Raw genomic sequence first — 55,296 nt, 5'->3', positions numbered from 1 at the left:
CCACTCCGTGGCCATCGCGGGTGACGAGCGGGTGGTGGCCGCCCAACTCGTGCAGCTCTTCGCCAACTTCGAGGACCGGCTCACCCTCATCGTGCTGAACCGGCTCCCCGCCGACACCCCCGACGCCGACCTGCGCGCCGGGGTGATCGCGGGCGCCGCCCTGTCCGCCGTCCGCGCCGTCCTGCGCACCCAGCGCCGGCGCCGCGCGAACGGCACCCTCACCGTCACCCCGCCCTCCGCCCTCCTGCTGGAGGCCTTCGGAATGCTGAAGCAGATCGGATCCGCCGCACCATGAAGCTCCGACGCACCCCCGTCCTCGTCGCCGCCGGCGCGGCCACCGCCCTGATCGGGGTCTTCGTGGCCGACATCGCGGTCGAACACACCGCCCAGGACCGCATCGCGCGGGCGGCCGGCTGCCGCCTCCAGGCCCGCGGACCCGTCACCGCGGAACTCTCCGGCACCTTCGCCGGACTCCGCGCGCTGACCGGCCAGGTGGGCTCCGTGCACCTCGCGGCCGAGGACGTGCGCCGCGCCGGCATGGACATGGACATGAACGTCAAGGCCGACCTGTACGACGTCACGCGCGACGGCTCCATGAGCGGCGGCCGCGCGACGGTCACCATCCCCTACGCGGCCCTGCAGAAGCACCTGGCCGACTCGGGGGAAGCCGCCGCGGGCGTCGACGGGCTGAAGGTGGGCGGCGACGCGAAGGGGCTCACCCTTTCCGGGACCGTGGGCGGTCTGGGCCTCCCCGTCACCGTGCACGCGAGCACCAGCACCACGGCGAGCGGCATCACGATCACCCCGGAGACGGTCTCCGTACTGGGCCGCGAACTGCCGATAGCCACGGTGAGCGGGCTGCCCGGCGCGGGCGGCCTTGCCGAGCAGCTCGCGCCCCGGACCGTGGAGGTCGGCGACCTGCCCGAAGGAGTCAGCTTCACCGGAGCCCGGACCACCGGAGCCGGCCTCACCCTGGACGCCTCCCTCGCGAAGTCCTTCACACCGGACGCCGCGGGAAGCAACTGCAAGTCGGTGTAGGCGGCCATCGATTGTTCTTGTTGGCAAACCCAGACAAGCCTCGTCCTGACCGGTCTGGCGCTCGCCGCCACCGGCTGCTCCGCCGCCACGACCGACAAGGCCGTGGAGCAGGTCGACAAGGCCGTGAACGAGACCTACGAGGTCACCTACGAGGTCACCGGCAAGACCGTCGACTCCGTCTCCTTCCACGACGGAGGAGGCACGGCCACCGCGCCGAACCTCGTGACCGCCGAGCAGCCGGGCACCACGTGGACCAAGACGGTCACCCTGCGCGGCATCATGCCCCCGGCGGTCTCCCCCAGCTCGGCCGACGACACCGCCGACCTCACCTGCAAGGTCATCCATCAGGGCAAGGTCATCAAGGAGGCCACGGGCGAAGCCGCCGCCGCCGGTGGCTGCGTAGCCGTGTCCCCGATCACCGCGCCGTAGGCGATCCGGCCGGCAGGTGGGCACCTCCCGCCGCAACAGGCTTGACCTCAAGCGTGGTTGAGGTGTGACCATGATCCTCATGACCACGGAATCACCGTCCCGCGCGGCGGACATCGAAGCGATCGGCCGGCTCGTCGCCACCGTCGAGCACTCCCAGCGGACCAAGGACCCCGAGGAGTTCCTCGCCCTCTTCCACCCGGACGCGATCTGGACGACGGCCCACGGCAAGGTCCTCGTCGGCCTGGACGCGATCTCGGAGTTCACCCGCAAGGTCCTGCCCGCGGCGAACTGGGACGGCCAGGTCACCTACGAGGTGGTCCACGTGCTCTTCATCCGCCCCGACGTCGCGGCCGTCAAGGTCCGCCAGCGCTACGTGTCGCCGGGCGAGGAGAGCGAGGGCGCTCCCCTGTACGTCATCGCGAAGCAGCCGGACGGCCGCTGGCTGCTGACCGCCTGCCAGAACACCGGGGTGGTCGTGGACCAGCCCTAGATCGTCGGGTCCGCCTAATCGGCTCGCGCGAGGCAGCTCCGGACGGAGAGGATGGCCCGGCCAGTCCGCCGTTCGAAGGAACTCCCATGAGTAGCCCGCCGTCCGCCCGGTCCGCCCGCGCTTCCCTGGACGGGCTGGTGATGGGCGATGCCTTCGGTGACAGCTGGTTCACGCTTTCCGGCGAGAACGTCGAGGAGCAGTGGGCGGCACGCCGGCTCCGGCCCGCCCCGTGGCGGTGGACGGACGACTCCGCCATGGCGTTCGTGCTCTTCGCCCACCTGGGGACCCACGGGGAGGTCCGGCCCGACGCTCTGGCGAGGGAGTTCGCCGCCGAGTACGCGCGGGATGCGGGACGCAAGTACGGGGCGTCCATGCACGAGGTGCTGGAGCGGATCGGCGCGGGCGAGGGCTGGCGGGGTGTCACCGCCGAGCAGTTCGGCGGGCAGGGCTCCTACGGCAACGGCGCCGCGATGCGGGTCGCGCCGCTTGGTGCCTGGTACCGGGGTGACCCGAAGGAGGCCGCCGCGCAGGCCCGGCTGTCCGCGCGGGCCACCCACGCCCACCCCGAGGCGGTCGCGGGCGCCGTCGCCGTCGCGGTGGCCGCCGCGCTGGCGGCGGCGGGCTCGGGCCACGACGCCCCGGTCCGCGCCGAGTTCCTCCGTGAAGTCGCCCGGTACGTACCGGGCAGCGAGGTCGGCTCCGGGCTGCGGACGGCCGCGGACCTCCCCGCGGGTACGCCGGTGGGCCGCGCCGCGTCCGTACTGGGCTCGGGATGGCGGATCTCGGCGCCCGACACCGTGCCGTTCGCCCTGTGGTCCGCCGCGGGGCACATGGACGACCTGCCCGAAGCCTTGTGGCAGACCGTCGGAGGCTGGGGCGACCGCGACACGACCTGCGCGATCGCGGCCGGGGTCGTCGCGGCGCGCACCGGCACCGGCCGCGTTCCCGCCGACTGGCTCGCGGCGCGCGAGCCCCTTCCGGCATGGAGCGGATGGACACCCGAGCAGGCCGCTCCGGCTGGCGGGGAGCGTCATTCCGAGCAAGGGCTATCCGGAGCCTTCGGCGTCGGCGAGCCGTAGGGTTGCCGCGCCAAGACGGCCCGCCAGCAAGGGAGAAGCGTGCGTTCGGAGGAACAAGTGGGGTGGGAGCGGGACTTCCCGGTCCGGTATCTCCTGGTGCGGGAGGACCCCGAAGGTGAGGAGGAGGGCGTGCTGTGGGGGCGGTGCGCGGAGGTCGAGGGCCTGTTCATGGACGCGCCCCCACTGCCGCGCGAGGTCCTGACGCTGCGCGGCTGCCCGCGTGAGAGCCTGCTGGTCCAGGCCGTCACGGCCGGCGCCGACCCGGTCCGGCTGCTGGGGGACGGCTTGCTCTCGATCGAGCCCGCGGATCCCTCGAGCAGCGGACCGTCCCGCTACTGGGACCTGGAGGACACGGCCGTTCTCGCCCAGTGGCCCACGCCGGGCGATCCCGGGCGCGTGGACATCGTCGTGGGCACCGGCGTCAGGGAGGACGACTACTGGGGCAGCAGGCGGCTGCCGTCGAGTCCGCGGTTCGACCTGTGGTTCCCGACGGTCCGAGAGGACAGCCCTTCGGACAGTTGCCTTTCCATTGAAGGCCTGTTCACCCCGCGCCCGCGGCGACCCACCCCGCCCGTACACCTCATCGGCTGCGAACCCGCCGCACCGCTTCTGGCCCTCCTGCGCCGTCCCCTTCCGCAGAAGGGCGACCCGATCACGCTCCGGCGCCTCGATCGCCACGGCCGGACGATGGCCGGGTACCACCTCGACCTGGACACCGTCGAGGCGCGCCCGTCCGTCCTCGGCGGAGCCCTGATCGACGTCACCATCACCGATCCCGGTGACGACCGCCCCACCCTGGCCGCCCGCGCGGTCTGGGAGATCTGGTCCGACGGTGTGCCCACGCGGCCCCACCAGTGGGCACGGTTCGACACCGAGGGCCGTTCCGAGTGGCTGGGCCTGACCCACCTCGGCCCGTACGGGCCGGAGGGCGTGTCCGGCGGGACGTACCACTTGGACGGACAGCACGTCACCGACAGGAGCGGCCTGCTCCTGGCGCTCGGCGAAGCCCTGCTCGGCCCCGGCGCCCACTACGGCAGAGGGCTGGACTCGGTGGCGGACTACCTGTGCGGCGGACCCTCCGTCGTCCCCCCGTTCACCCTCGTCTGGCACCACGCCGACATCGCCCGCCACGCCCTCGCCGGAGACGTCCTGCACCACCTCGGTGGCCGGTCCTACTTCGAGGAAACCCTGAACGTCCTGCGCGAGAGGAGCGTCACCGTCGTACTCCGGTGAGGGAGGCGACGAACAATCCCATCCCTGTCCCGGCGGATCATGTGACTACTAGGCTGCAACGATGGAACACGATCAGGATCGGGATCGGGATCGGGCGAATCATTACGACGGGTTCGCCGAGGCGTACGCGGCGGAGAACGAGACCAGTCTCGTGAACGCCTTCTACGAGCGGCCCGCGATGCTGGCCCTCGCCGGAGACGTGGCCGGCCGCCGGATCCTGGACGCGGGGTGCGGTTCGGGACCCCTCACCGCTGCCCTGCGCGAGCGCGGTGCGGTCGTCACCGGCCTCGACTCCAGCGCCGGCATGCTGGCGCTGGCCAGGCGCCGGCTCGGTGACGGCACGGCCCTGCACCTGGCCGACCTGCGTGAGCGCCTGCCGTTCGCGGACGGCGCCTTCGACGACGTGGTCGCGTCCCTGGTCCTGCACTACCTGGAGGACTGGGGACCGACGCTGGCCGAGGTGCGGCGCGTCCTCACGCCGGGCGGCCGTCTGATCGCGTCCGTGGACCACCCCTTCGTGGCCTACACGATCCAGGACCCCCGGCCCGACTACTTCGCGGCCGGCAGTTACACCTTCGACTGGACCTTCAACGGGACGTCCGTCCCGATGAGGTTCTGGCGCAAGCCCCTGCAGGCGATGACGGAGGCCTTCGCCACCGCCGGGTTCCGGCTGTCCGTCATCAGCGAACCGCAACCGGATCCGGCGGCGCGTGAGCTGTTCCCCGACGGCTTCCACGGCCTCGCGAGCGCGCCCTGTTTCCTGTTCTTCGTCGTCGAGGTACCGCTGTCGGCCGCGGTGCGCTGATGGCCGGACCGTGGACGTGGACGTGGACGTGGTCCCACCGAGAGACGTTTCGCGCGTATCGCGGACGTATCGAAAATCGGATACGCCCTCGCAACGCCCCACCGGCTCCCCTGGGAACATGAACCGCAACGCATCCCCGTCACCACCGCCCCACCGCGCGCGCAGGCGCGTACTCCTCGACCTGGCGGCCCTCGGTCTGGCGAGCCTCCTGTACCTCGTGCGGGGACCGCTCCTGATGTCCGCTCCGAGGTGCGCGGCCGGGCAGTGGCACGGGTGCTTCGACACGTTCAACGGCGTGGTGCTCATGACCCTCGTCGCCGTGCCGCCGGCCCTGCTGCTGGTGTGGGTCCTGGCACGCCGGCGACGCGCGGCCGGCGTCGCGTCGGCGTGGCGGATCTCGCTGGCCGAGGTCGGCATGGTGCACGGGACGCTGCCGTTCGTGTGGATGACCATGATGCCGGGGTCCGGCGCCGGGATCGTCCCCGGCCGGTTCAGTCTGGTACCGCTGCGGGACCTGGCCACGATGGGGCCGCTCGGGATCGGCGGCAACCTGCTGGTCTTCGCCTCGCTGGGGTTCTTCGCCCCGATGCGGTGGGCGGCACTGGCCTCCGTGCCGAGGGTGCTGGCGCTGGGGGCGGGATGCTCGGTCCTGGTGGAGACCGCGCAGTACGTCCTCCAACTGGACCGGGTCTCCTCCGTGGACGACGTCCTGGTCAACGCCACCGGGGCCGCCCTGGCCGCGCTGGCCTCGCGCCGCTGGTGGCGCACGACTGCTCCGGCGCCGTCGGAGCGGCCCCGGCCCGCCCTGACTCCGGCGGGCTGACACGCGTACCCGATGCGCGCCGACCCGCACCGACCCGCACCGCGCATACGACGCCGATATGTCCGGGTGTCTAGGCTTCGGGCATGCGCGTACTGATCGTCGAGGACGAGCCCTACCTGGCCGAGGCCGTCCGTGACGGCCTGCGGCTCGAGGCGATCGCCGCCGACATCGCCGGCGACGGCGACACCGCCCTGGAACTGCTCGGCGTCAACTCCTACGACCTCGCGGTCCTCGACCGCGACATCCCCGGCCCCTCCGGGGACGAGGTCGCGCGCCGCATCGTCGCCTCCGGCAGCGGCATCCCGATCCTCATGCTCACCGCTGCCGACCGGATCGACGACAAGGCGTCCGGGTTCGGGCTCGGCGCCGACGACTACCTCACCAAGCCGTTCGAGCTGCGGGAGCTCGTCCTGCGGCTGCGGGCGCTCGACCGCAGACGCGCGTACGCCCGCCCCCCGGTCCGCGAGATCGCGGGCCTGCGGCTCGACCCCTTCCGGCGGGAGGTCTTCCGCGACGGACGCTACGTCGCGCTCACCCGCAAGCAGTTCGCCGTGCTGGACGTCCTCGTCGGCGCCGAGGGCGGGGTCGTCAGCGCCGAGGAGCTGCTGGAACGGGCCTGGGACGAGAACGCGGACCCCCTCACCAACGCCGTGCGCATCACCGTCTCGGCGCTGCGCAAACGGCTCGGCGAGCCGTGGATCATCGCCACCGTGCCCGGCGTCGGCTACCGCATCGACACCGACACCCAGCAGCCGGAGACCGAGGGCAGGCCGTGAGTCAGGGCGTGAAGCAGGGCGTGAAGCAAGGCGTGAAGAGAGCCCCTGGGTGGAGCGTTCGCTCCAAACTCACCCTCAGCTACGCCGGATTCCTCATGGTCGCCGGCGTCCTGCTGCTCGCTGCGGTGTGGCTGTTCCTCCTGCGCTACGTCCCCGACCGCGCGCTCATCGTCTCCGCCGAGGCACCCACCACCGGTGTCTTCCCCATCCGGTCCAACCTCCTGCGCGTCTTCGCGCCGAGGGCGGCCGCGGTCCTGGCGTTCCTGCTGGTGCTCGGCCTCGTGGGCGGATGGATCCTCGCCGGCCGGATGCTCGCACCCCTCACCCGCATCACGGACGCGGCGCGGACGGCCGGAAACCGGTCGCTGTCCCACCGGATCCGCATGACGGACCGCCAGGACGAGTTCCGTGAACTCTCCGACGCCTTCGACTCGATGCTCGAACAGCTGGAGTCCCACGTCGCCGAGCAGCAGCGGTTCGCGGCGAACGCCTCCCACGAGCTGCGCACCCCCCTGGCCATCTCCCGGACGCTCCTCGACGTCGCCCGCAAGGATCCGACGCGGGACCGGGACGAGCTCATCGAACGCCTGCACGTGGTCAACGCGCGGGCGATCGACCTCACCGAGGCCCTCCTGCTGCTCAGCCACGGCGACCGGGCGGACTTCGCGCGCGAGGGCGTCGACCTCTCGCTCCTCGCTGAGGAGGCCGCCGAGACCCTGCTGCCCCTCGCCGAGCAGCGCCGGATCGCCCTCGACGTCACCGGCGGGGCGGCCCGGACCGACGGCTCGGCGGAGCTCCTGCTGCGGATGGTGACGAACCTCGTCCAGAACGCCGTCGTCCACAACCTCCCCACCGGCGGGACCGTGACGGTCCACACCGAGGAGGACGAGGAGGACGGCGGCGCGAGCGTCCTGCGGGTCGAGAACACCGGGCCGCGGCTCGCTCCGGAACTGGTCCCGGCGCTCACCGAGCCCTTCCGCCGCGCGACGGACCGCGTACGCACCGACGAGCACGCCGGCGCCGGCCTCGGCCTGGCCATCGTGCACAGCATCGTCCGCGCCCACGCCGGGACCCTCGCCCTCGTCCCCCGCCCCGCCGGCGGCCTCCTCGTGACGGTCCGGCTCCCGGGCGCCGGCCGGGACCAGGGGGTCTCAAGGGCCTGTCCGGTGGATCATGGTGATGGCAGAGTGTGTCCGTGAGTTACAGCATCTTCTTGCTCCGGTTCGTGGACGGCGAGGTCGTCGCCCTGGACGCCGAACGGTTCCGACAGGCGACGGAGCGCTACGTGGTGGCGGGCGGTCCGGAGGAGGGCTTCTCCCAGCTCCGCGCGGAGGACGGGGGTGAGGCGGACCTCTACCACGAGTCCCAGAACGAGGCCGGGATGTTGTCCATGATGGCCACGCACTTTGCCCGTGGCGCGATGCTGGGTGTGCTTGCCCGGCTGGCGGCAGCTCTAGGGGCCTCGATCGTCCCCCAGTCCGGTGGCGCGCTGATTTTCCACGAGGAGGAACGCAGGCATCTTTCTGCGGACCTTCAGGAGAGCGCGGTTGTCATCGCTCCCACGGCGGATGCGTTGCAGGCGGCCTTCGACGCGCGATGAGCGCCTCTACCCCCGACAAGTGTGTTGCTTCCCTCCTGTTCGGCGGGTCATGGACGGACCCGCAAGCGGATTGCGGCGCCGGTAGTTCTCGCGGGTGAAATTCGTGGGCCTGCCGCCCCGGCTGCCTCGGCGTTGGCGGTTGGCGGTTGGCGCGCCGGCTTTTCGGCTCCGGGATGGTGTGCTTGATGCTTCGTCTTCGCAGGTAGCGCCTGTTACGGCGGGAACTGTATGCCTTGTCGCCGCTGATGTGGTCGGGCCGGGTCCGAGGCCGTCCGCTGCGTGCTGATGCGCCCGGCACGACGTCGAGAGGATCCCGTTGATCACTCTGCGGTGGTCGCTCCACTGGCCTCCCCGACCGCCCGACGGCGGCAGATGCGGCTCCAGGAGCGACCACTCGCGATGCGTTAGATCCCCCCGGCCCGTGCCCGAATCGACGATCAGCTGACATGAACGTCACATGGTCCGCCGGACAGGCCCTAGCCGAGGCGGAGGAGTTTCGCGCCGAGGGAGGGAGCGGACAGGTCCGTCTGGAGGGCCACGGGAACCGTCGGTGCGCCGGGCCCCGTGCCGATGGTCAGGGTTCCGATCTCGGTGCCGGCCGGGGCGTGTTCGGGGAGCCCGTCGCCGCCGACGGCGAGGCTCAGGCCGAGCTGCTGGCCCGGCACGGCGACGGCGGCCGTGTCGCGGGTGGCCACCACCGGGGTCCGGGTGCCGAGCCCGTCGTCCACGTAGCCGACGACCTGGCCCTTCTTGACCGCGCCGGCGGAGGTCAGCGCGGCGCGGACGGCCTCGATGACCTTCTTGCTGTTCTGCTTGACCAGTTTCAGGCTGTTGGCGCCGTCGGGGTCGGCGCCGGTGACGTGCTGGTCGAGCATCGTGCCGAGGATCAGCGGGGTCTTGTCGCCCACCGTCTTGTACGCCGCCCACATCAGTGCGCCGCCGGCCGCCGAACTGGAGCCGGTCTTGATGCCCTTGATGCTGAGCCCGGCGATGAGCAGGTCGTCGTTGTTGTTGATGAGCGGCTCGCGCAGGCCCGGGACGGTGGCGTTGGGGAGCATGACGATCGCCCGGAAGGCGTCGAACTTCATGACCTCCTCGGCCAGTTTCAGCTGATCGGCGGCGGTGCTCACGGTCTTGGCGTCGAGCCCGCTGGGATCGGTGTACGTGGTGGAGGTCATGCCGAGTGCCTTGGCCTCGGCGTTCATCTTCTCCACGAACGCGGCCTCGGAATCGCTTCCGGTGTCCCAACGGGCGAGCAGGCGGGCGATGTTGTTGCCGGAGGGGATCATCAGCATCTTCAGCATGTCCTGCTGGGAGAAACGGCTGCCGGCCGTCAGGCCGGTGACGCGCGATTCGCTCGCCGAGGTGCCGTCCGCGACGGCCTTGGCGTCGACCGCGATCTGCGGGCCGCCCTCGTCCTTCTTCAGCGGATGCCCCTTGAGGATGACGTAGGCCGTCATGACCTTGGCGACGCTGGCCGTGGGCACGGGCTTCTGCTCCCCGAACGTCCCGACGTCGCCCGCGCCGCCGATCCGTAGGGCGGCCTGGCCCTTCTCCGGCCAGGGCACCTCGAAACGGCCGTCGAGGGTGACGGAGGACGCGGCGCCCCCGCTGGTGAGGACGGCGTTGGGCAGCGGCCGCAGCGCCTGTACGACGGCCAGTACGGCGACCAGCAGGAGCAGCGGCGGCGCCCAGATCCGGACCCGGCGGGCCACGGTCCGGGCGGGGGTCGCGGGCGGCGGCGGAGTATTGGTGAGTTCCGCGAGCAACCCGAGCGCGGGCAAAGGCTGCTCACTGGTCCCCTCGGCACCGAAGCCGGCCCCCTGCACGGTGCCGAAGCCGGCGCTGCTCCCGCTCCCGCTGCCGCCTGCCACCGGATCAGCGTCCGGGGCCGGGGCCGCGCCCGGGGCCGGGGGCTGGGTCGAGGCCGCGCCCGAGGCCGAGGCCAGAGCCGGGGCCGGGGCCGCGCCCGAGGCCGAGGCCGGGGTCAAGGCAGCGCCCGGGGCCGGGACCGCACCCGGGGCGGAGGCCGGGCCCGAGGCCGGAGCCGGAGCCGAGGCCACGCCCGAGGCCGGAGCCGGAGCGGCCCCCTGCGCCGGACCGGTTCCCGGAGCAGCATCGCCACCCGGTGCCCTTCCCCACGCCGGTGCCCTCACCGGAGCCGGGGCTGCCCCGGAAGGCGGCACGGCTCCCCGAGCCGGGGCAGCCCCCGAAGACGGCACACTCCCCCGAACCGGGGCAGCGCCCAAAGGCGGGACGGTCCCCCGAACCGAACCGGGCACCGAAGGCTGGCCGGGCACGGTTCCCGCAGCGGGGGCGTGCGAAGCCGCCGGCCCGGCAGGGGCCCGCCGCACAGGCGCAGGCCCTGAAGCCGACGCCCAGGTCGGCACCGGCACCTGCTTCGACGGGGCCTCGTCCAGTGGCTTGAGCGCGATGAACTTGCTCGTCTTCTCGGAGTCCGACTCGGGAGGCAGGTCCGGACAACCAGCCTCGGAACCGCCACCGTCCGGCACCGAGTTCGCCCGCGAAACGGCGCCCGGCCACGAAACGGGACCGCGTACGGCCGCGTCCCCAGGCGCATCCGCCGACCCGGACCCGGATTCGGGAGCGGACGCGGACGCAGTGTCGGGTACGGCAGTGGCCCCGCGCACGGCGTCGGCCAAAGGCACTGCCCCAGGACCAGTTTCGGGAGCGGACGCAGCTTCAGATCCGCCCGCAGGAGCGGAAGTCGACGCAGCTTCGGCAGCAGACACTGGCACGGGCCTGACCTCGGCCTCGGCCTCGGCCAAAAGCGACGCCGCGGAGGCAGAGGCAGACGCAGACCCCTGCTCGGGCGCAGACCGAGGCGCGGGTGCGGACACCGACGCATACCCGGGCCCAGACGCGGGTGCAGACCCGGGCGCGGGAACAGACTCGGCCTCGGCCGAAAGCGAGGGCGCGGACCCGGAGTCGGGCGCGGGAACGGACTCGGGTGTAGGCACGGAAGTGGACTTGGGCGCGGGAGCGGGCCTGACCTCGGCCTGGGCCTCGGGAGCGGGAACGGAGTCTGACTCGGCTTCGGCCGAAAGCGACGGCGTAGACGCGGGCTCAGCGTCCGGCCCGACCACGGACGCGGGCTCGGGTGCCGGGTCGGAAGGGGACGCGGGTGCCGCATCGACCGCGGGAACGGACTCGGGCGCCGTCCCAACCTCAACCCCGGCCTCGGCCTGGGGCTCGGGCTCGGGCTCGGGACTGGCTGCCGGGACCGAAAGGGACGCAGGCGCCACATCGGGTGCGGAGACGAACCCGGCCCCGGCCCCGGGCCCGGGCCTGGCTGCCCGTTCGGACGGGGACGCAGGCGCCGCATCGGGCGTGCGCACGGACTCGGGGGTCGGCCCGTCCTCGGCCCCGGCCCCGGCCTCGGGCTTCGGCTCGGCCTCGGGTGCGGAGCTGGGTGCCGGGTCGGAAAGGGACGCAGGCGTTGCGTCGGGCGTGGCCGTCGGACCGGAAGCGGTCGGCGCGGGGCGCGGGTCCGGAGTCGGTGCGGGCGCCCGGTCCGGCCGGGGGGTCGGGGCGGGGGTCGGTGTTTGCGCATCGCGCGGCCCCGGCGTCCTCGCCGGGTGCTCGTCCCTCGTCGCGCCGGGCGTCTCGCCCTCCACCGGTACCGCCGTCATGCCGTACACCGCCTTGCTCGTGCCGTTCTGGATCTTCGGCCAGTCTCCGTGGCCCATATGCGCAGGTGATGCGCACTGGATGACCAATTGGTCACAATCCCCCGGCCGTACCGGAGGCCGGGACCCGTCATCGAACGGTCATCAAACGATCACGCCTCCATCATGAGCGCCCCGTTGAATCGCCGTTCCCCCACGCGAAGCACCACCCGGAACCGGACACCGCTCATGCACCCCAGCAATCCCAGTGACCCCAGTGGCCCCAGCGACCCCAGCGCACCCCACCCCCCGGCTCCCCCGCGGCGGCGCCTCCTCCTCGGCGGTGGCGCCGTGTTGCTCACGGCGGCCGCCGGGTCCCTGCTGGCCGGCCGGTCCACCGGCGCCGGACCGGGCGGGGACGACCGTGGCCGGCGGGCGGGGAAGGCTGTCGCCTCGCCGGCCGCCTCGCCCGCCTCCGGGTGGATGCCCGGGGTGGCGAGGATGCCGCTGGAGCGCAACTTCGTCCACGGTGACCGCGACGCGCAGCGCGGGCTCGTGCTCCATGTCCAGGAGGGCGAGGGCTCCTTGTACGAGCGGTTCAACATCCCCGGGATCAAGACCTCCTCGCACTTCTGGGTCTCCCTGGACGGGGAGACGGAGCAGTACGTGTCCGTACTGGACCGGGCCTGGGCGCAGGTGGAGGGCAACGGGGGGTGGGCCTCGGTCGAGACCTCCGGTTTCGCCGCCCGCCCGCTCACCGAGGCGCAGGTCGAAGCCGTCGCCCGCATCTTCGCCTGGGGCGCCGGCGCGCACGGCTGGCCGCCGGCCGTCAGTGGAAGCCCGGAAGTGCCCGGTCTGGGCGTCCACTCCATGGGCGGCGCCGCGTGGGGAGGCCACGCGTGCCCCGGTGGCCTCCGGTCCGGTCAGCGCGCCGAGATCGTCCGCCGGGTCCGCGGGCGTGTCCCCGCGGCGAACTCCCGGCCGGGGTGACCCGGTTCGGGGAGCGCCTCGGCTCATCGGTAGCCTGCGTCTCATGACGCGCGCCTGGAAACTGCCCCTGCAGCTCGTGCTCGGCGGCTCGGCCCTCGCGGTGGGGCTGATGTTGATGGGGAGCACCGTCACCGCGGCGGTGCTGCTGGTGGTGTTCGTGGTGCTCGCGGGCGTGCATTCGCCCCTCGTCTTCCCTAGGCCGGTCACCGCCCTGGAGGCGCACCGCCGCAGCGCGGCCGACGGCCGGCCGGTGGTCCTGTGGCGGCCCGGATGCCAGTACTGCATCCGGCTCCGCCTCCGGCTCGGCCGCAGCGCCCGCCAACTGCACTGGGTCGACATCTGGCGCGACCCGGCAGGTGCTGCTGCGGCCAGGGAGGCCAACCAAGGCAACGAGACCGTCCCCACGGTCATCGTGGCGGGCCGGCCGCACACCAACCCCGATCCCGCGTGGGTGCGCGCGCAGCTCACTCCGCCCGCCTGAGCCGGGGTCAGGGTCAGGGGTCAGGGGTCAGGGCTCAGGGGGCGGGCCGGGCGGGTGGGTGCAGGGCGAGCAGGGCCGAGCGGTGGGAGACCCAGCCCAGGAGACGCAGGCGTTCCTCGTCGAGTACGGGGAGTCCGTCGCCCTCGCTCGCGGCGAGCAGCGGCAGCGCCTCCTGGAGGGACTGGCCGCCGAGCAGGGCCGGCGGGTGGTCCCGTACCGCCTCCACGGGTGTGTTCTCGGCGAGTCCTTCGTGCAGGGCCCGGGAAAGGGCGAGCGCGCCCACCGACCCCGTGTAGTGGCCGTGCCGGTCGACGACCGGGAGGCGGCTGGCGTCCGCCTCGATCATCGCCGTGACCGCCTCGCGCAGCCCGGTGTCGGGCGCGAGCGCCGGCGGTGGTGGTCCCATGGCGGCCCGGACCTCGATCGCGGCCGGGCCGGTGAGGTCCAGGTCGACGCCGCGGCGGCGGAGTTTGGCCGTGTAGACGGTGTCGCGGCTGAGGGCGTGGCTGACTCCGGTGGCGACGGCGATGGCGACCATCAGCGGCAGGATGATGCCGTACTCGCCGGTCAGTTCGTAGATGATGACGACGGCGGTGATGGGAGCGCGGGCCGAGCCCGCGAAGACCGCACCCATCCCGATGACGGCGTAGGTGGTGGCCGAACCGGTCACTCCGGGGGCGAGGCCGTCCATCGTCTGGCCGAAGGCGCTGCCGAGCATGGCGCCGATGAAGAGGCTGGGTGCGAAGACGCCGCCCGAGCCGCCGATCCCGATGGTGACGCTGCAGGCGAGGATCTTGCCGACCAGCAGGACGAGCAGGAAGCCGATCGCGTACCCGCCCACCGCGGCCTTGCCGAGGACCGGGTAGCCGACCCCGTACATCTCGGGCAGTGCCAGCAGGATCGCGCCCAGTACGATGCCCCCGGCCGCCGGGCGGAGCCATTCGGGGCGGCCGTGCCAGACGGCGTCGCAGAGGTCCTCCACCCCGTAGAGCACCTTGGTGAAGAGCACGCCCACGGCTCCGGCGACCGCGCCGAGCAGGACGTACAGGGCGTACGCGGCCAGTTGGCCGGCGTTCACCGGCACCAGGTCCAGGAACCGCTGGTCGCCGAGGGCCGCGCGTCCGATCACGCTGGCGGTGACCGAGGAGACGGCGACCAGGCCGAAGGCGCGGGCCGTGAAATCGCGCAGGATCAGTTCCATCGCGAAGAAGACGCCGGCCAGGGGTGCGTTGAAGGTGGCGGCGATGCCACCGGCGGCGCCGCAGGCGACCAGCAGCCGCATCCGTTCCTCGCGCATGCGCAGGAGGGATCCGGCGGTGGAGCCGAGGGCGGCCCCGATCTGGACGATGGGGCCCTCGCGGCCCACGGATCCGCCGCCGCCGATGCACAGCGCGGACGCGAGCGATTTCACCACCGCGACCCGGGGCGGGATCCGGCCACCCTGGCGGGCGACCGCGTACATCACCTCGGGGACCCCGTGGCCGCGCGCCTCCTTGGCGTAGCGGTAGACGAGCGGGCCGTAGAGCGCGCCCGCGACCACGGGCGCGAGCAAAACAAAGTACGGGCCGAGCCAGGGCACGTACGGGTTGTCGGCGTGGCCGGCGGAGGAGTAGTCCTCGTGGCCGGACAGCGCCCGGGTGAAGACCTCGATGAGCCAGCGGAAGCCCACCGCGCCGAGTCCCGCCCCGGCGCCCACGAGGACCACGGGCAGCAGCATGGCGGCCTGGGTGCGGTTCAGCGCCGCGCGGGCCGCGTCCGCCGAGAACGCGTACGAGAACGGACCCATCTCCACTCCTCAGGAACCGATCCACTGCCGATCGCGCGCCCCGGCCCCTGACCACGATCCCCCGGACCCCCCATCCAACGGGCCGTCTCCCGCCGGGTCCCGGAGGCGGGCCGGAGGGACACCCGCCCGGCGTAGGGCCCGCCCTGGAACCGGGAGGGGACCGGCAGAGGAGCAGGAGAGGAGCAGGAGAGGAGGAGCAGGGGCGGAGCAGAGGACCGGGCACGGGCGGTGCGCCGTGCCTGGCCGAAGGCCGACCCCCGTCCGTTCCCGGTCCCGTACAGTCCCAGTCCGTGCTGCCGCCGGCCCGGCGCGGGCGGCCGGCGAACGGGCAAGCGGACGAACCGACCCACGGACGACGACCGGACGAACAGGGGAACACCGATGGCCATCGAAGCCGGTCCTGTGGGCCGCCTCAGTCCCCCCGTCCCCGAGCTGGACCCCGCCGTCGTGGCGCGGTGGAGCGCGGGCGGCGGCCAGCTCGTCGAGCTGCTGGCCGAGGTCTGCGGACGGCTCGGCGGGGTCGGCGCGTTCCGGCTCGGGGACGAACGGCCCGGCGGGCGGCCGACCGTGCTGGTCACCGGTCCCGAGGCGATCCAGCACGTGCTGGCCCTGAATCCGCAGCGCTACGTCAAACGCTCGCACCGCGCCCGGCTGCTGGTCGGCGAGGGCGTGCTGTCCGCGACCGGTGAGGCGTGGAAGCGGCAACGGCGGCTGCTGCAGTCCCAGTTCACGGGGACCGGGATGCGCCGCTACGAGCAGCGGATCGCCGGGGCCGCGCGGACCGCCGCCGGACGCTGGGCCGCGTACGCCCGTACCGGGGAGGTCTTCGATGTCGGCGAGGAGATGCGGCGCTTCGCCCTCGACACCATCTGGCGCTCCCTGACCGGCCATCCGCTGGACGCCGACACCGACCGGGAACTGGGCTCCGTCGCGGCCGTGGTGGCGGCGCTGCCGACGCTGCCCGCCGATTCGGCCGGTGCCGGGGAGGCGGTCGCCGCCGATCTGGCGCGGATCGACGCCGTGGCCCACCAGGCCATCGCCGCCGCCCGCGGGGGCTCCGCGGGCCCCGACGGGCCGGGGCTGCTCCACCTGCTGGTGGAAGCCTCCGCCGAGCGGCCCGAGTACACCGACCGGCTGATCCGCGACGAGCTGGTCACGCTGCTGGTCGCCGGGCACGAGACCACGGCCACGACGCTGACCTGGCTGTACCTGCTCCTCGACCGCCACCCCGAGGCCCGCGCGTGGGCCCTCGCGGCGGGCCCCGAGGGCTCCCCCGAGCGCCGGGAGGCGATCGGGGCCCTGGTCGGCGAGACGCTGCGGCTGTACCCGTCGGCCTGGATCCTGCCCCGGCACGCCGCCGAGGACGACGTCCTGGCGGGCTTCGCCGTCGAGGCGGGCACCGATGTGGTCGTCTGCCCCTACCTCGCGCACCGGGACCCGGTGCTGTGGCCCGATCCGGAGCGCTTCGACCCGCGGCGCTTCACCGCGCCGGGCGGGCGGCCGTCCGTCCCGGGCGGGTACGTGCCCTTCGGCATCGGCCCCCGGGCCTGCCTCGGGCTGCAGTTCGCACTGCGCGAGTCGACGGTGCTGCTCGAGCACCTGCTGCCGGCCCACGAGCCGGCCTTCCGGTCCGTCCCGGACAGGGCCGCCTACAGCATCACGGTCCGTCCGGACGGACCGACACCGGCCACGCTCACGGGCCGGCCCTGACCGGGGTCAGCGCCGGCGGTGATCACCGGCGGTCGTCAACGGCGGTCGTCACCGGGGTCAGCGGCCCCGGTCCTGACCGCGCTCGTCACCGCGGTCAGCGCCGCCGGGCCCGCCGGCGCGCCCCGACCATGACGCCGGCGATGACCAGCAGGCCCGCCGCGGCGGCGCCCAGGCCCGGGCGCAGTCCCTCGGGGGTGTAGGAGCACGCCACCCGGTCGGCGCCGCCGGAGCCCAGCGGGATGCCGAGCAGGCCCTGGTACGAGAGCGGGGCGCGGGCCGGGCCGCCGTCGACCGAGCAGGTCCAGCCGGGGGACGCCGTGGTGCCCAGCACCGCGGTGCCGGTCGAGCCCTTGGGGAGCCGGGCCTCGACGGTGTGCCCGCCGGCCGTGACGCCGGTGGCGCCGCCGGCCTTCAGCCGGGTCACGGCCGTGTCGAAGGCGGTCTCGTCGAGGCAGCCGAGCGCGTCGGGCGGCAGGACCTGGCCGTCCTTGGGGGTGCGCACGGAGAAGGTGAAGCGGCCGTCGGCGCCCGCCTTGCCCAGTTCCTTGGTCGGAGCGCTGACCGCGGGGGGCCTGGCGGAGAAGCTGTCGCGGCGGCCGGTGGCGTCGGCGCGGGCGGTCGCGTTCAGGTCGGGTGCGTAGAGGAAGGCGCGTGCGCCCGGGGTGCACTTCCCGGTGAACGTGGCCCAGTTCTCCGGGCCCTCGCCCGTGCCCTTGGTCAGGGGGAAGCCCTTCCCGGGCGCCGGGGCGGATCCGGCCGGGGCTCCGACGCGGGTGAGCGGGGGCACGGTGTAGACCTTGGCGCCGAGGGCGGCCTGGCGCCGGGCCCAGACGGAGCCTTCGGGGGCCCCGTACGCCTGGTCGCTGCCGGCCGCGCGGACGGTGACCAGCGGTGGGGCGGGCAGGGTGCGCACGGTGACGCGGTCGGTGCCGGCCGGTTCGAGGACGGTGCCGACGCCGAGCAGGGCCCGCAGGACCGGGTCGTTCGCGGGCCACAGGTGGCGGCCGCCCATCCCCTGCCCGAGCCCGAGGCCGCGCAGCGCCGTCGCGGTTTCCACGCTGACGTAGCTGCTGTAGTAGGAGCCGCCCTGGCCGCCGACCAGGATCGCGTCGTTGTTGGTGACGAAGATCCCGGGTCCGGCGTCGGCGCGGGTGGCGGGCCAGTTGCGCTGTGCGTCCAGCGCCTCCTGCGCGTTGCGCCCGAGCTCGGTCATCGTCTGGGGGCGGCTGGGCCCGCGCCGGCGGGGGTCGTTGGCGACGGCGTTGCCGTAGACGGTGTAGGTGGTGCCGGCGAAGACCGAGAAGGCCAGCAGCAGCATGACCCCGATGCGCAGCGGGCGGCGCAGCCCGCGTGCGTAGAACAGCAGGAGGACGGCGGTGACGGCGCCGCCGATCAGGACGCCCTTGAGGGCGTGCCGGTTGACCGCCGGGTAGTCGTGGGTGGCCAGGACGATCAGGGCCAGTAGGCCGGCGCCGCCGAGCAGGGCCCGGGGGCGGGGCATGTGGGCGAAGCAGATCCAGGCGGCCATCGCCAGCATGCCGCTGAACACGAAGGACTCGCGGAAGGGGGCGCCGTGCGGGAGCGCCCCGCCCTGCCAGAGCTTGGCGGTCGGGACGAGGACGAAGGAGAGCCCGGTGAGCACGATGAGCGAGAGCCAGGCGAGGCGTTCGCGGACGTGGACCTTCGTCTGGAAGGGCAGGGTCAGGACGAGGAGGAGGACCAGCACCCCGGCGTAGACGTTCGGCGCGGGCGTGATCGGGTGCGTACCCGGTATGAGCATCGACAGGAAGGTCAGCGGGTCGGTCTTCACGCTGACCACGTACAGCTCGGTGGGCTGGGCCCGCTTGTTGGCGAGGGCGCACACCAGGATGGCGGGGGCGGCGAGGAGCAGTCCGGTGCCGGTCATGGTGGCGGCCCGCCACAGCGCCCGGCCGCGGGTGCGCCAGTCGGTGTCGGCGAGCAGGAGCCGTACGAGGAAGACGAGCGCGGTGGCCATGGTGGCCATGGCGGCGGTGTAGAAGTTGGCGTACCAGCACAGGGCGAAGAGGAGGCTGCCGAGGACCCAGCGGCGGCCCGTCAGACACCAGTCGGCGGCTATGCCCAGCATGGGTATCGCGACCAGGCCCCAGGTCCACATCGGGACGATGGTTCCCTCGGTGACTCCCCAGCCGCAGACGGCGTAGCCCACGGCGAGCAGGGAACGCAGCCAGGGCGAGCCGGGGCGCAGGCGCCCGAGGTACACGGTCATCAGCGCGGCGGCGAGGCCGATGCTGAAGAGGCTGACGAGGTAGGCGGAGAGTTCCGCCTGGTCCCGCGGCACCACGCCGGCCACGAGGGAGAACGGATTGCCGAGGTAGGTGAAGAAGTCGCCGAGGAATCCGACGCCGTACCCGCTCTGCCAGTTGAACAGGAGGTCGCCCTGGGCATTGCCGTGCAGGAGGTCCCAGAGGTGCGTGTGGAACGGGACGTATTGGTGGCGCAGGTCGTTGGTCGCGCGCGGGATGGTGCCGAAGGGGTACACGCCGCGGGCCGCGAGCCCGGCGCAGTAGGCCCCCATGGATATGAGTGCGGCAACGAGAGCGGAGAGGAATGCGATATTCCGCTTCACCCCGCCCACCTGGGCCCCGGCCTCTCTGCGACGTCCCGTCGAGAGGGGTTTTCCAGCGGGCGGCAGCGAAGTGGCGGTCATATATGTGGCAAACCCTCGTGCGTGACGTATCGGCCACAGTCAGGCCGCCGATCCACGCACCCTATGTACACCACCGAAAAATTCATGCATCCGAAGCAGCAAATATGATCGCTATCACGGGAAGGTACGGTTCAGGTGGCATTAAAAGGGACAATTAGCCGCGTTTCGCCCATCCCGCGCTCGGGTGAGCCCACGGCCCGGGCAGGGTGCCGGAACCACCGGATCCCGTAGGCTCGACGGATGGCAAAGTACTTCGACGTACACCCCGAAAACCCCCAGCCCCGCGCCATCGGCAGCATCGCCGACGGCATCCGCGCGGGCGGGCTCGTCGCCTACCCGACGGACTCCTGCTACGCGCTGGGCGCCCAACTGGGCAACCGTGACGGGGTGGACCGGATCCGGTCCATCCGGCAGCTCGACGACCGCCACCACTTCACCCTGGTGTGCGAGAACTTCGCGCAGCTCGGCCAGTTCGTCATCATCGACAACGACGTCTTCCGCGCGATCAAGGCGTCGACCCCCGGCAGCTACACCTTCATCCTTCCGGCGACGAGGGAAGTACCGCGCCAGCTCCAGCACCCGAAGAAGAAGACGGTCGGCGTGCGCATCCCCGACCACGTCGTGGTCCAGGCGCTGCTGGCCGAGCTCGGCGAGCCGCTGCTGTCGAGCACGCTGCTCCTGCCCGACGAGGCGGAGCCGATGACGCAGGGCTGGGAGATCAAGGACCGGCTCGACCACGTCGTCGACATGGTGGTCGACTCGGGCGAGTGCGGGACACAGCCGACGACGGTCATCGACTTCTCCAGCGGCGAGGCCGAGATCGTCCGGCGGGGCGCGGGGGACACCACCCGCTTCGAGTGACGCCGGACGGGTGGCGGGCAGGCCGGGCCTGCCCGCCGCTGATTGGTGGGCCGGGACCGCCTGTCAGGTGGCCGGGTGCAGGACGGGCTTGAGGCCGTAGTCGAGCTCGGAGCCGTCCACGAGGAGTGCTTCCACCGTCCGGGTGACCGGATCGATGTCCGCCTCCATCCCGTCACCCGAGTAACGGGGATAGCCGGAGGCGCCGTTCTGGCCGGTCGGTGCGACGACGCCCGAGCGGACGGCGTCGTCGGCCGACCCCTCCACCACGTGTTCGGGCACCAGCAGGATCTCGAAGCTCTGCGGTTCGGTACTCATCCCCCGACGCTAACCGGGTCCCGCGGATCACGCCGTGCGGCGCCGCCGTCGATGAGCCCCTGGAGTCCGGGCGCGTACAGGTCCGCCAATCGTCCGGGCGGGGTACGGGTGCCCGCGCCATCGGGCCGGTGCAGACTCAGCGTCGCGCCCAGGCCCAGCAGCTGGCCGGCGATCAGCTCGGCGCGCAGTTCCCGGTCGGCGCCGGCGAGGCGGGCCGCGAGGCGGGCGGTGACCTGTTCGCGGAACCGCTCGCGCAGCAGGGTGCGCTCGTCGTCGATGCCCAGGGAGAAGACCACCCGCAGCAGCGGGTCCCCGCGCAGCTCGTCGCGCAGCCGCACCATGGTCAGGACGAGGTGGCGGCCGAGTACGGCCGGCTCCACGGCGAACAGGGCGTCGGCGGCCGGCTGGAAGTCGGCGACCGTGTTGAACAGCCCCTCCTTGCTGCCGAACCGTTTCACGATCAGCGACGGGCTGACGCCGGCGTCGGCGGCGATGCCCCGCAGGGTGACCTCGGCGTACGGGCGCAGGGTGAAGGCCCTGCGGGCGGCGCGGACGATGGCGTCGCGGCCCGACTCCTCGGCGGTGCTCATGTGCCCTCCCGGAGCGCGGGCGCGGACTTCGTCAGCCCGACCGTACCGGTCCGCGCGGACGCGGCCGGTCTGCCCCGCGGCAGGCAGAGGGCCGCCGCCAGCGCGGCGAGCGCGGCGCCGCCCGCGATCAGGAAGATCAGCAGGTAGGCGTGCAGGGTGGGGGCGGTTCGTCCGCCCGCCAGGAAGGTGACCTGGGCGAGCACGGCCGCGACGACGGCGCTGCAGCAGGCCTGGCCGACGGAGCGCATCAGGGTGTTGAGGCCGTTCGCGGCGCCCGTCTCGGTGACGGGCACGGCCCGCATGACGAGCGCGGGCAGCGCCGAGTAGGCCAGCGCGGTACCGCAGGCGACCACCGTGGCTCCGGCCACGATCAGCCAGAGGGCGTGGCTGGTGAAGAAGCGGACGAGGTAGCCGAGGGTCATCACCGCCGCGCCGAGGGCCAGCGCGGTCCGGGGTCCGTACGCGGCGGAGAGCCGCGCCGACACCGGGGAGAGAGCGACCATGGCCAGGCCGCCGGGCAGCAGGCACAGCCCGCTCACCACGAGCGAGGCGCCGAGCCCGTACCCCGTGCTCACCGGCTCCTGCACGAGCTGGGCGGTGACCAGGGAGTTGGCGTAGAAGGCGAAGCCGACGAGCAGGGCCGCGACGTTGGTGAGCAGCACGGCGGGGCGCGCCGAGACGCGCAGGTCGACCATCGGGGAGGGGGTGCGCAGCTCGTGGCGCGCCCAGAGGAATCCGACGGCCGGGGCGGTGGCGAGCAGGGCGAGCGTGGGCGGTGCGGTCCAGCCCCAGTCGGCGCCCTGGGTGATCGCGAGGAGCAGGGCCACGAGCACGGCGGCGAGGCCGAGGGTGCCCGGTACGTCGAACCGGCCCGCGGTGCGCACCGGGGATTCGGGGACGGTCCACAGGACGAGGAGGACGTCGAGCAGTCCGAGGGCCGCCGAGGCCCAGAACATGGTGTGCCAGTCGAAGCGGTCGACGACGAGGGCCGCCACCGGGAGGCCGATCGCGGCGCCGATCCCGAGCGTGGAGCTCATGAGGGCGACGGACGGCAGGACGCGTTCGGGCGGGAGTTCGTCGCGGATGATGCTGATGCCGAGCGGGATGACGGCGAGCGCGGTGCCCTGCAGGGCGCGGCCGGCGATCAGGACGGCGATGTCGGAGGTGACGGCGCACAGCACCGACCCGGCGGTGAGGACGCCGAGCGAGGCGAGGAGCACGCGGCGTTTGCCGTACATGTCGCCGACGCGGCCGAGTACGGGGGTGCAGACGGCCCCGGTGAGCAGGGTGACGGTGACCAGCCAGCCCGCGGCGGCGCGGCTGCTGCCCGTCAGGTCCGGGATGTGCGGCAGCAGGGGGACGACGAGGGTCTGCATGACCGCGACGATGGCCCCGCAGAACGCCAGGACGGCGACCATCGGGCGAGGGCGGGGGCGGGGACGAGGCAGGGGACGGGGGTGCGTCTTGGTGGGCATACGGCTCCCGAACGCTGGTTCGGCGCAGAAGGGTGCAGGGGGGGGTGCACGCGCGTTCACCCCCAGGGTAAACGCGTGTGCACCCCCATGTCCGCCCCTCGGGGGCACCGGATTGCGGCCACCGGGTTCGCCTACGAGCGCCGCGCGCCGTCCCCCGGCGGTACGGCCGCCTCGTTGGCGGGAGCCGAGGGGTGGCGCAGCAGACCGCGCGCCCAGCGTTCGTTCAGGCCCGCGAGGAAGCCGATGGCTCCCCAGAAGAACCAGGTCCTGACCAGCGCCCCGTGCCCGTCCACGGAGAGCGGGCCGGGCCCGCACAGTTCGGCCGGGGTGGCGGGCGGGGTCAGGAGGGTGAGGATCCCGCCGGCGACGAGGAGGTAGAGCGCGGTGGCCAGGAACCAGCCGACCACCACCCGGTACCAGCCCTCCTGGCGCAGCGCCCGGGACAGCTGGACCGGATCCACGGCCGGAACGGCCCCACCGGGACCGTCGTGGCTGTCGCGACCGGCTCGGCCGGCTCGGCTGTCGCGGCTGTCGCGGATGAGCTGCCGGGGATCGCGCAGCCGGACGATGACGCTGAAGACCGCGCCCATCGCGCCGCCGGCGAAGCACACCAGGGCTCCCGCCAGGGCGAGCTGCTCCTGGCAGCCGAGGCGCACCCCGAAGAGCCGGGGCAGCCACTCCCCCAGGGCGAAGACCACGAGCAGGATCACCGGGCTGATCACGATCCCGCACGTCAGCCCGGTGTTCAGGCCGCGCGCCCCCGCGGTGGCCTTATCGGCCTCCAGCCGCGCGCCGGCCAGCGCGACGGCCGTCTCCAGCCGGGCCACGTCGGCCCCCTGGGCCACCGCGCGCAGGGCCCGGAGCAGTTCGTCCGTGACGGCGACGCGCGTACGCCGCTCGAAGGCCCGCTGCGCGGCCGTGTGCAGGCCGTCGAGGCGGAGCATCAGCTCCGGTTCGGCGCACCACAGCTCCCGCAGCCGCTCCGGCTCGATGCCGGGCACGTCTTCCAGCGCCCGTATCTCCCCGTCGGCCGCGCCGTCGAACCACTCGCGCGCGTCGCGCAGCATCGGCTTCCCCCATTCGCACAGCAGTTGTACCCGCCTTCGCCGCGCGAGGATAGCCGCAGGCCCGGCGGAGCATCGCCGTCAGTCCGCGGAGCGGTCCTCCTGCGCGGGTGGGGGCCCGCCGCTCCCCACCGCGCGGAACAGGGCGTGGAGCAGGACCGCGGCGAGCGTGCCCGCCACCACCCCGCTGCCGAGGACCGTCCGGGCCCAGGTGGGGAACCCCTGGTAGAGGTCGGGGGCCACCACCGGCAGCAGTCCGGCGGTGAGGGCCAGCGCGACCACGGTGGAACCGCCGCCGGTGCCGGGCGCCGTCCGCCCGAGCATGTCGACGCCCATCACCGCGATGATCCCGTAGATCACCAGGGCGGATCCGCCCACGACGGGTGCGGGGACCGCGGCGATCAGCCGGGAGACGGGCGCCAGCAGGCCGACGGCGACGAGCAGGACACCAGCCCCGGCGGTCACGAAGCGGCTGCGGACCCCGGTGAGCCGTCCGATGCCGATGTTCTCGGCGCTCGTGACCATCAGCGAGGTGCCGAACAGCCCGCCGAACACGGAGATCAGGGCGTCGGCCCGGGCCACCCGGGGCACATCGCGTCCGGGGTCGCTCTCGCGGCCCACCGTCTCGCTGTTCAGGACGGTCTGCCCGGTGATCTCCGCGAGGGTGGTCAGGCTGAAGACGAGGAGGGGCAGCGCGGCGAGCACGTCGAACTGCGGTGCGCCGTACGGGAGGAGGTGCGGGAGCGTCAGGCCCGCGCCGGCCCCGCCCACGGGGGCGAGGTGGCCGAGGCCGGTCGTGAGCGCGATCAGGGTGCCCGCGCCCATGCCGAGGAGCACGGCGGTCTGCCGCCAGATCCCGCGCAGCACCATGAGGAACAGCACGGTGCAGCCGATGGTGGCGCCGGCCAGCACGACGGCCGAGGGCGCGGCGTACCCGGGGCTCCCGGGGCGCCCGGTGACCAGCTGGGCGGCGACCCGGATCATGGCGATCCCGATGAGCAGCACGGTGGTGCCCATGACCAGGGGAGGGAAGAGCCGTACGACCTTCGCGTAGAAGGGGAGCACCGCGAAGAGCAGCGCGGCGGCGAGGAGCACCGAGCCGGTCGCGGTCGCGGGGCCGTGGTCCTTGGCTATCTGGAGGAAGAGCGCGGTGGCCGCCCCGCCGGGGAGCATGACGAACGGCAGCCGAGCCCCGAACCGCCACACCCCCAGGGACTGGAGCAGGGTGCCCGCGCCGCAGAGCACGAGGGTGGCGCTGAGCAGGGAGGCGGTGTGCGCGGCGCTGAGGCCGAGGGCCTGGCCGGTCAGGAACGTGGTGGAGACGGGCGCGGCCACCATGGCCAGCACGTGCTGCGCGGACAGCGGCGCCAGCCGGCGCAGCGGCAGCCGCTCGTCGACGGGACTCACGGGGCTCTCCGGACTCACGGGGCTCTCCGGGGCGGGCTTCGACGGGGCGGGCTTCGACGGGGCGGCGCTCATCGGGCGGCCTCTCTGTCCAGCCAGGGCAGCTCTTCGGCGGTGTACCGGTAGGCGCGGAAGACCGCGTTGGGTTCGGACGGGAACAGTCCGCGGACCTCGGACTCCTGGTAGGCGCCGAAGTGGGGGACGACGTACTCCCAGCAGAGGTAGCCCTCGGGGGTCACCTCGAAGAGGCGGCCGGACGGGGAGTCGGTGACCAGGGTGTTGCCGCCGGCCAGCCGCTGGGCGCTGCCCATGAAAGGGGCGAAGAAGGCCTCGCGGGCGGGGTCGTGGTACTCCCAGACGACCTTGCCCGAGGAGCGTTCGATCTCGATGACGCGCGAGTAGGGGACGTCCGATCCGGGCCGGAAGACGCCGTTGTCGAACACCAGCACCCGGCCGTCGGCGAGTTCGGTGGGGGCGTGCTGCTGCGAGACGACCCCGGGCTCGGTGCGCCAGAGGATCTCGCCGGTCTCCCGGCTGATGACGACGACGGCGGAGACGCTGCGCAGGCTGGCCAGGATGTTGCCGTCGGCGAGCGGGACGACGCTGTTGATGAGCGGCCAGTGCTCGCGCGCGTAGTCGGGGTGCAGGGCGTACTCGGCCCGGTCGAGGTGTTCGGCCGCGCTCCACGACCAGCGTACGGAGCCGTCGGCGTCGACCTCGGTGATGGTGTCGGCCCACACCGTGCCGTCGGCCGCCTCCGAGCCGGGCACTCCGCCGAGCACGCCCGCGGCGTCCGTGCCCCGCAGGGGTTCGAGCGCGGTGTACAGGACGCGGCCGCCGCCGAGGTGGTGGGCGTCGTGGTGCTGGAGCGGATCGCGGTGTTCGCGCAGCACGGTGCCGTCCGAGGCGGCTTCGAGCATCACGCCGCCGCGGTACTTGTGCCACATCGGGAAGAGGGCCTCCTCGCCGGGGAGCACGCCGCTGTAGGCCAGGTTCCCGTTGGCGAGGATCCGGGCGTGCCGGCCGGGGCGGTAGGGCAGCCGCCACTCGTGGACCACGTCGCCGTGGATGTCGATCAGGTAGACCTCGCCGGTGCCGGTGAGCGGGGCGAAGAGGGTGTACCCGCCTTCCGAGGCGGCGGGGTCGAGGGCGATGAGACCGGTGCCGCGGCGGCGGCGGAAGTTCTGGTCGACCGGGGGCATGCTGTCCTCCTGCGGAGCGTGAAACTTTGTTTGATGCGAGCAATCTCCTTTGAAGTTAGCGGCGTATTGTTGCGGCACTGTGAAGGGCGTGCGAAGCCCGTGGCCGGGTGCGGGAAGATGATCGTCAGAGGCGTGTGACGAGGATCGGGGTGTGCGGCCGGGTGGAAGACGAGACGTCCGAGCGGAGGATCGGTGCGGGCATCCGCAGACGGCGCAGGGCTCTGGACCTCACTCTGGCCGAGGTGGCCGCGCGCAGCGGGCTGTCCTCGCCCTTCCTCAGCCAGATCGAGAACGACCGGGCCCGCCCCAGCATGCGTTCGCTCCAGCGGGTGGCCGACGCCCTGGACACCACGGCCGTGCAGCTGCTGGCCGCCGCGGAGAGCCCGCGCCGGGTGGACGTCGTACGGGCCGACGCGGATCCCGGGCTGGACGCCGGGCTCGGTGCCGGGGCGGATGCCACGGCCCGCGTGCGTCCCCTCGTACGCGGTCAGCAGCAGATGCACGCGCTGGAGTTCACCGGGGACCACGACGCCGAGCGCGCTTTCCGGCACCGCAACGACGAGCTGATGTACGTGGCCGACGGGGCTGCCGAGGTCGAGGCGGAGGGTCGGACCCACCGTCTGGGCCGGGGCGACACGCTGTACCTCACCGGCGGGGTGGAGCACCGGTGGCGGGCCCTGGAGCCGGGCACGCGGGTGCTGCTGGTCGCCGTCGCCGACCACGTCGAAGCCGTCGTGGACCCCCTCGGCTGAGGGGGCTTCAGGCGCGGCCCCCGCGCCTCAGTCCGTACGGGCCGCGCGCAGGGCCTGGTGGACGGACCAGGCGACCGAGACCAGGGGCACCGCCACCACGGCTCCCACGATGCCGGCGGCGATGGCTCCCGCGACCACCGACAGGGCCACCACCATCGGGTGCAGGCGCACCGCCCAGCTCATCACGAGCGGGTGCAGCAGGTGCCCTTCGATCTGGCCGATGACCACGATGAGCGCGACCACCAGGGCCGCGACGAGGGGTCCCTTGGCGGCGAGGGCGACGACGGCGGCCACGCCGAGGGCCACCGGGGAGCCGATGAGCGGGACGAAGGCGGCGACGAACTCCAGCAGGGCGAGCGGCACGGCCAGCGGGACGCCCAGGAGGTAGAGCGCGATGCCCACGAGGATGGCGTTCGTGGCGGCCACGAGCACGATGCCGTGGGTGTAGCCGGTGAAGGTCCCCCAGGCGGCGCGACCGGACACGGCCACCCGGTCCCGTACGCCCACCGGCAACTGGCCGCAGAACCAGTTCCAGAGCCGGTCGCCCGAATGGATGAAGAAGACCGAGCAGAACAGGGCCAGGGCCAGCACGGTGAACACCGCCACGACCCGGCCCGCACCGCTGAGCGCCGTGCTGAGCAGGGTGGAGCGGTGGCTGGAGAGGTAGCTGCCGATCTTCGACTGGGCATCGCTCAGGGCGTGCGAGTCCAGCCGCAGCGGCGGCCCCTGGAGCCAGGTCTGGATGCGGTCCAGCCCGACGCGGAACTCGCTCACCAGGGCCGGCCACTCCCCCGCGACGGCCTCGCCGACCAGTGCCAGCCCGCCGAGCACCAGGACGATGCTGCCGATCAGCGCGCAGGCCACGGCGAGTCCGCGGGGCATGAACCGGGCCAGCAGCCCGGCGGCCGGGCGCAGCATGGCCGCCACGACCAGTCCGAGGAAGAGGGCCAGGGCGATCTCGTGGAACCGTCCGAGGACGGCGAAGACCGCGTAGGCCGCCGCGCCGACCACCAGCAGCCGCCAGGCGTACCCGGCCGCCGTCCGCAGGGCCGGGGCCACCGGGACCGCCGGGACCTCGGCCCGTACCGCCTGATCCGCCGCACGCCCCCGGGTGCGGGGCCGGCCGGTCCGGCCTTCGCCGCGGGGGCGGCCGCCGGGCGGGAGCCTTCGGGCGGGCCGCGTCACGAGTCGCCTGGTCATCTGCGGCCGCACCTCCGGGGTGTGTTGGTCCCCTCGGGCTATCACCCCGGTGGCGGCGGCCCGGTGCGCCGCGCAGCGCGTTCGCCCGAAGGCCTGATCCGCGCTGGGCCGAAGGAGCACCCGCGGCCGTTGCCCCTCCTCCGGCGAGTGCGCTGGTCACAGGGGGTTTCCCGGGCCGGGCCGCGGACGGGCGACGGGAAACACGTCGACCCCGGTGCCCGCCGGGGACAGGCTCGAGGTGTCAGCACGGAGCAAGACCCGAGGGGACACCCACCATGCGCAAGATGATCCGCGGCGCCGCCGCGTTCGCCACCGCCGCGGCCGCCGTCGTCGCACTGAGCGGAGCCGCCGGGGCGTCCGGCGCGCAGCCGGCCGACACCTGGGCCGGGTGCCCGGACGGGGCGGTCTGCATCTACCCGCAGAACCAGAACCCGGCCGTCAGCCCGAGCCACGTCTTCTACAGCTACGGGGCGCACAACCTGAGCAACCAGTACGGCAACCACTGGGTCCTCAACAACCAGTACGGCGGGGCCACCGCCCGCCTGTGCGCCGGCTCCAACGGGGTCAACTGCGGCAACCCCATCGCCCAGGGCACCGGGGTCTACGCCGACCTCGGCCCGATCAACTCGATCACCCTCAACCGCTAGCGGCTCACGGACGGGTCCGCCCGTTCGGCGCTCGCACGGACGTTCCGGAGCCCGGCCCCCGGCCGGGCTCCGGAACGCCGCCGTTTCCCGCCACACCCCATCCATGGCCGGTCCGCCGTCCGACCCCCGCGCTAGCCTGGGCCCCTGCCTCTCACAGCCTGGGCGCACATTGCCATGGGGGACGTCTTGGGGGATCCGGAGCGCGCGAGCGGGACCGCGGCGGCCTTTCCCGCCCAGTTGAGAAGGCTGCGCGCGGAGCGCGGCCTGTCGCTGGGCGACCTGGCCCGCCGGACGCACTACAGCAAGGGCTATCTCAGCAAGATCGAGACCGGTGCGAAGCCGGTCACCCTCGACGTGGCCCGCAGCTGCGACCGGGCCCTCGACGCCGGGGGCGAACTCCTGCGGCTGGTACCGGAGTCCGCCCCCGCCGTCGGGGAGTCCGGCCCGCCCCCGGCGGGATCCCCCGCGGGTCCGGCCGTCCCGCCCCGCCAGCGCGGTCCGCAGGCGGACGGCGCGTGCCCCTACCGCGGCCTGTCGGCGTTCACCGCGCAGGACGCCCCGTGGTTCTTCGGCCGGGAGCGCGTCACGGCCGCGCTCGTCGAGCGGGTCCACGACCGTCTCGGGCAGGGCCCGTTGCTCCTCGTCTCCCGCTCGGGCGCGGGCAAGTCCTCCCTGCTCAGCGCGGGTCTGGTGCCGGCCCTGCGGAGCGGCGGCTTCCCCGTGGCGGGGGCCGACGGCTGGCCGGTCGTCCGGTTCACCCCCACGGCGCACCCGCTGCGGGAGCTGCTCGACGCCACCGCCAAGGTGGTGGGCGGCGACCTCGGCGTCAACCCGCGGCAGTTGAGGGCCCACCCGGAACTGCTGCTCGAATCCGTCCACCGCCGGACGTACGGCGCCGGGCCCCTCCCCGGCGCGGAGGGGCGGCTGCTCCCGGCCGCGCGGCCGGTGCTGCTGGTCGACCAGTTCGAGGAGCTGTTCACCCTCTGCGCCGACGAGGAGGAGCGCCGCGCCTTCGTACGGGTCCTCCTGGCCCTGGCCGCTCCCCCGGCCCCCGCTCCGGCTTCTTCCCCGGCCGCCCCGCCCGGGACGCCGTACGACCCGGCCGTCGTCGTGCTCGGGGTGCGGGCCGACTTCTCCGGGGAGTGCCTGGACCTTCCGGAGCTGGCCGCCGTGTTCAGCGACGGGCTGTTCGTCCTGCCCCCGATGTCCGTGGCGGAGCTGCGGGAATCGATCACGCGCCCGGCGGAGCTGTCCGGGCTGGTCCTGGAGCCGGGGCTGGTCCCGCTGCTGCTGCGCGACGCGGGCGTACGGGATCCCGGCGGCGGGGACGCCGGCTCCGGGAACCCCGCGGCGCGCCCCGGCGGCGGCCCGGAGGCCTGGCCCGGGGAGGCTCCCTCCAGCGCCCTGCCCCTGATGTCGCACGCCCTGATGGCGACCTGGCAGCGCCGCGAGGGAGCCACGCTGACCGTCGCCGGGTACGAGTACGCCGGCGGTATCCAGGGGGCCGTCGCGCGCAGCGCCGAGCAGGTGTTCGCCCGGCTGGACCCGGCCGGGCAGCGGACGGTCCGGCGGCTCCTCGTCCGGCTGGTCCACCTCGCCGACGGTACGGGGCCGACCCGGCGCCGGATGGGCCGCACGGCCCTGCTGGAGGGGGAGGCCGACACCGCGCGGGCCGCGGCCGCCCTCGACGCCTTCGTCCGGGCCCGGCTGATCAGCGCGGACAGCGACACCGTCGAGATCACCCACGAGGCCCTGCTGCACGCCTGGCCCCGGCTGCGCGGCTGGATCCACGCCGACCGGGCCGGGCTGCTGGTCCACCAGCACCTGGCGCAGGCCGCCGACGAATGGGTGCGCGAGGCCCGCGACCCGTCCGTGCTCTACCGCGGGAGCCGTCTCGCGACGGCCCGTACCTGGGCCGACGAGCTGGACGGCCGCAGCCGGCTGGGCCCCCGCGAGGCGGCCTTCCTCGACGCGAGCCGGGCCGCGGAGGAGGCCCGCCACCGCCAGGAGCGGCTCCGGGTCCGCCTGCACCAGCGGATGCTGGCCACGCTCGTCGTGCTGCTCCTGCTGGCGCTGACCGCCGGCGGGGTGGCGTACCAGCAGCGCGCGGGGGCGCTCGCCCAGGAGCGGACGGCCCGTTCGCAGGCGCTGGCCGCCCGGTCGCTGTCCCTGTCCGCCGGCCGGCCCGAGGCCTCCATGCTGCTCGCCGGGGAGGCCTACCGGGCCGAAGCGACGCCCGAGGCTCGGGGCGCCCTGCTCAGCACCCAGTCCCAGCCCTTCCTGGCGCGGCTCGGCGGGCACGGCGGACCGGTCAACGCGGTGGCGTTCGCACCGGACGGCCGGCTGCTGGCCACGGCCGGCTCCGACGGACAGGTGCTGCTGCGGCGGGTGGCCGACCGGAGCACGGTCGCCGCCCTCACCGCACCCGGCCGGGTGCGCACGGTCGCCTTCAGCCCCGACGGGCGGACCCTGGCGGCCGGTTCCACCGACGGCCCGGTGCGGCTCTGGCCCGTCGGCGCGGGCGGCGGCTCCGTATCGGTGCTGCCCGCGAGCACGGTGGGCGCCCGGGCGGTGGCCTTCGCCCCCGACGGCGCCACCCTGGCCGTCGCCACCACCGACGGGAGCGTCCAGTTGCGGGACACGGGCGGGGAGCACCGCGTGCGGGCGGTCCTGACCGGACACACCGCGCGGGTCAACACCCTGGCCTACGCCCCGGACGGCCGGAGCCTCGTATCGGCCGGCGCCGACGGGACCGTACGGCTGTGGGACACCCGGCGGGCGGAGCCGGCCGGCGTTCTGGAGGGGCACACCGGGGAGGTGCTGGGCGCGGCCTTCGCGCCGGACGGGCACAGCGTCGCCACCGGCGGGGTCGACCGTACGGTGCGGCTGTGGGACGTCGACGGGCGGCGCCCGGCCGTGACGCTGACCGGGCACAGCGACGACGTCAACTCGGTGGCCTACACCCCGGACGGCACCACCGTCATCAGCGGGGGCGGCGACGGCACCACCCGGCTGTGGGACGTCCGCGGCGGCCGGCTCACGGCCACGCTCGCCGGGCACACCGACTACGTGCTCGCCGTCTCCGTGGATCCGGCGGGATCGGTGCTGGCCACCGCCGCGTTCGACCAGTCCGTCGTGCTCTGGGACCTGCGGGGGCCGGTGCTGACGACACGTCCGTTCACCGAGGTGTGGCACGCCGCGTACAGCCCCGACGGGAAGCTCCTCGCCACGGCGGACGCCGATCGCACGGTGCTGCTGTGGGATGTGGCCGGACGGCGGGTTCTGGCCACTTTCGCGGGGCACACCGAGACGGTGTTCTCGGTGGCCTTCGCCCCCGACGGACGCACCCTGGCCTCCGCCGGAGCCGACGGCACCGTACGCCTCTGGGACACCCTCACCCGCGCTCCGCTCGCCACCCTCACCGGACACACCGGGACCGTGTTCTCGGTGGCCTTCGCCCCCGACGGACGCACCCTGGCCTCCGCCGGAGCCGACGGCACCGTACGCCTCTGGGACACCCTCACCCGCGGCCCGCTCGCCACCCTCACCGGACACACCGACTTCGCCAACGACGTGGTCTTCAGCCCCGACGGACGGACCCTGGCCAGCGCCGGGGACGATCTGACCGTCAGGCTGTGGGACGTGGCCGGGCGCCGCCCGCTCGCCGCGCTCAGCGGTCACGCGGGAGCGGTACGGGCCATCGCCTTCGCCCCGGACGGGCGGACCCTGGCCAGCAGCGGCAACGACGGCACCGTACGGCTGTGGGACGCGGAGCAGCGGCGCGTCACCGCGGTGCTGACCGGGCACACCGGCTCGGCGCGCGGCATCGCCTTCTCCCCCGACGGACGGACCCTGGCGAGCAGCGGCAACGACCGTACGGTGCGGCTGTGGGACGTGCCCGGACACCGGCTCCGGGCCGTGCTGTCGGGCCACACCAACGCGGTGTGGGGGGTCGTGTTCTCCCCCGACGGGCGGACCCTGGCGAGCAGCAGCAACGACGGCACCGTACGGCTGTGGAACCCGGATCCCGGCGCCCGGCTGGCGGCCGTCTGCCGGACGGTGGGCCGCCTCGGCCCGCGGGAGCGGCAGGCGCCGGCACCCGGCCTGCCGGTGGGGACGGCGCGCGGCTGCTGATCGGTGCAGGCCGGCCCGGGTTTCCCGGGGGTTTCCCGTTGCCCGTTCGGGTGGTGCGCCGTCCGGCCCTCGACGGGGCGCGGCGGCGGGCGACAGGCTGGTCGGCAGGTGTCCGCAGGGACCCGCAGGTCCGGCGCCGGTGGCCAAGTGCCCCGCCCGACGCCCTGCTTCGCCCCACCCACCCCGTGAAACGAGGTCTCCCCCGTGCTGCTGCGCCGTACCGGTCTCATCGGAACGCTCCTCGCGCTCCTGTCCGTACTCCTCTGCACCCCCGCCACCCCGGCGGCCGCCGACGGCGACTGCCGGGTCCTGGCCCCCGGGGCCTCGGCGGCGGCCGAGCGCGCCGTCGCCGCCGCCTGTGAACAGGTGGGAAAGGGGGTCTGGTACACGTGGGGCGGTGGTCACGGCCCCCAGCCCGGTGCCACGTACGGGCAGGTGGACCCCACCGATCCGGCGAGCGAGCACGATCCCGAACGGCTCGGCTTCGACTGTTCGGGGTTCGTCCGTTACGCCTACGCGCAGGCCACCGGCTCGGACCTGCTCGACGGGGTGGCCAGTGCGCAGTACTACACGCACCGGGCGGCCGCCCGTTTCACCGCCGCCCAGGGGCTCGCGCCGCTGCTCCCCGGCGACCTGCTGGTGTGGGGGACCTCCCGCGACCTGCACCACATCGCCCTCTACCTGGGGGCCGGGAAGGTGGCGGAGGCCCGCCAGTCGGGCACCCGCCTGATGGTCAGTGAGGTGACCGGCGCCCGGCTGTCGGACGGCTACCACGGGGCCGTCCGCGTGGACACCGGCCCGGTCACGGGCCACGTGTTCCAGACGTGGGGATCCGGCGTCTGGACCAAGGAGCAGCCCTCCACCGCGGCCGCGCGCGTCTACGCCTTCCCCGGGCCGACGACCGTCCGGATCGGCTGCCAGAAGCACGCCGAGTCGGTGACCTCGGACGGCTACACCAATGACGCCTGGTCATATCTTCCGGACTATCAGGCGTGGATGACGAACATTTACGTTCGCGGGGCGGCTTGGCTGGAAAACGTTCCCACCTGTCGTTGATCATCCGTAAGGTCGGAAACGAACCGCAAACCCCCCAAGCCGGCCGATCCGGCCCCTCTCTAGGAGCAACGTGCGCACGTCCACGTCGTCCCCGTCCACCCCGCTGCCGCTCTCCCGCGCCCGGCGGCTCTCCGTGGCCGCCGCCCTGCTCGCCGTGGTGGCCGGCGGCACGCTGCCCGCCACCGCCGCGCACGCGGCGGGCCCCGTCTCGCAGGAGGCCGTCCAGCCGGCCGCCGCGCCCGATCTGGAGGCGCTGACGCAGGCGTTGCGCAACACGACGGCGGCCGGGGCCCCCGGGGCGATGGCCCGCTTCACCGGTCCGGACGGGGTCCGGACCCGGGTGGAGGGCGTACGGGACCGGAGCACGGGCTCGGCCATGGACACACGGGCCCGCTTCCGGATCGGCAGCGTCACCAAGACGTTCTCCTCGGTGGTGCTCCTCCAGCTGGTGGACGAGGGGAAGATCGAGCTGGACCGGCCGGTCAACTCCTACCTTCCGGGCCTGCTGCCCGACGACCGGATCACGGTGCGCCACCTGCTCACCCACCGGAGCGGCCTGGCGGACTACACGAACGCGATGTTCGAGCACACCGTGCCCGGCTTCGAGGCGGTCCGGAACAAGGTGTTCACGTACCAGGAGCTCGTCGGCCTCTCGCTCGCCGAGCCGCGGACCACCGAGCCCGGGGTGGCGTACAAGTACTCGAACACCAACTTCGTCGTGGTGGGAATGCTGATCGAGAAGGCCACCGGAAAGCCGGTGGCCAAGGAGTACGAGCGGCGCATCATCAAGCCCCTCAAGCTGAAGAACACCTCCTACGTCCACCCCGGAACGGCGATCAAGGGTCTGCACGCCAACGGCTACCTGCACCCCGACGAGGAGGGCGCCCCGCTGGTCGACTCCACCGAACAGACCGTCTCCTGGGCGCAGTCCGCGGGCGCGATGATCTCCAGCGCGGCCGACCTCAGCACCTTCATGTCCTCCCTGCTCGGCGGGAAGCTGCTGCGCCCCGCCACGCTGGACGCCATGCTCACCGTGACCCCGACCGACGCGACGAACACCCGGTTCTACGGGCTGGGGCTGCGCCGGTACGACCTCTCCTGCGGGACGAAGGTCTACGGGCACACGGGCACCGTGCAGGGCTTCTACACCTACGCGTTCACCACCCGGGACGGCAAGCAGTCCCTCTCCGCGATGGCGAACACCTCCAACCGGGGCCAGGCCAACACCGCCCTCGGCGGCACGCTGGAGGCCGCTTTCTGCGGTAAGGCTCCGGTCACCGGGAAGGCCACCGCGCGCGGCTTCGCGTTCGCCCCGGCCGCGGCGGAGGCGGACCTCCCCGAGAACCGCTGACGGCGATTCCCGGACACCGGCAGGCTCCCGCCCCTTGGCCCGGGGGCGGGAGCCGTGAATCCTGAACTCCGCATTCCCGCACGGGTGTTGCCCGTGCGACCGATGAGGAGGACACGATGGCCGACGCACCGCCCGTGAAGCGTTCCCGCAGGGGGCCGGGACGGCGGGCCCGCAGGACGCTCGCCGCCGCGGCGGGGGCCGCGACGCTGGTCCTCGCCGTCCCGGGGATCGCGTACGCGGCTCCGCCGCCGGCCCTGCCCGGGAACGCGGACGGACTGGAGAAGACCTTCCAGCCCGCCTACGACTACGACCGCGACGGCTGCTACTCCAGCCCCGCCATCGGTCCGGACGGCACCCTCAACGGGGGCCTGAAGATGGGCGGCGACGTCAACGGCCAGTGCCGCGACCTCTCCGACCTGAACAACACCAACGGCTACTCCCGCGCGAAGTGCAACAACGGCTGGTGCGCCGTCATGTACGCCCTCTACTTCGAGAAGGACCAGGTCTCGCTCGGCCCCGGCAGCGCCGGGCACCGGCACGACTGGGAGCACGTCGTGGTGTGGATCCAGAACGACCAGGTCGCCTACGTCTCCACCTCGGAGCACGGCAACTTCAAGGTGCACGCCGCCTCGCAGATCCGCTTCGACGGCACCCACCCGAAGATCGTCTACCACAAGGACGGCATCAGCACGCACTGCTTCCGCGCCGCGAACTCCAACGACGAGCCGCCGGAGAACCACAAGGGGACCTGGCAGTACCCGACGCTGGTCGGCTGGAACGGCTACCCCGCCGGGCTGCGCGACAAGCTGAGCCAGGCCGATTTCGGCAGCGCCCTGCTGGGGATCAAGGACGGCCAGTTCAACGGTCACCTCACCAAGGCCAAACCGGCCGGCATCCCCTTCGACCCGAACGCGTGACGACGGCCGGGCCGGGGTGACGGGCTCGGGACCCGGGTGACGGAGGCCGGACCCGGTCCGGGTGAGCGACCTCCGGCACCGGCCCGGGCGATGGCCTCCGGACCCCCGGGCCGGTGCCGGAAAGGGGCCGGATAGGGTCGTCGCGGGGCTGCGCCGCACCGCTGCTCCGCTCCGCCCTGCCCGGCCGAAGGCCGCCCTGCCCGGAAACCTGCCTCGATGAGCACCGCTGTGCACCCCGCGTCACCCGCGGACACCCCCGCGGACACCCCCGGGGCCTCCGCCCCCGAGCCGCCCCGGCGCCGGACGATCGTGGGCCGCGCCCCGGCCCGGCCCACGGCCGCCGCCGCGCTCCACAGCATCGGCGCCGCCACGGCCGTCCTGCTGTGGCTCGTGGCGATCGGAGCCATGATCCACGAGCCGATCCTCATCCCCCCGCTGGCCGCCAGCGCCGCCCTCGTGCACAGCGCGCCGACGCTGCCGCTGGCGCAGCCGCGCGGGGTGGTCATCGGCCACATGGTGGGGGCGGCCGTCGGCTACGCCGTCCTGGCCGTGGCCGGAAGCAGCGCCTGGGGGGCCGCCGTGGCCGCCGGTGTCACGCTGGCGCTGGTCATGGCCGCGCGGACCCCGCATTCACCCGCCTGCGCGACCGCCGTCGTGGTGGTGCTGCAGAGCCCGGTGGCGGCCCGGTTCGTCCCGCTGCTGTTCGGATCGACCGTCCTGATCGTCCTGACCGGGTACGCGGCCTCCCGCGTGCGCCGCAAGGCGCCGAGGTACCCCGCGTACTGGTGGTGACCCTGCGTCACCGCGGGCGGCGTTCGAGATGCGCTCCCGGTGCGCTGCTGGTTCGCTGAAAGCCGCCCGGCGTCCCCCCACAGCGCCCAGGAGTGATCATGAGTGCAGGCGAATTCCACGGCCGGTCCCGGCAGCTGCGCGACAAGGCGCAGGAACTCGACGAGGCCGCCACCCGCTCGACCGACCCCGACGAGAGCCGGCGGCTTCGGGACAAGGCGCGCCGGCTGCGCGAGCAGAGCGAGCAGGAACGCGTCATCGACGACCCGGGCATGGACCTGCGGTAGCCCCGGCGGGCCGGGCCCCGGCTAGGGGCCTACGGGTCTACGGGCCTACGGGGCCACGGCCGCCGCGGGGGCCTCGTCGAGTTCCCACGCGTGGCGCTTGAACGCGCGGACGAAGTCGGCGTGGTCCTCCCACTGGCGGGCGATGCCGCGCAGCACGTCCCAGTGGTGCTCGACCGCCTGGTCGATCACCCGGCGGACGGCGGGCTCGGCCGTCTCCCGCTGCGCGATGAGGCTCTTGGCCACGGAGGCCTCCAGCGCCGCGTTGCGCAGGGCGCGCAGGGCGCGGGAGGTGTCGTCCATCCCGAAGCCGTTCTCGCTGCCCGTCTCCTCGGCGAAGAGCGGGGTGAGCCGCGCCTCGATGAAGGCGGTGATCCGCTCGAAGTGGCGTACGTCCATCGGGGGCTCCATCTCGGGTCGCTGCGCTGTCCGGCGCGAACCGGGCCCGCACCGGCGATCATTATCCCGCAGCCGGACACCTGGCACGGCCGCCGTGGTTACCAGCGGAGCGGGAGGCGGCTGACGCCGTGCATCAGGCTGCCCGGCAGCCAGGCCGGCGGGCCGGCCTCCGGGTCCTCGGCCAAGTCGGGGAAGCGTTCGAGCAGGGAGCGGATGGCGATGCGGCCCTCCATGCGGGCCAGTGGGGCGCCGATGCAGAAGTGGATGCCGTGGCCGAAGGCCAGGTGGCCCTGCGGGGCGCGGCCGATGTCGAACGCCCCGGGGTCCGCGAAGCGGGCGGGGTCGCGGTCGGCGCCGCCCAGGGAGACGAACACGGTGGCCCCGGCGGGGATGGTGGTGCCGCCCACGTCGAAGGGTTCGCGGGCGTAGCGGAACGTGGTGTGCTGCACGGGGCCGTCGTAGCGGAGCATCTCCTCGACCGCCCCGTCCAGGAGCCCGTCCAGGTCGGCGCGCAGCGCCGCCAGTTGGGCGGGGTGCGCGAGCAGGGCCCGTACGCCGTTGGCGATGAGGTTGACGGTGGTCTCGTGGCCCGCGACCAGCAGCAGGAAGGCCATCCCGATGACCTCGTCGGAGGACAGGGAGTCGCCGTCCTCGTCGCTGGTGCGGATCAGCGCGCTGAGCAGGTCCTCGCCGGGATCCTTGGACTTGGCCCCGATGAGCTCCACGAGGTAGGCCCCCATCTCCCGGTTCGCGGCGGCGTTCGCCTCGGCCGAGGTCGGGGAGACGATCTCGTTGGACCAGTACCGGAACCTGGCCCGGTCCAGGTCGGGCACGCCGAGCAGCTCGCAGATGACGGTCATGGGCAGCGGGAAGGCCAGCGCGTCGATCAGGTCGCCGCCGTGCTCCGGCCGGGCGGCCATCGCGTCGAGCAGCTCGTCGGTGATCTGCTGGATCCGCGCCCGCATGCCTTCCATCCGGCGCGCGGTGAACTCCCGTGAGACCAGGCGCCGCAGCCGGGTGTGGTGGGGCGGGTCGGATTCCAGCATGTTGGAGTTGACGGCGCTGAGCTCGGCGTCCGCGAAGCTGCCCGAGGCGCGCCAGTCCTTGGACAGGGCCGGGTGGTTGAGCGCGCGGCGCGCCTCCTCGTGCCCGACGATCATCCAGCTCGGCCCGGGATCGCCGGCGGTGAGGACGATCCGGTGGACGGGACCCTGCGCACGCATCCGCTCGTAGAACGCGTACGGGTCGGCATCGAACTCTTCCGCGCCGGCGCTGATGTCCACTACTGGCATCCGACCACGGTACGCGCCCCGGCGGAGCCCGGCGAGGGCGGTTTCCGGACGCTCCGGGACAAGACCGCGATCACGGTAGTCTGCGGCCTTCGCCATACGAAAAGGGGGACGGCCATGACGACCGCATGCGAGGTAGTCCGGACGACGGTGGACGTCATCACGCGGGACGGCGCCGCCGATGCCTACCTGGCCCGGCCCGACGGCGAAGGCCCGTACCCCGGGGTGCTGCTGTACGTGAACGCCCTCGGGATCCGCCCGCACACCAAGTCGGTGGCGGACCGCATCGCGGCGGCCGGCCACGTCGTCCTGATGCCCAACCTCTTCTACCGCCACGGGCGCGCACCGGTGTTCGAGCTTCCGGAGTTCGTGGACTTCGACCGTCAGCCGGAGCTCTTCGACCGGGTCGGCCCGGTCCTCGCGTCCCTGACCACGGAGCTGGCGATGCGGGACGCCGAGGCCTATCTGGAGCGGCTCGCGGGCCTCCCGGGGGTCGCCGCGGGGCCGGTGGCGATCACGGGGTACTGCCTGGGCGCCCGGCTGGCCCTGCTCACGGCGGGCACGTATCCCGAACGGGTGGCCGCCGCGGCCGGTTTCCACGGGGGGTTCCTGGCCACGGACGCGGCGGACAGTCCGCACCTGGTGGCGCCCCGGGTCACCGCCGAGCTGTACTTCGGCCACGCGGACCAGGACCCGGCGCTGCCGGCCGAGGAGATCGACCGGCTGGGGAAGGCCCTCGCGGCGGCGGGCGTCCGCCATCGCGCCGAGGTGTACGAGGGCGCGGCGCACGGCTACACCCTGGCCGACACGAACTCCTACGACGCGGCCTCGGACGAGCGGCACTGGGACGCGCTGTTCGCGCTGCTGGAGCGGACGTTCTGACACTCCGCGGGCCCGGCGTCCTGCCGGGCCCGCGGAGACATCGGGCTATCGGGCTACTGGGCTGGAGAGCTGCGGGGATTCCGTCACCGGCACTGGCCGGACCGGGGTCCGACGACGGTGGTCGCGGTGATCCGCGGCGCCGGTTCGTTGGCCTCGCAGCGCAGCGGTCCGAGGAGCCGGCCGCCCGAGAACTCCACGCCTCCGGTGTTGGCCTCCAGGGTGACCGGACCGGTGATCGCGCTGCCGGCGCAGACGGGGGCCGCCCCCGCGGCCGCGGCGGAGCCGATCACCACGGAGCCGCTGGTGTTCCGTACGCCGACCGGGCCGGTCAGCGTGGATCCGCAGAGGGACACGGCGAGCGCCCCGTCGGCGGAGAACGGACCGGTGACCCGGCCGTCCGCCACGGACAGCGCGCCACCGGGCCGGACGGTGAGCGGACCGCTCTGGCTTCCGCCGGAGGCGATGCAGAGCGATTCCCCGGCCGCCACGGTCAGCGGGCCCCGGTGGTCGTCCGTGATGCAGGGCCGGGTGAACCCGACGGTGATCTCGGCCGGTTCGCCGGCGGAACTCGCCGTGTGGTCGGCGTCCGGGGTGTAGGCGGCGCTGATCCGGTGGGTGCCGGGGCGCAGGGCGCTCGTGGTGAAGCGGGCCCGTCCGGCGTCGAGTGCGACGGTGGCGAGCGGGGTGTTCCCCTCCGAGAAGGTGATGCTGCCGCCCGGTGCGGCGGCCGGGTGCTCGGAGCCCGTCACGGTCGCGGTCAGGGCGACGGCGTGCCCGAACAGCGGGGTGGCGGTGTCCGTGGTGAGGGTGGTCGACGTCCCGTAGCGGAAGGAGACGACGGCCTTGCCGTCTCCGTGCTGGACGCCCGAGTGGAGCGAGGCCTCGGAGACACCGGCCCCGGCGGGGGCCGCGTAGCCGCTGCCGCCCCCGCCGCCCGCTCCGTAGAGGTTGCCGGGGTTGCCGCCGCCGGAGCCGCCGCCACCGCCGAACCAGCCGCCGCCACCGCCTCCGCCGCCGTTGCCGCCGCGGCCGCCGTTGCCGCCGGTACCGCCGGAGCCGGGGTTGGGCTGTCCGGTGTACTGGTCGATGTCGCTCGCGTTGCCTCCCCCGGCGCCGATCGGGTTGGTGCGGGTACCGGTGCCGTGCTGGGTCTGCGTGCCGCCGGTGCCTCCGGCGCCGGATCCCTCGGGGCCGCCGCCCTGGCCGCCGTTGTCTCCGGCGGGCCCGCCGCCGTTGCCGCCGTGCAGGAGGGGGCCGCCGTTGCCGGCGCCTCCGCCGGCGCCGGCCACCAGGATCCGGTCGGCCGGGCCGAAGGCTCCGGTGCGCAGGTCGGTGGCGCCGCCTCCGGAGCCGCCGCCGCCGTGCGCGCCGCCTCCGCCGGTGCCGTGGCCGAAGCCGCCGGGCCGGGCGTACTCGCCGTGCCGGGAGGTGCCGGAGCTGCCGACGCCTCCCCGGGTGATCTGCAGGGCCTGGCCGGGGGTCACGGCGAGGACCGCGTGGGTGAGGCCGCCGAGGCCGCCGGGTGCGCCCTCGTTCGGCGGGTTCGGGGAGACGAAGCCGGCCGCGCTGCCGCCTTCGGCTCCGTACAGGTCGACGGTGAGGGCGCTCACGCCGGCGGGGACGGTGAAGACGTCCGTGCCCGCGGTGGCGTACGTACAGGTGGGCGGCGAGCTGGTGAACACGCCGCCCGGGCCGCAGGGGCCGGTCGCGTCCGCCGGGTCGGCGGACGCGGTGAGGGGTACCACCAGGGCGGCGAGGAGGCCGGCCGCACCGAGGACCAGTGCGGTCCGGGAGAAGGGGACGGGGACGGGGGCGGAGGCGGAGCGGGAGCCGGGTGCGGGTCTGCGTGAGGTCATGGTCCTGATCGGGGCGTTGGGGGTAAGGGGGTCGGTCATGGCGCTCAGACGCCGTCGTCGGCGCACAGTGCCCAGGCGTCGGTGTAGGTGGCGGGGGAGCTTCCGCCGCCGGTGTGGGTGGAGGCTGTCCAGGAGGCGGCCGTGGTGGTCCCGTCGCCGACCGGGGTGCCGCCGGAGTTGCTCGGGTAGCTGCCGTTGAGGTGGTCGCCCGGGGAGCCCGGTCCGGTGAAGGCGGTGGTCGTCACGCTGCCGCCGCTGATGGCCGCGCCACCGCTGATCAGCTTGCCGTCGTTGCCGCCGCAGCCGGCCGTCGCGGTCTGGCCCGTCGTGGCCGCGGTCGGGCCGCTGACCTCGCTGTGGCGCACCGTGACGGTGGCGCCGCCGACGTTGATGTTGCTGCCGCTGCAGATCGCGTAGGCGTACGTCGTGTTGCCGGTGCCGCCGCCACCGCCGTTCCAGCCGACCGCCGTCCAGGAGTCGGGGTTCGTCTCGCCGTCGGCCGCCGCCTTCTGGCCGTAGGCGTGCCCGGCGTCGTTGAAGGTGGGGAAGGAGGCGATCGGCTTCAGGCTGCCGACGTCGGCCGGGGTGATCCGGGCGCCGCCGCCGAGCAGTCGGGTGCTGGCCGGGCAGGTGGCGGTGACGAGACCGACCGTGGAGGCCGCGGTGGGTCCGGCGATCTTGTTCATCACCACCTGCGTGTGGTTGATCAGGTTGCTGGTGACGCACACCGCGTAAGGAGTGCTGGAGAACGAGGCGTTGACCGCGCCCCCGCTGCCGCCGATGCCGAGCCAGTGCGTCACGTCGGTGCCGACGACACCGGTCGAGCCGGTGTACTCGGTGCTGCCGTCGGGGCTGGGCGAGGTTCCGTTCACCTTGTTCCCGTTGGACGAAGTCCCGCTGCCTATCGCCTGGTTGATCCCGCCACCGGATATGAGCCCCGAGGAGCAGTCCGCGTGGGTGGAGATCTCGGAGAAGGCCGCCGCGGGTCCGGAGGTGGCCCCCGGTGTCTTCACGGTCGCACCGACGGTGTTGGCGTAGGCCGATCCCGGCACCAGAAGGGCCAGGAGGGCGCCGATGACCAGTGACTTTCCTGCGACGGCGCGCCGCAGAACTGTCTTTGGCATGTAGTTGTCTCCCTCATCCAGAGTCGCGCATGCGGACTGTAACAGTCCTTTTAGCGCGCATCTACAGCGCGAACAGACCGTCTCACCTAGCAGATGAGAGATGGAGGGAGAGTGGATGCCGGGCCCGCATCATTCAGTTCACCTGAAAGGAATGATCGAAAACAATCGATGGACCTGAGCAATCCCGCTGAGCGAGAGTCGAGACATCGCACAGAGCCCCAACTCCCCTTCTCCGCAACGGAAAGCAGGCTTCCGCACATGCAGCACTCGACCACCGACTTCGCCGCGGCCCCCTACGTGTCGGGCGACCCGTACGCCGACTACCGGGGCGCCACCTTCGACTTCACCCACCTGACCGACCTCGCCGACCGCCGGCTCGGCGCGGGGGTCGTCGCGGCCAACGACGAGTTCTTCGCCGAGCGGGAGAACCTCCTGCTGCGCACCCCGGCCGTCTTCGACGTGCACGACTACGGCAACAAGGGCAAGGTGATGGACGGTTGGGAGACGCGGCGGCGGCGCGGGGCGAACGCCGGCGAGCCTTTCCCGACGGACTCGGACCACGACTGGGCGCTGATCCGCCTCGGAGCTCCCGGCATCATCCGCGGGATCGTCGTCGACACCGCACACTTCCGCGGCAACCACCCGCAGCAGATCAGCGTGTGGGCCGCCGCCTTCGACGGAACACCGTCGGCCGCGCAACTCCTCGAACAGGCGGACGCCTGGGAGGAGATCGTGCCCCGCACGCCGGTGTACGGCCACGCCGCGAACGGTTTCGCGGTCGGGTCCGGGCGCCGCTGGACGCACCTGCGGATCAACCAGCACCCCGACGGCGGCATCGCGCGCCTGCGGGTCCACGGCGAGGTGCTGCCCGATCCGCGGTGGCTGGCCCTGCTCGACGCGGTGGACGTGGCCTGCGTGGTCAACGGCGGGGTCGTGGAGGAGGCCTCGGACGGCTTCTACTCCTCCCCCGGGAACACGATCATGCCGGGGCTGTCCCAGAAGCAGGACGACGGCTGGGAGACGCGCCGGCGCCGCGACAAGGGGAACGACTGGATCGCGTACCGGCTGGCCGGGCAGTGCGAAATCCGTGCGGTGGAGGTGGACACCGCGAACCTCAAGGGCAACGCGGCCGGCTGGGTGGCACTCTCCGTCAAGGACGGCGCGGACGGCGCGTGGAAGCAGGTTCTCCCCCGCACCCGCCTGGAGCCCGACAGCCCGCACCGGCTGCCGCTCGCCGCGCCGGTCCTGGCCACGCACGCCAGGATCGACGTCTACCCCGACGGCGGTTTCGCCCGCCTGCGGCTGCACGGCCGCCTCACCGACGCGGGAGCCGCCGCCCTCACCGCCCGCGCGGAGCGTGCGGCGGGTACGGCGGGGACGGCGCTCTGACGGACAGGAACGGACACCAAAGGGCGGCGGCCCGGGCATCCCGCCCGGGCCGCCGCCCTCAACGACCTGATGGCTCGATCACTCGATCACTCGACTACTCGACGACGAGCTCGACGGGGATGTTGCCCCGCGTGGCGCGGGAGTAGGGGCAGACCTCGTGGGCCTGCTTGACCAGCAGCGTGCCGGTCTCCCCCAGCAGCGCCTCGGGGAGCTCCACGCGCAGGACGACGGCCAGACCGAAGCCCTCGCCGTCCTTGCCGATGGAGACCTCCGCGGTCACCGAGACCTCGCTGGTGTCGACCTTGGCCTGGCGGCCGACCAGCCCGAGGGCACTGGCGAAGCAGGCGGCGTACCCGGCGGCGAAGAGCTGCTCGGGGTTGGTGCCCTGCCCGCTGCCGCCGAGGGCCGGCGGCATGGCCAGCGCCAGGTCGATCTGGCCGTCGGAGCTGACGGCGCGGCCCTCGCGGCCGTTGGCGGTGGCGACAGCGGTGTAGATCGCGTCCATCTCGGGGTTCCTCTCAGGGGGCGGAGGCGGTGCCGTCGGCCGACGACCTCGCCCCATCAATATGGCACACAATTAAGTTGTGCACAATTTAGTTGCCGACGCGAGGCCCCGGGTACACTGGCCCGCATGACCCAGCAGCCGACCGACGCCCTTCCCGACCAGGACTTCCTGCGCCTCGACAGCCAGATCTGCTTCGCGCTGGGCGCGGCGAACCGCGCCTTCGGCGGGCTCTACCGGGTCGTCCTCAAAGACCTCGGGCTGACCTACCCCCAGTACCTGGTGATGCTGGTGCTGTGGGAGCACGGGGAGATGCCGGTCAAGGAGCTCGGGCAGCACCTGCGGCTCGATTCGGGCACGCTGTCCCCCCTCCTCAAGCGGCTGGAGGCGGCCGGTCTGCTCGTGCGCGAGCGCAGCGCCGCCGACGAACGCTCCGTGCACGTACGGCCCACCGAGGCCGGTACGGCCCTGCGCGCGCGGGCCGTCGAGGTGCCGAGGCGCATCGCGGCCGCCACCGGCTTCGAGCTCTCCGAGGTCAAGGACCTTCAGGACCGCCTGCGGAAGCTCACCGCCGCCCTGGACGCGGCGGTCGGTCCGGAGTAGGACGTACGGCGCGTGCGTCCCGTCCGGCCCCTGAGGCCCCTGAGGCCCCTGAGGCGGAGGATCCGTCCGGGCGCCACAGCGGGTGCTCGCGCCGCGCCCAGCCGGCGGCCACCGAGCCCGTCCGCATGCCGCGCCGGGCCTCCGGGTCGCGGACGGCCATCATGACGTGGCCCCCGACGGCCACGCCCATGGCGATCGCCAGCCAGTCGTGGACGAAGGTGGCTCCGGTCCGCAGGGGCAGCGGGGCCAGCCCGGTGAACCACATCAGCAGCCCGGTGCCGAGCATCACGAGGGCGGCACCGGCGCTCCAGCTCGCGTAGAGCTTCTGCCCCGCGTTGAACTTGCCCGCCGGGCGCGCGGAAGGCCGGCGGTCGCGGCGCAGCGCGGCGCGCAGCCAGGTGCGGTCGTGCGGGCCGAAGCGGTTCAGCCGGCGCAGGTCCCCGCGGAAGGCCCGGGAGCCGAGCCCCAGCAGGACGGGCGCCGGGATCAGCAGTCCGGACCACTCGTGGACGGTGACCACGAGGTGGCGGCGGCCGACGAGTTCCGCGAGGGGCGGCAGGTAGAGGCAGGCGGCGGTCGCCAGGCACACCCCGGTCAGGGTGGCGGTGGCCAGGTGGACCCGCCGTACGGCGGGGCCGAACCGGGCCACGCGGGCGGGGTGCCGGCCCGCGGACGCCGCGGCCGCCGCGGCCGGTGCCGCCGGTCCTGCGGAAGCGGCGGAGGCGGCGGAGGCGTTGGAGGCGGCCCCGGCCGGGTGCTCAGACGGTCGGGGCATCGTCGCGTCCGTTCGACTTGCCGACCCAGGCGTCGACGTCGTAGCCGAGTTCCTCCCAGTAGCCGGGCTCGACGTCCCGGGTGACGGTGATGCCCGACAGCCATTTCGCCGACTTGTAGAAGTACATGGGGGCCACGTAGAGGCGCACCGGGCCGCCGTGGGCGTGGCTGAGGGGCTTGTCCTGCATGTTCAGGGCGACCATGACGTCCTCGCGGCGGGCCTGCGGGAGCGTGAGGCTCTCGGTGTAGGTGCCGTCGAAGCAGGTGAACCGGATCGCGCGGGCCTCGGGGCGGACCCCGGCGGCGTCCAGCAGCCGGAAGAGCGGGACACCCTCGAAGGGGGTCTCCGGGACCCGCCAGCCCGTCACGCACTGGACGTCGCGGACGATCCGGGTCCGCGGCAGGGCCCGCAGCGCGTCGAGGGTGTACGTGGCCGGGCGCTCGACCAGGCCGTCGACGGTCAGCCGGTAGTCGGCCGGGCCGCGGTCGGGGACGGAGGAGGCGACCGAGTAGTACCGGAATCCGCCGGCGCCCGGCAGCAGGCCGGTGAGCCCGGTGGGGTCCTTGCTCGCGGCCGAGCCCAGGACGGCGTCGAACCCCGACTGGAGCTTGGGCGCGAGGGCCAGCCCGAGGCCGCCGAGCCCGACCATGCCGAGGATCAGCCGCCGGCCCACGGGGGCGCCGCGGCCGTCGGGGTCGGGGCCGGGATCCGGGTCGGAAGCGGGGCCGGTGAGGGGGACGGGTGCGGGGTCCGGGCCGGGTTGCTGATCGGTGCTCACCTGGCGATTCGACCACTGCGGGGCCCGGACCGCCAGGGTCCGGGCCCGCCCGTCAGACTTCCGTAAGACGCGCGGACTTCCGTACGACGCCCGGACTTCCGTACGGCGCGCAGACTTCCGTACCACGCGCTGACGCGCGCGGGCCCGGCCGTCATGACGGGCCGGGCCCGACCGCGGCTACGCCCCGCTCGCCTTGAGCATGTCCTCGCGCTCGACGAGCTTCACGCGCTCGCGGCCCTGCGGCTCGCCCAGCGCCTTCTCCGCGGCGTCGAGCTTGTACCAGCCCTCCCACGTCGTGAAGCGGACCTCCTTCTGCCCGAGGAAGGTCTCGACCGCCTCCGGCTCGGGAGCGGACGGCGTCAGCAGGTTGCCGGCCGCGTGGTCGGCGAGCAGGCTGGCGACCGTCTCGTTCGCATCGCCCTTGGTGTGGCCGATGAGGCCGATCGGGCCGCGGCGGATCCAGCCGGTGACGTACGTGGACGGCAGGTGCGCGCCGGCCTCGATGACGCGGCCGCCCTCGTCCGGAACGGTGCCGGAGTCCATGTCCCAGGGCAGCTTGGGCAGTTCGTCGGAGAGGTAGCCGACGGCGCGGTAGACGGACTGGACGTCCCAGTCGGTGAAGGCGCCGGTGCCCTTGACGTTGCCGGTGCCGTCGAGTTCGGTGCGCTCGGTGCGCAGGCCCACGACCTTGCCGTCCTCGCCGAGGATCTCGGTGGGCGACTCGAAGAAGTGCAGGAACAGCTTGTGCGGGCGCTCGCCTATGTCGCGGATCGCCCAGTTCTCCAGGGTCTTGGCGACCATGTCGGTCTGCTTGTTCTTGCGGCGCTCGGCGATCGAGCCCTCGTCGTACTCGATGTCCTCGGGGTTGACGATGACCTCGATGTTCGGCGAGTGGTCCAGCTCGCGCAGCTCCATCGGGCTGAACTTGGCCTGCGCGGGGCCGCGGCGGCCGAAGACGTGGACCTCGAGGGCCTTGTTGGCCTTGAGGCCGTCGTGGACGTTCGCCGGGATCTCGGTCGGGAGCAGTTCCTCGGCGGTCTTGGCGAGGATGCGGGCCACGTCGAGGGCCACGTTGCCGACGCCGAGGACGGCGACCTTCTCCGCCTCCAGCGGCCAGGTGCGCGGCACGTCGGGGTGGCCGTCGTACCAGGAGACGAAGTCGGCGGCGCCGTAGGAGCCGTCGAGTTCGATGCCGGGGATGGTGAGCGCGCGGTCCGCGGTGGCGCCGGTGGAGAAGATCACGGCGTCGTAGAAGGAGCGCAGCTCGTCGAGGCTGATGTCGTTCGGGTAGTCGACGTTGCCGAAGAGGCGGACCTGCGGCTTGTCGAGCACCTGGTGCAGGGCGGTGATGATGCCCTTGATGCGGGGGTGGTCGGGGGCCACGCCGTAGCGGATCAGACCGAAGGGGGCCGGCATCCGTTCGAAGAGGTCGATGGACACACCCGGCTCGGCGGCCGCCTCGGACTTCAGCAGGGCGTCGGCGGCGTAGATGCCGGCGGGGCCGGCACCGACGATTGCTACCCGCAGGGGGCGAGGCATGGCTGGGTTCCCTTCGAACGGCGAAAGACTCGATCAAGGGGAACCCTAAGCTAAGGGCAGCCTAACCCGGCACCCACCCCTGGGTTATGCCCCCATAACCCTGCCTTATGGGGTCCCCAAGTCACACTTGGAGGACCGCGCACACCCCCGAGACGGCCGTCCCTCCCCCTTGATAGGCATGGGCCGCATGGACACCGACCCCGCCGGCCCCGAGGCCCCGCCCACCCGCCGCCCCCTCCTCTTCCTGGACGTCGACGGCCCCCTCATCCCCTTCGGCGCCCCGCACGGCCACCCGGTCTTCCCCGCGCCCCCGGGCACGGCCGACCCGTCCGGGGGGCATCCGCTCCTCGCCCGGGTCGATCCGGCGCTCGGACCCCGGCTCGCGGCGCTGCCGTGCGAGCTGGTGTGGGCCACCACCTGGGGCGAGGACGCGAACCTCTGCGTCTCCCCGCGGCTGGGGCTGCCGGCCCTGCCGGTGGTCGAGTGGCCCGAGGACTCGGCTGAGGACGGCCGCGGTCCGGTGCACGGGAAGGCGGTGCACTGGAAGACCGCAGGCCTCGTTTCCCGGGCGGCCGGCCGGGCGTTCGGCTGGGTCGACGACGAGATCGGTGACGCGGACCGCCGGTGGGTGTCCGCCCACCACCCCGGCCCGGCCCTCCTCCACCGGGTCGACCCCCGGATCGGCCTCCAGGACGCCGACTTCACCGTCCTCGAGGCGTGGCTGCGCCGCATCCGACACGCCTGAGCCGGGACGGGAGGCGGGCCTAGGCCGCCCCCGCGCGCCACTCGGCGTACGCCCCGGGAACGTTCGGCGGCCGCCGGGTCAACGGGCCTGGCTTCGGAAGCCGTCCGGGGTGGGTAGAGTTCCCGCGACACAGTGTGCGGCGGGGTTCGGGGTGGGGTCATGGGGCGTCAGATACGTGTGCCCGGTGCGGTACTGGCGGCCGTGCTGCTGCTGGCCGCCGCCGGCTGTTCCGGAACGGGGAGCGGACCCGGCGCGGATTCCCGCGGTGACGCGAAGCCGGGCGGAAAGACGCCCTCCGCTTCCGCGACGTCCCGGCCTCCCGCGGACGGGAAGCCCCCGAGCGGCGACGTGCTCCCCGGCATGGTCGCCGTCTCCGTGGCCCGTACCCAGCTGGCCGCGCTGAAGGTGGCCGCGCCCGGAACCATGTCGGGCTACAGCCGGGACAAGTTCACGCACTGGGCGGAGCAGGGCGACAAGTGCGACACCCGCGAGGTCGTCCTCCAGCGGGACGGTGCGAACGTCACCCGGGACTCCCAGTGCAAGGCCGTGTCCGGCACGTGGAAGAGCCTGTACGACGAGGTGGTGGTCACCGAGGCCTCGAAGATGGACATCGACCACATGGTGCCCCTCGCCGAGGGCTGGCGCTCCGGCGCGGCCGGCTGGGACGCCGCGAAGCGCAAGGCCTTCGCGAACGATCTGACGCGCCCCCAGCTCCTCGCGGTGACGGCCTCGTCGAACCGGTCGAAGGGCGACCAGAGTCCCGACCTGTGGCAGCCGCCGTCGAAGACGGCCTGGTGCCAGTACGGGCGGGCCTGGACCACGGTCAAGTCCACGTACGGCCTGACCGTCACCGAGCCCGAGAAGAAGATGCTCTCCACCATGCTCGACACCTGCGCGGGCTGAACCTGCGCGGGCTGACGCCGCTCACCCCAGGACCGCGATGCCCAGCGGGCGCGATCCCGCCGCGAGCCGGCGGCTGTGCCCGCTGTCGAGGTCCACGACCGTGATGCCGTTCCAGTAGCCGTCGCGGGTGAAGCCCCCGGTCACGTAGGCCGTCCGCCCGTCCCGGGACACGGCCACGTCCTCGTGCGGCCCGTCCAGCGGGTACACCCGCTCCGAGCCGTCCGGGGCGCGGACCGTGAGGGAGGGCCCCTTGCCCTTGCCCGGTTCCACCGCCCCCGTCCCGACCACCAGCAGGCGGCCGTCCACCGTGACGGCGGCCCCGTGCTGATGGGTGTCGGCGGTCATCCTCTCCACCGTGGTGCGGCCCGTGCGCGGATCCACCACCGCGAGCCGCTCGCCCTCGAAGGGGAGCAGCAGCATCCCGTCCGCCGGCCGGACGACGGTGTAGTGCGGCTTCAGCCAGGAGCCGAGACCGCCCTGCGTCCCGTACGGGGCGACCTCGATGCGGCGTGACGCCGAGGGTGCGGCTCCGCCCGGCCCGACCGGTACGACGGTGACGTCGAAGGAGTCGTGGCCGGTGACGTACACCTCCGAGCCGTCGCGCGAGACGTCCACGTCGAAGGGCCGCCGGCCCACCGGAACCACCGCCGTGACCTGGGCCTTCGCCGTGTCGATGACCTCCAGGACGCCTCTCGTGCCGGGCACGTTCACCCCGGCGTACGCGTGCGCCCCGTCGGGCGAGAGCGCGATGCCCATGCCGCCGCCCCGGTACTCCCCGCCGGTCACGGGACCGGTGCCGGTGGTGCGGTACGGGATCAGGGCCGCCCGGGTCCGCGTGCGCGTGTCCACGACGGCGACCCCCTCGGCCGTGGCCACCCAGGCCCGCCCGTCGGCGCCGACCGCCAGGCCGTACGGGGCCCTGCCGACCGGCACCGAGCCGACCGCGCCGCGCTCCGGGTCCACGAAGGTCACGGTGTCGGCCCCGAAGTCGGCGACCAGGAGGGTGCCGCCCGGGGTGGCCGCGGCCGTCGGCAGCGGAGAGGCCGCGGGGGCCACGGGGGCAGCGGCGGCCGGCGGCTCGCCGGGGGTGGAGCAGGCCCCCAGCAGCAGTGCTCCGGCGAGGGCCGCGAGGGCGGTACGGGACGCGCGTGCGCGGCGGCGCGGGTGCGGGCGGTCGTGCTGCGGCATGGGCGGTGCCCCTCTCGGTTCCGGGGACGGGGCCGGTGGTGCGCCCGCTCCCCCGTACCCATCCTCACCTCGCGGGACCGCCCGGCCGCTCGGCCCGGCGGCCGACAGCGGGGTCGGCCGATCGGTCGATGCGGGGACGCGCCCGGCAGGGGCGGATCAGCCCTCGTACTCCGTCAGGTCGATGCCGTGGAGGTTGAGGAGCGCGCCGGTCTCCGGGTGGTTGATGTCCTTCTCGGCGGTCATGCCCAGCTTGCGGATCACGTTCTCGGACTCGTCGTTGCCGGCCCGGTTCACGGCGACGACCCGGTCGAGGCCGCGGTCCTGGAGGGCGAACTCCAGAGTGGCGTGCGCGGCCTCGGAGCCGTAGCCCTGGCCCCAGTGGGAGCGGCCGAGCCGCCAGGTGATCTCGGCCGCGGGCAGGGCCTCGGGCAGCCACCACGGCATGGAGAGGCCGACGGCGCCGATCAGCTCGCCGGAGGCCAGCAGCTCCACGGCGAAGATCCCGAAGCCCTCCTCGTCCCAGTCGTCCTCCCACCGCTCGATGGTCTCGGCGGTCTCCTCCAGGTCGAGGGTCTCGCCGTCGCCGATCCAGCGCATCACCTCGGGGTCGGCGAGGATCTCCGACAGGGGGACGAGGTCGTCCTCGGACCAGCGGCGGAGGAGGAGGCGGGGGGTACGGATCTCGGTCATGCCTCCCATCCTGCCGAACGCGCCGGACATCGCGTAATCGGGTCCCCCGCCGGGCCGTGACCGGGCCGTGACCGGGCCTCCGGCGGCCTCCGCTAGCGCTCCGGACCCGCCTGACCTGCCGCCGGATCCCCCGCCGGGACGGTGATCGCGTCGAGCTGCGCCCGCAGGTGGGCGTGCGAGTCGACCGGCTCGTGCGTGATCCGTCCCAGGGGCGCCGGGAGGGATTCCACCCGGGTGTGCGGATCGCACTCGTAGAAGTAGACGAGCGAGATCAGTTCCTCGGCGGGCGCCTCGGAGGGCGGCGGCAGCACCCGGTGGCGGCCGGCCCGCCACCGGTCGCCCGTCCAGCGCGCCATCAGGTCCCCGATGTTCACGGTGAGCGCGGCCGGATCGTACGGGGCGTCCTGCCAGCCCTCGGCGTCGGTGTGGATCTGGAGTCCGCCCGCGCCCTGCTGGCGGTCCAGGACGGTGACGGTGCCGAAGTCGGTGTGCGCGCCGATGCGGAACTGGCCGGGCAGCGGCAGCCCGACGGTCTCGGTGCCGGGGTACCAGTTGACGTTGAACCCCCAGGTGGGGTGGCCGGTGTGCCGGGTGAAATGGTCCGTGTCCAGGCCGAGGGCGCCGGCCAGCAGCTCCAGCAGCTCGTCGGAGAGGACCCGCATCGCGGCCAGGTACTCCGTCACCGGCGGGCGCAGCGAGGGCACTTCCGCCGGCCAGGCGTTGGGCCGGAACCACTCGGCGTCCACCGCGGGGATCCCGGTCGGGTCCTCCGCCGCCCAGGACCAGGATTCCTTGAGGTCGGGCGGGGAGGCCGCGCCCTCCGCGTAGCTGTTGGCCTCGGCGCCCGGGCCGAGCCAGCCGCGGCCTCCGACCGCGACGGCGTACGGGGCCTTGGCGGCGGCCGGGAGCCGGAAGAAGGCCCGCGCGGCCTCCCGGATCCGCCCGGGCAGCTCCGGGTCCACCCCGTGCCCGGTCACCAGCAGGAATCCGGCCGCCTGGAGCGCCTCGTCTACGCGGGAGGCGATCTGCCGCCGCGCCTCGGGCCCGCCGGAGCGCCACGGGCCGAGATCGATCACGGGGACCTGCGAACTCACCACGGCGGAACCTGCTTTCCGGAAACGAGGGGCTGCCCGGGCCAGGCCCGGTCGGACTCTCCCGGTCCTGCCGGGCGGGCGGGGATCCGGAAGGGACGGCCGTTCCGGGCCGGCGGGCTCAGGGAGTACTGGTGGGAGTACCGGTGGGAGTACCGGTGGGAGTACCGGTCCGGGCCGGCGGGCTCAGGGTGTACCGGACCGTGCCTTCCCCGGAGCCCGCCTCCGTGAAACCGGCCCCTCGCAGTACCGCGTGCGCGGGGTCGTCGGCCCCGTCGGCCCGTGACCCCAGCACGGTGCAGCCCGGCTGCGCGAAGGCCCAGCCGGCGAGGGCCCTGGCCGCTTCGGTGGCGTAGCCGTTGCCGCGCGCCGACGGGAGGAGGTCGTAGCCCAGCTCGGCGCGGCCCCCGCCGTCCGGGGCCCCGTGGAAGCCCATCCCGCCGATCGCCCGCCGGTCGCCCGCCCGGATGATGGCGTACGGGCCCCAGCCCGGCCGGTACGTCCCCTCCTCGCGTGCCCCGGCCGTCCGGCCGGCGGCGTACCGCGTGCCCTCGCCGGGCCCGCCCCCGGCCCAGACGAACCCTCCCGTGCCGCCCGCGCGCAGGTCGGCCGCGGCGTTCGGGCTGATCTCACAGAGCAGCACGCGCTCGGCCCGGACGGGGTCGGAGTACCAGCGCCAGACCGTCTGCCGGGGCAGGCCGGGGAGCTCGCCCCGGCCCGTCGCCCACAGCAGGGTCCGCCAGGAGGCGTCGGGCTCCCCTGGCGGAAGGCGCGGAAAGAGCCGGTCCAGGACCAGGGCGGGGAGCTCGGGGCCGGGCTGCCAGTCGCGAACGCCGAGGCCGCCGAGCACGTCGTGGGTGTGCAGCAGCACCTCGACGACGCCCATCGCGGCGAAGCCGTCCGGCCCCGCGGACCCGGCCGGGTGCCACGCGCGGACGCCGGGCCCGGCGAGGGACACGGCGGCGGACAGGAAGCTGCCGGAGGCCGTGATCAGGTCGAGCACCCCCGCCGGAGCGGCGTCCTCGGCCGCCCGGACCTCCAGGGGCACGTAGCCGTCGGTGGCCCGCACCGCGAGCTGCGCGGCGTAGGCGGCCAGGTCGTCGGCCATGTGCACGGCGGTGTCGCGGCAGCTCCAGTCCAGCCCGGCGGCCGGGGCGCTCCAGTCGCGGTGTGCCACCGCACGCAGGGCTTCGACGCAGAGCGACACCGCCCGGTCGAGGTCCGCGGCCGTCGTGAGGGAACCGGTCATCGTCATCCGGCGAACCCTAGGAGCAGTTCCCGCGACCCGCCAAGGGGATATCCGTGCTCCGGTGGCGCGCCTGCGGGCCCGGCCCCCGGCCGGGGCGCTACTGCTTGTGCTGGGACGGCGCGCTGACCGCGCCCCGGTGAAGGGCGGAGCAAAACGGTGGAGATTTCGACGAGGGACGTCTTCGGGGCCCCGTGCTGGGTGAGCCTGATGGCCCGGGACCTCGGCGCGGCGCAGCGGTTCTACGGTGCGGTCGCGGGCTGGCGGTTCCGGACCGCGCGGCTCGGTGCGGCCTTCGGCGTCGCCGAGCTGGACGGGATGCCGGTGGCCGGGATCGGGGCGCTGGCCGGGGACCTCGCGGTGGCCGTGGCCTGGACCCCGTACTTCGCGGTCGACGACGCCGACGTGGCGGCGGACCGGATCCGCGAACGCAGCGGCACGATCGCGGTCGGCCCGGTCTCCTTCGAGTCGGGGGGTCGCGGGGCGCTGGCGGCGGACCGCGACGGGGCGGTGTTCGGGATCTGGGAGGGCCAGGTCTCCTCGGGCTGGCGGGTCGGTTCGGGACAGGCGCCGGCCTGGCTGGAGCTGCGCACCCGGGACGCCTTCGAGTCGGCGATCTTCTACGGGGAGGTACTGGAGTGGGCCACCGGCCGTGCCGGGTGCTGCGAGGTCTCCTACGAGGAGGACCGGGTCGTACT

The 55,296-nt window shown here is 73.8% G+C and carries 51 protein-coding genes and 1 pseudogene (2 of these 52 cut by a window edge); 29 read left to right on the top strand and 23 right to left on the bottom strand.

Annotation, left to right across the window (positions count from 1 at the left end; translation table 11 throughout):
* The 11 genes from ACWCP2_RS13800 to ACWCP2_RS13750 form a co-directional block, all read left to right on the top strand.
* Positions 1-295: the 3' end of a TetR/AcrR family transcriptional regulator gene (locus ACWCP2_RS13800; RefSeq protein WP_450908773.1), read on the top strand. Its footprint begins 425 nt before the window's first position; 295 of the gene's 720 nt are visible here — the last part of the coding sequence; its start codon lies off the left edge, out of view; the stop codon is at positions 293-295.
* Positions 292-1,038: an LmeA family phospholipid-binding protein gene (locus tag ACWCP2_RS13795; RefSeq protein WP_450908772.1), complete on the top strand. Its 747-nt coding sequence runs from the start codon at positions 292-294 to the stop codon at positions 1,036-1,038. The genes ACWCP2_RS13800 and ACWCP2_RS13795 overlap by 4 nt, the downstream gene beginning before the upstream one ends.
* Positions 1,039-1,140: 102 nt before the next feature.
* Positions 1,141-1,467, top strand: coding sequence for a hypothetical protein (locus ACWCP2_RS13790; protein WP_450908771.1), 327 nt, complete (start codon positions 1,141-1,143; stop codon positions 1,465-1,467).
* 70 nt (positions 1,468-1,537) lie between these two features.
* Positions 1,538-1,957 carry an SgcJ/EcaC family oxidoreductase gene (locus ACWCP2_RS13785; RefSeq protein WP_450908770.1) on the top strand — a complete coding sequence of 140 codons (420 nt, stop codon included), beginning with the start codon at positions 1,538-1,540 and terminating at the stop codon, positions 1,955-1,957.
* 86 nt (positions 1,958-2,043) lie between these two features.
* The gene (locus ACWCP2_RS13780; RefSeq protein ID WP_450908769.1) at positions 2,044-3,036 is read left to right on the top strand and encodes an ADP-ribosylglycohydrolase family protein; all 993 of its coding nucleotides are present in this window, start codon (positions 2,044-2,046) and stop codon (positions 3,034-3,036) included.
* A 39-nt stretch (positions 3,037-3,075) separates the two neighbouring features.
* Positions 3,076-4,269, top strand: coding sequence for a barstar family protein (locus ACWCP2_RS13775; RefSeq protein ID WP_450908768.1), 1,194 nt, complete (start codon positions 3,076-3,078; stop codon positions 4,267-4,269).
* Positions 4,270-4,330: 61 nt separating this feature from the next.
* Complete coding sequence (locus ACWCP2_RS13770) at positions 4,331-5,074, top strand: class I SAM-dependent methyltransferase (protein WP_450908767.1); 744 nt, start codon at positions 4,331-4,333, stop codon at positions 5,072-5,074.
* Between the two features lie 118 nt (positions 5,075-5,192).
* Positions 5,193-5,897: a VanZ family protein gene (locus tag ACWCP2_RS13765; protein WP_450908766.1), complete on the top strand. Its 705-nt coding sequence runs from the start codon at positions 5,193-5,195 to the stop codon at positions 5,895-5,897.
* Positions 5,898-5,980: 83 nt separating this feature from the next.
* Entirely contained in the window at positions 5,981-6,673 is a 693-nt protein-coding gene (locus ACWCP2_RS13760) for a response regulator transcription factor (protein WP_450908765.1), read from the top strand.
* 32 nt (positions 6,674-6,705) lie between these two features.
* On the top strand, positions 6,706-7,872 hold the full coding sequence (locus ACWCP2_RS13755) for a sensor histidine kinase (RefSeq protein ID WP_450908764.1): 1,167 nt from the start codon (positions 6,706-6,708) through the stop codon (positions 7,870-7,872).
* Positions 7,869-8,273, top strand: a complete 405-nt coding sequence (locus ACWCP2_RS13750; RefSeq protein ID WP_450908763.1) for a hypothetical protein — start codon at positions 7,869-7,871, stop codon at positions 8,271-8,273. The genes ACWCP2_RS13755 and ACWCP2_RS13750 overlap by 4 nt, the downstream gene beginning before the upstream one ends.
* Positions 8,274-8,342: 69 nt before the next feature.
* On the opposite strand, the pseudogene ACWCP2_RS13745 reads toward ACWCP2_RS13750, so the two are convergent.
* Positions 8,343-8,711 (bottom strand): annotated as a pseudogene (locus ACWCP2_RS13745) (transposase); the annotation flags it as partial.
* A 38-nt stretch (positions 8,712-8,749) separates the two neighbouring features.
* Entirely contained in the window at positions 8,750-10,147 is a 1,398-nt protein-coding gene (locus ACWCP2_RS13740; protein WP_450908762.1) for a D-alanyl-D-alanine carboxypeptidase family protein, read from the bottom strand.
* 2,106 nt (positions 10,148-12,253) lie between these two features.
* Here ACWCP2_RS13740 and ACWCP2_RS13735 point away from each other — a divergent pair.
* Both ACWCP2_RS13735 and ACWCP2_RS13730 read left to right on the top strand, forming a co-directional pair.
* A complete protein-coding gene (locus ACWCP2_RS13735; RefSeq protein ID WP_450908761.1) occupies positions 12,254-12,892 on the top strand; it encodes a peptidoglycan recognition protein family protein in 639 nt (212 codons plus the stop codon).
* A gap of 43 nt (positions 12,893-12,935) precedes the next feature.
* Positions 12,936-13,373 carry a glutaredoxin domain-containing protein gene (locus tag ACWCP2_RS13730; protein WP_450908760.1) on the top strand — a complete coding sequence of 146 codons (438 nt, stop codon included), beginning with the start codon at positions 12,936-12,938 and terminating at the stop codon, positions 13,371-13,373.
* A gap of 34 nt (positions 13,374-13,407) precedes the next feature.
* On the opposite strand, the gene ACWCP2_RS13725 is transcribed toward ACWCP2_RS13730, so the two are convergent.
* A complete protein-coding gene (locus tag ACWCP2_RS13725; RefSeq protein ID WP_450908817.1) occupies positions 13,408-15,090 on the bottom strand; it encodes a chloride channel protein in 1,683 nt (560 codons plus the stop codon).
* 450 nt (positions 15,091-15,540) lie between these two features.
* Between ACWCP2_RS13725 and ACWCP2_RS13720 the strand changes: the two genes are divergently transcribed.
* On the top strand, positions 15,541-16,869 hold the full coding sequence (locus tag ACWCP2_RS13720; protein ID WP_450908759.1) for a cytochrome P450: 1,329 nt from the start codon (positions 15,541-15,543) through the stop codon (positions 16,867-16,869).
* A 94-nt stretch (positions 16,870-16,963) separates the two neighbouring features.
* Here the strand turns inward: ACWCP2_RS13720 and ACWCP2_RS13715 are convergent, their stop codons facing one another.
* A complete protein-coding gene (locus tag ACWCP2_RS13715; RefSeq protein WP_450908758.1) occupies positions 16,964-19,426 on the bottom strand; it encodes a YfhO family protein in 2,463 nt (820 codons plus the stop codon).
* A gap of 372 nt (positions 19,427-19,798) precedes the next feature.
* Between ACWCP2_RS13715 and ACWCP2_RS13710 the strand changes: the two genes are divergently transcribed.
* Positions 19,799-20,419: an L-threonylcarbamoyladenylate synthase gene (locus ACWCP2_RS13710; protein ID WP_450908757.1), complete on the top strand. Its 621-nt coding sequence runs from the start codon at positions 19,799-19,801 to the stop codon at positions 20,417-20,419.
* A gap of 63 nt (positions 20,420-20,482) precedes the next feature.
* Here ACWCP2_RS13710 and ACWCP2_RS13705 read toward each other — a convergent pair whose 3' ends face one another.
* The 6 genes from ACWCP2_RS13705 to ACWCP2_RS13680 form a co-directional block, all read right to left on the bottom strand.
* Positions 20,483-20,734: a hypothetical protein gene (locus ACWCP2_RS13705; protein WP_450908756.1), complete on the bottom strand. Its 252-nt coding sequence runs from the start codon at positions 20,732-20,734 to the stop codon at positions 20,483-20,485.
* Positions 20,731-21,324: a TetR/AcrR family transcriptional regulator gene (locus tag ACWCP2_RS13700; protein ID WP_450908755.1), complete on the bottom strand. Its 594-nt coding sequence runs from the start codon at positions 21,322-21,324 to the stop codon at positions 20,731-20,733. The genes ACWCP2_RS13705 and ACWCP2_RS13700 overlap by 4 nt, the downstream gene beginning before the upstream one ends.
* The gene (locus tag ACWCP2_RS13695; RefSeq protein ID WP_450908754.1) at positions 21,321-22,742 is read right to left on the bottom strand and encodes an MFS transporter; all 1,422 of its coding nucleotides are present in this window, start codon (positions 22,740-22,742) and stop codon (positions 21,321-21,323) included. The genes ACWCP2_RS13700 and ACWCP2_RS13695 overlap by 4 nt, the downstream gene beginning before the upstream one ends.
* Positions 22,743-22,930: 188 nt before the next feature.
* The gene (locus tag ACWCP2_RS13690; RefSeq protein ID WP_450908753.1) at positions 22,931-23,866 is read right to left on the bottom strand and encodes a hypothetical protein; all 936 of its coding nucleotides are present in this window, start codon (positions 23,864-23,866) and stop codon (positions 22,931-22,933) included.
* Between the two features lie 78 nt (positions 23,867-23,944).
* Positions 23,945-25,270 (bottom strand): uracil-xanthine permease family protein, encoded by a 1,326-nt coding sequence (locus ACWCP2_RS13685; RefSeq protein WP_450908752.1) that lies wholly within the window; start codon positions 25,268-25,270, stop codon positions 23,945-23,947.
* A gap of 68 nt (positions 25,271-25,338) precedes the next feature.
* On the bottom strand, positions 25,339-26,469 hold the full coding sequence (locus ACWCP2_RS13680) for an aryl-sulfate sulfotransferase (protein ID WP_450908751.1): 1,131 nt from the start codon (positions 26,467-26,469) through the stop codon (positions 25,339-25,341).
* A 161-nt stretch (positions 26,470-26,630) separates the two neighbouring features.
* Between ACWCP2_RS13680 and ACWCP2_RS13675 the strand changes: the two genes are divergently transcribed.
* The gene (locus ACWCP2_RS13675) at positions 26,631-27,221 is read left to right on the top strand and encodes a helix-turn-helix domain-containing protein (protein WP_450908750.1); all 591 of its coding nucleotides are present in this window, start codon (positions 26,631-26,633) and stop codon (positions 27,219-27,221) included.
* Positions 27,222-27,248: 27 nt separating this feature from the next.
* On the opposite strand, the gene ACWCP2_RS13670 is transcribed toward ACWCP2_RS13675, so the two are convergent.
* Positions 27,249-28,421 (bottom strand): AI-2E family transporter, encoded by a 1,173-nt coding sequence (locus tag ACWCP2_RS13670; protein ID WP_450908749.1) that lies wholly within the window; start codon positions 28,419-28,421, stop codon positions 27,249-27,251.
* Between the two features lie 275 nt (positions 28,422-28,696).
* Here ACWCP2_RS13670 and ACWCP2_RS13665 point away from each other — a divergent pair, with 275 nt between their 5' ends.
* The 7 genes from ACWCP2_RS13665 to ACWCP2_RS13635 all read left to right on the top strand — a co-directional run bounded on the left by ACWCP2_RS13665 (position 28,697) and on the right by ACWCP2_RS13635 (position 37,602).
* A complete protein-coding gene (locus ACWCP2_RS13665) occupies positions 28,697-29,068 on the top strand; it encodes a hypothetical protein (protein WP_450908748.1) in 372 nt (123 codons plus the stop codon).
* 174 nt (positions 29,069-29,242) lie between these two features.
* The gene (locus ACWCP2_RS13660) at positions 29,243-33,202 is read left to right on the top strand and encodes an nSTAND1 domain-containing NTPase (RefSeq protein WP_450908747.1); all 3,960 of its coding nucleotides are present in this window, start codon (positions 29,243-29,245) and stop codon (positions 33,200-33,202) included.
* Between the two features lie 207 nt (positions 33,203-33,409).
* Complete coding sequence (locus ACWCP2_RS13655) at positions 33,410-34,258, top strand: C40 family peptidase (RefSeq protein WP_450908816.1); 849 nt, start codon at positions 33,410-33,412, stop codon at positions 34,256-34,258.
* Positions 34,259-34,361: 103 nt separating this feature from the next.
* Positions 34,362-35,609 (top strand): serine hydrolase domain-containing protein, encoded by a 1,248-nt coding sequence (locus ACWCP2_RS13650; protein WP_450908815.1) that lies wholly within the window; start codon positions 34,362-34,364, stop codon positions 35,607-35,609.
* Positions 35,610-35,725: 116 nt separating this feature from the next.
* Positions 35,726-36,526 carry an NPP1 family protein gene (locus tag ACWCP2_RS13645; protein WP_450908746.1) on the top strand — a complete coding sequence of 267 codons (801 nt, stop codon included), beginning with the start codon at positions 35,726-35,728 and terminating at the stop codon, positions 36,524-36,526.
* A 216-nt stretch (positions 36,527-36,742) separates the two neighbouring features.
* Positions 36,743-37,318 (top strand): HPP family protein, encoded by a 576-nt coding sequence (locus ACWCP2_RS13640; protein ID WP_450908745.1) that lies wholly within the window; start codon positions 36,743-36,745, stop codon positions 37,316-37,318.
* Positions 37,319-37,416: 98 nt separating this feature from the next.
* On the top strand, positions 37,417-37,602 hold the full coding sequence (locus ACWCP2_RS13635; RefSeq protein ID WP_450908744.1) for a DUF6381 family protein: 186 nt from the start codon (positions 37,417-37,419) through the stop codon (positions 37,600-37,602).
* A 45-nt stretch (positions 37,603-37,647) separates the two neighbouring features.
* Here the strand turns inward: ACWCP2_RS13635 and ACWCP2_RS13630 are convergent, their stop codons facing one another.
* The gene (locus ACWCP2_RS13630; protein WP_450908743.1) at positions 37,648-37,998 is read right to left on the bottom strand and encodes a hypothetical protein; all 351 of its coding nucleotides are present in this window, start codon (positions 37,996-37,998) and stop codon (positions 37,648-37,650) included.
* 98 nt (positions 37,999-38,096) lie between these two features.
* The gene (locus tag ACWCP2_RS13625; RefSeq protein WP_450908742.1) at positions 38,097-39,290 is read right to left on the bottom strand and encodes a cytochrome P450 family protein; all 1,194 of its coding nucleotides are present in this window, start codon (positions 39,288-39,290) and stop codon (positions 38,097-38,099) included.
* Positions 39,291-39,404: 114 nt separating this feature from the next.
* Between ACWCP2_RS13625 and ACWCP2_RS13620 the strand changes: the two genes are divergently transcribed.
* Entirely contained in the window at positions 39,405-40,169 is a 765-nt protein-coding gene (locus tag ACWCP2_RS13620; protein ID WP_450908741.1) for a dienelactone hydrolase family protein, read from the top strand.
* Between the two features lie 83 nt (positions 40,170-40,252).
* Here the strand turns inward: ACWCP2_RS13620 and ACWCP2_RS13615 are convergent, their stop codons facing one another.
* A complete protein-coding gene (locus tag ACWCP2_RS13615; RefSeq protein WP_450908740.1) occupies positions 40,253-42,025 on the bottom strand; it encodes an Ig-like domain-containing protein in 1,773 nt (590 codons plus the stop codon).
* A 44-nt stretch (positions 42,026-42,069) separates the two neighbouring features.
* Positions 42,070-43,149 carry a hypothetical protein gene (locus ACWCP2_RS13610; RefSeq protein ID WP_450908739.1) on the bottom strand — a complete coding sequence of 360 codons (1,080 nt, stop codon included), beginning with the start codon at positions 43,147-43,149 and terminating at the stop codon, positions 42,070-42,072.
* A 258-nt stretch (positions 43,150-43,407) separates the two neighbouring features.
* Between ACWCP2_RS13610 and alc the strand changes: the two genes are divergently transcribed.
* A complete protein-coding gene (alc, locus tag ACWCP2_RS13605) occupies positions 43,408-44,538 on the top strand; it encodes an allantoicase (RefSeq protein ID WP_450908738.1) in 1,131 nt (376 codons plus the stop codon).
* A 94-nt stretch (positions 44,539-44,632) separates the two neighbouring features.
* Here the strand turns inward: alc and ACWCP2_RS13600 are convergent, their stop codons facing one another.
* Positions 44,633-45,043, bottom strand: a complete 411-nt coding sequence (locus ACWCP2_RS13600) for an organic hydroperoxide resistance protein (RefSeq protein ID WP_450908737.1) — start codon at positions 45,041-45,043, stop codon at positions 44,633-44,635.
* Between the two features lie 126 nt (positions 45,044-45,169).
* Between ACWCP2_RS13600 and ACWCP2_RS13595 the strand changes: the two genes are divergently transcribed.
* Complete coding sequence (locus ACWCP2_RS13595) at positions 45,170-45,643, top strand: MarR family winged helix-turn-helix transcriptional regulator (RefSeq protein WP_450908736.1); 474 nt, start codon at positions 45,170-45,172, stop codon at positions 45,641-45,643.
* Here the strand turns inward: ACWCP2_RS13595 and ACWCP2_RS13590 are convergent.
* From ACWCP2_RS13590 to ACWCP2_RS13580, 3 genes are all read right to left on the bottom strand, one after another.
* On the bottom strand, positions 45,606-46,418 hold the full coding sequence (locus ACWCP2_RS13590; RefSeq protein WP_450908735.1) for a cytochrome b/b6 domain-containing protein: 813 nt from the start codon (positions 46,416-46,418) through the stop codon (positions 45,606-45,608). The genes ACWCP2_RS13595 and ACWCP2_RS13590 overlap by 38 nt on opposite strands.
* The gene (locus ACWCP2_RS13585; RefSeq protein ID WP_450908814.1) at positions 46,402-47,067 is read right to left on the bottom strand and encodes a molybdopterin-dependent oxidoreductase; all 666 of its coding nucleotides are present in this window, start codon (positions 47,065-47,067) and stop codon (positions 46,402-46,404) included. Before ACWCP2_RS13585 ends, ACWCP2_RS13590 begins: the two co-directional genes overlap by 17 nt.
* A 306-nt stretch (positions 47,068-47,373) precedes the next feature.
* Entirely contained in the window at positions 47,374-48,735 is a 1,362-nt protein-coding gene (locus tag ACWCP2_RS13580) for an FAD-dependent oxidoreductase (RefSeq protein ID WP_450908734.1), read from the bottom strand.
* Between the two features lie 187 nt (positions 48,736-48,922).
* On the opposite strand from ACWCP2_RS13580, the gene ACWCP2_RS13575 reads away from it, so the two are divergent.
* The gene (locus tag ACWCP2_RS13575; protein ID WP_450908733.1) at positions 48,923-49,480 is read left to right on the top strand and encodes a hypothetical protein; all 558 of its coding nucleotides are present in this window, start codon (positions 48,923-48,925) and stop codon (positions 49,478-49,480) included.
* Between the two features lie 159 nt (positions 49,481-49,639).
* Positions 49,640-50,383, top strand: a complete 744-nt coding sequence (locus tag ACWCP2_RS13570; RefSeq protein ID WP_450908732.1) for an HNH endonuclease family protein — start codon at positions 49,640-49,642, stop codon at positions 50,381-50,383.
* Between the two features lie 21 nt (positions 50,384-50,404).
* Here ACWCP2_RS13570 and ACWCP2_RS13565 read toward each other — a convergent pair whose 3' ends face one another.
* The 4 genes from ACWCP2_RS13565 to ACWCP2_RS13550 all read right to left on the bottom strand — a co-directional run bounded on the left by ACWCP2_RS13565 (position 50,405) and on the right by ACWCP2_RS13550 (position 54,607).
* Positions 50,405-51,571, bottom strand: a complete 1,167-nt coding sequence (locus tag ACWCP2_RS13565; protein ID WP_450908731.1) for a hypothetical protein — start codon at positions 51,569-51,571, stop codon at positions 50,405-50,407.
* Positions 51,572-51,727: 156 nt separating this feature from the next.
* Complete coding sequence (locus tag ACWCP2_RS13560) at positions 51,728-52,261, bottom strand: GNAT family N-acetyltransferase (protein ID WP_450908730.1); 534 nt, start codon at positions 52,259-52,261, stop codon at positions 51,728-51,730.
* 92 nt (positions 52,262-52,353) lie between these two features.
* Positions 52,354-53,358, bottom strand: a complete 1,005-nt coding sequence (locus ACWCP2_RS13555; protein ID WP_450908729.1) for an isopenicillin N synthase family dioxygenase — start codon at positions 53,356-53,358, stop codon at positions 52,354-52,356.
* Positions 53,359-53,473: 115 nt separating this feature from the next.
* The gene (locus ACWCP2_RS13550) at positions 53,474-54,607 is read right to left on the bottom strand and encodes a GNAT family N-acetyltransferase (RefSeq protein ID WP_450908728.1); all 1,134 of its coding nucleotides are present in this window, start codon (positions 54,605-54,607) and stop codon (positions 53,474-53,476) included.
* Between the two features lie 201 nt (positions 54,608-54,808).
* On the opposite strand from ACWCP2_RS13550, the gene ACWCP2_RS13545 reads away from it, so the two are divergent.
* Positions 54,809-55,296: the 5' portion of a VOC family protein gene (locus ACWCP2_RS13545; RefSeq protein ID WP_450908813.1), read on the top strand. The gene runs 265 nt beyond the window's last position; the window shows 488 of its 753 coding nt (coding positions 1-488); the start codon lies at positions 54,809-54,811; its stop codon lies beyond the right edge, outside the window.

The organism is Streptomyces sp. NPDC002104, assembly GCF_053593795.1.
This window is presented reverse-complemented; position numbering and strand designations above follow the sequence as displayed.

Excerpts from the sequence above, each read along its gene's own strand:
- ACWCP2_RS13795 (WP_450908772.1), top strand. The coding sequence starts at position 292 with ATGAAGCTCCGACGCACCCCCGTCCTCGTCGCCGCCGGCGCGGCCACC.
- ACWCP2_RS13785 (WP_450908770.1), top strand. The coding sequence starts at position 1,538 with ATGATCCTCATGACCACGGAATCACCGTCCCGCGCGGCGGACATCGAA.
- ACWCP2_RS13780 (WP_450908769.1), top strand. The coding sequence starts at position 2,044 with ATGAGTAGCCCGCCGTCCGCCCGGTCCGCCCGCGCTTCCCTGGACGGG.
- ACWCP2_RS13770 (WP_450908767.1), top strand. The coding sequence starts at position 4,331 with ATGGAACACGATCAGGATCGGGATCGGGATCGGGCGAATCATTACGAC.
- ACWCP2_RS13765 (WP_450908766.1), top strand. The coding sequence starts at position 5,193 with ATGAACCGCAACGCATCCCCGTCACCACCGCCCCACCGCGCGCGCAGG.
- ACWCP2_RS13760 (WP_450908765.1), top strand. The coding sequence starts at position 5,981 with ATGCGCGTACTGATCGTCGAGGACGAGCCCTACCTGGCCGAGGCCGTC.
- ACWCP2_RS13730 (WP_450908760.1), top strand. The coding sequence starts at position 12,936 with ATGACGCGCGCCTGGAAACTGCCCCTGCAGCTCGTGCTCGGCGGCTCG.
- ACWCP2_RS13725 (WP_450908817.1), bottom strand. The coding sequence starts at position 15,090 with ATGCTGCTGCCCGTGGTCCTCGTGGGCGCCGGGGCGGGACTCGGCGCG.
- ACWCP2_RS13720 (WP_450908759.1), top strand. The coding sequence starts at position 15,541 with ATGGCCATCGAAGCCGGTCCTGTGGGCCGCCTCAGTCCCCCCGTCCCC.
- ACWCP2_RS13715 (WP_450908758.1), bottom strand. The coding sequence starts at position 19,426 with ATGGGGGCCTACTGCGCCGGGCTCGCGGCCCGCGGCGTGTACCCCTTC.
- ACWCP2_RS13710 (WP_450908757.1), top strand. The coding sequence starts at position 19,799 with ATGGCAAAGTACTTCGACGTACACCCCGAAAACCCCCAGCCCCGCGCC.
- ACWCP2_RS13705 (WP_450908756.1), bottom strand. The coding sequence starts at position 20,734 with ATGAGTACCGAACCGCAGAGCTTCGAGATCCTGCTGGTGCCCGAACAC.
- ACWCP2_RS13700 (WP_450908755.1), bottom strand. The coding sequence starts at position 21,324 with ATGAGCACCGCCGAGGAGTCGGGCCGCGACGCCATCGTCCGCGCCGCC.
- ACWCP2_RS13695 (WP_450908754.1), bottom strand. The coding sequence starts at position 22,742 with ATGGTCGCCGTCCTGGCGTTCTGCGGGGCCATCGTCGCGGTCATGCAG.
- ACWCP2_RS13690 (WP_450908753.1), bottom strand. The coding sequence starts at position 23,866 with ATGCTGCGCGACGCGCGCGAGTGGTTCGACGGCGCGGCCGACGGGGAG.
- ACWCP2_RS13680 (WP_450908751.1), bottom strand. The coding sequence starts at position 26,469 with ATGCCCCCGGTCGACCAGAACTTCCGCCGCCGCCGCGGCACCGGTCTC.
- ACWCP2_RS13670 (WP_450908749.1), bottom strand. The coding sequence starts at position 28,421 with ATGACCAGGCGACTCGTGACGCGGCCCGCCCGAAGGCTCCCGCCCGGC.
- ACWCP2_RS13665 (WP_450908748.1), top strand. The coding sequence starts at position 28,697 with ATGCGCAAGATGATCCGCGGCGCCGCCGCGTTCGCCACCGCCGCGGCC.
- ACWCP2_RS13660 (WP_450908747.1), top strand. The coding sequence starts at position 29,243 with ATGGGGGACGTCTTGGGGGATCCGGAGCGCGCGAGCGGGACCGCGGCG.
- ACWCP2_RS13645 (WP_450908746.1), top strand. The coding sequence starts at position 35,726 with ATGGCCGACGCACCGCCCGTGAAGCGTTCCCGCAGGGGGCCGGGACGG.
- ACWCP2_RS13640 (WP_450908745.1), top strand. The coding sequence starts at position 36,743 with ATGAGCACCGCTGTGCACCCCGCGTCACCCGCGGACACCCCCGCGGAC.
- ACWCP2_RS13635 (WP_450908744.1), top strand. The coding sequence starts at position 37,417 with ATGAGTGCAGGCGAATTCCACGGCCGGTCCCGGCAGCTGCGCGACAAG.
- ACWCP2_RS13630 (WP_450908743.1), bottom strand. The coding sequence starts at position 37,998 with ATGGACGTACGCCACTTCGAGCGGATCACCGCCTTCATCGAGGCGCGG.
- ACWCP2_RS13625 (WP_450908742.1), bottom strand. The coding sequence starts at position 39,290 with ATGCCAGTAGTGGACATCAGCGCCGGCGCGGAAGAGTTCGATGCCGAC.
- ACWCP2_RS13620 (WP_450908741.1), top strand. The coding sequence starts at position 39,405 with ATGACGACCGCATGCGAGGTAGTCCGGACGACGGTGGACGTCATCACG.
- ACWCP2_RS13615 (WP_450908740.1), bottom strand. The coding sequence starts at position 42,025 with ATGACCTCACGCAGACCCGCACCCGGCTCCCGCTCCGCCTCCGCCCCC.
- ACWCP2_RS13610 (WP_450908739.1), bottom strand. The coding sequence starts at position 43,149 with ATGCCAAAGACAGTTCTGCGGCGCGCCGTCGCAGGAAAGTCACTGGTC.
- alc (WP_450908738.1), top strand. The coding sequence starts at position 43,408 with ATGCAGCACTCGACCACCGACTTCGCCGCGGCCCCCTACGTGTCGGGC.
- ACWCP2_RS13600 (WP_450908737.1), bottom strand. The coding sequence starts at position 45,043 with ATGGACGCGATCTACACCGCTGTCGCCACCGCCAACGGCCGCGAGGGC.
- ACWCP2_RS13595 (WP_450908736.1), top strand. The coding sequence starts at position 45,170 with ATGACCCAGCAGCCGACCGACGCCCTTCCCGACCAGGACTTCCTGCGC.
- ACWCP2_RS13590 (WP_450908735.1), bottom strand. The coding sequence starts at position 46,418 with ATGCCCCGACCGTCTGAGCACCCGGCCGGGGCCGCCTCCAACGCCTCC.
- ACWCP2_RS13585 (WP_450908814.1), bottom strand. The coding sequence starts at position 47,067 with ATGGTCGGGCTCGGCGGCCTCGGGCTGGCCCTCGCGCCCAAGCTCCAG.
- ACWCP2_RS13580 (WP_450908734.1), bottom strand. The coding sequence starts at position 48,735 with ATGCCTCGCCCCCTGCGGGTAGCAATCGTCGGTGCCGGCCCCGCCGGC.
- ACWCP2_RS13575 (WP_450908733.1), top strand. The coding sequence starts at position 48,923 with ATGGACACCGACCCCGCCGGCCCCGAGGCCCCGCCCACCCGCCGCCCC.
- ACWCP2_RS13570 (WP_450908732.1), top strand. The coding sequence starts at position 49,640 with ATGGGGCGTCAGATACGTGTGCCCGGTGCGGTACTGGCGGCCGTGCTG.
- ACWCP2_RS13565 (WP_450908731.1), bottom strand. The coding sequence starts at position 51,571 with ATGCCGCAGCACGACCGCCCGCACCCGCGCCGCCGCGCACGCGCGTCC.
- ACWCP2_RS13560 (WP_450908730.1), bottom strand. The coding sequence starts at position 52,261 with ATGACCGAGATCCGTACCCCCCGCCTCCTCCTCCGCCGCTGGTCCGAG.
- ACWCP2_RS13550 (WP_450908728.1), bottom strand. The coding sequence starts at position 54,607 with ATGACGATGACCGGTTCCCTCACGACGGCCGCGGACCTCGACCGGGCG.